The 57,671-nt window shown below is 57.9% G+C and carries 43 protein-coding genes and 2 tRNA genes (1 of these 45 running past the window's edge); 20 read left to right on the top strand and 25 right to left on the bottom strand.

Annotated features, from left to right (window positions below):
• Positions 1-442: the beginning of a phenylacetate--CoA ligase family protein gene (locus HMPREF0178_RS05715; protein WP_009379783.1), read on the bottom strand. The gene continues 863 nt to the left of window position 1, outside the view; the window shows 442 of its 1,305 coding nt (coding positions 1-442); the start codon lies at positions 440-442; its stop codon lies off the left edge, out of view.
• Positions 443-614: 172 nt separating this feature from the next.
• Between HMPREF0178_RS05715 and rsfS the strand changes: the two genes are divergently transcribed.
• From rsfS to hmcF, 10 genes are all read left to right on the top strand, one after another.
• On the top strand, positions 615-1,097 hold the full coding sequence (gene rsfS, locus HMPREF0178_RS20890) for a ribosome silencing factor (protein WP_232281203.1): 483 nt from the start codon (positions 615-617) through the stop codon (positions 1,095-1,097).
• A gap of 25 nt (positions 1,098-1,122) precedes the next feature.
• Positions 1,123-2,709 carry a 2,3-bisphosphoglycerate-independent phosphoglycerate mutase gene (gene gpmI, locus HMPREF0178_RS05705; RefSeq protein ID WP_009379781.1) on the top strand — a complete coding sequence of 529 codons (1,587 nt, stop codon included), beginning with the start codon at positions 1,123-1,125 and terminating at the stop codon, positions 2,707-2,709.
• Entirely contained in the window at positions 2,706-2,948 is a 243-nt protein-coding gene (locus tag HMPREF0178_RS05700; RefSeq protein WP_005028848.1) for a hypothetical protein, read from the top strand. Before gpmI ends, HMPREF0178_RS05700 begins: the two co-directional genes overlap by 4 nt.
• A gap of 365 nt (positions 2,949-3,313) precedes the next feature.
• Positions 3,314-4,201, top strand: coding sequence for a GNAT family N-acetyltransferase (locus HMPREF0178_RS05695; RefSeq protein WP_009379780.1), 888 nt, complete (start codon positions 3,314-3,316; stop codon positions 4,199-4,201).
• 277 nt (positions 4,202-4,478) lie between these two features.
• Complete coding sequence (gene hmcA, locus HMPREF0178_RS05690; protein WP_009379779.1) at positions 4,479-6,245, top strand: sulfate respiration complex hexadecaheme cytochrome HmcA; 1,767 nt, start codon at positions 4,479-4,481, stop codon at positions 6,243-6,245.
• Positions 6,246-6,259: 14 nt separating this feature from the next.
• Positions 6,260-7,489: a sulfate respiration complex iron-sulfur protein HmcB gene (hmcB, locus tag HMPREF0178_RS05685; RefSeq protein WP_009379778.1), complete on the top strand. Its 1,230-nt coding sequence runs from the start codon at positions 6,260-6,262 to the stop codon at positions 7,487-7,489.
• 72 nt (positions 7,490-7,561) lie between these two features.
• A complete protein-coding gene (gene hmcC / locus HMPREF0178_RS05680; protein WP_198134981.1) occupies positions 7,562-8,782 on the top strand; it encodes a sulfate respiration complex protein HmcC in 1,221 nt (406 codons plus the stop codon).
• Positions 8,783-8,799: 17 nt separating this feature from the next.
• On the top strand, positions 8,800-8,943 hold the full coding sequence (gene hmcD / locus HMPREF0178_RS05675; protein ID WP_005028864.1) for a sulfate respiration complex protein HmcD: 144 nt from the start codon (positions 8,800-8,802) through the stop codon (positions 8,941-8,943).
• Between the two features lie 18 nt (positions 8,944-8,961).
• The gene (gene hmcE / locus HMPREF0178_RS05670) at positions 8,962-9,642 is read left to right on the top strand and encodes a sulfate respiration complex protein HmcE (RefSeq protein WP_005028865.1); all 681 of its coding nucleotides are present in this window, start codon (positions 8,962-8,964) and stop codon (positions 9,640-9,642) included.
• 33 nt (positions 9,643-9,675) lie between these two features.
• The gene (hmcF, locus tag HMPREF0178_RS05665; RefSeq protein ID WP_009379774.1) at positions 9,676-11,070 is read left to right on the top strand and encodes a sulfate respiration complex iron-sulfur protein HmcF; all 1,395 of its coding nucleotides are present in this window, start codon (positions 9,676-9,678) and stop codon (positions 11,068-11,070) included.
• Between the two features lie 357 nt (positions 11,071-11,427).
• On the opposite strand, the gene HMPREF0178_RS05660 is transcribed toward hmcF, so the two are convergent.
• Positions 11,428-12,642 (bottom strand): iron-containing alcohol dehydrogenase, encoded by a 1,215-nt coding sequence (locus HMPREF0178_RS05660; RefSeq protein WP_009379772.1) that lies wholly within the window; start codon positions 12,640-12,642, stop codon positions 11,428-11,430.
• 2,207 nt (positions 12,643-14,849) lie between these two features.
• Here HMPREF0178_RS05660 and tsaA point away from each other — a divergent pair.
• A complete protein-coding gene (tsaA, locus tag HMPREF0178_RS05650) occupies positions 14,850-15,536 on the top strand; it encodes a tRNA (N6-threonylcarbamoyladenosine(37)-N6)-methyltransferase TrmO (RefSeq protein WP_009379769.1) in 687 nt (228 codons plus the stop codon).
• 298 nt (positions 15,537-15,834) lie between these two features.
• Here the strand turns inward: tsaA and HMPREF0178_RS05640 are convergent.
• From HMPREF0178_RS05640 to lysS, 10 genes are all read right to left on the bottom strand, one after another.
• Positions 15,835-15,910 (bottom strand) — tRNA-Thr (locus HMPREF0178_RS05640).
• A 47-nt stretch (positions 15,911-15,957) separates the two neighbouring features.
• Positions 15,958-16,794, bottom strand: a complete 837-nt coding sequence (gene lpxA, locus HMPREF0178_RS05635) for an acyl-ACP--UDP-N-acetylglucosamine O-acyltransferase (protein ID WP_009379768.1) — start codon at positions 16,792-16,794, stop codon at positions 15,958-15,960.
• A gap of 1 nt (position 16,795) precedes the next feature.
• Entirely contained in the window at positions 16,796-17,257 is a 462-nt protein-coding gene (gene fabZ / locus HMPREF0178_RS05630; protein ID WP_009379767.1) for a 3-hydroxyacyl-ACP dehydratase FabZ, read from the bottom strand.
• A 33-nt stretch (positions 17,258-17,290) separates the two neighbouring features.
• Positions 17,291-18,325: a UDP-3-O-(3-hydroxymyristoyl)glucosamine N-acyltransferase gene (gene lpxD, locus HMPREF0178_RS05625; RefSeq protein WP_009379766.1), complete on the bottom strand. Its 1,035-nt coding sequence runs from the start codon at positions 18,323-18,325 to the stop codon at positions 17,291-17,293.
• Positions 18,326-18,880, bottom strand: coding sequence for an OmpH family outer membrane protein (locus HMPREF0178_RS05620; protein ID WP_009379765.1), 555 nt, complete (start codon positions 18,878-18,880; stop codon positions 18,326-18,328).
• Between the two features lie 437 nt (positions 18,881-19,317).
• Positions 19,318-20,994 carry an N-acetylmuramoyl-L-alanine amidase gene (locus HMPREF0178_RS05615; RefSeq protein WP_009379764.1) on the bottom strand — a complete coding sequence of 559 codons (1,677 nt, stop codon included), beginning with the start codon at positions 20,992-20,994 and terminating at the stop codon, positions 19,318-19,320.
• A 114-nt stretch (positions 20,995-21,108) separates the two neighbouring features.
• Positions 21,109-23,808 (bottom strand): outer membrane protein assembly factor BamA, encoded by a 2,700-nt coding sequence (bamA, locus tag HMPREF0178_RS05610; protein WP_009379762.1) that lies wholly within the window; start codon positions 23,806-23,808, stop codon positions 21,109-21,111.
• The gene (locus tag HMPREF0178_RS05605) at positions 23,765-24,505 is read right to left on the bottom strand and encodes an ABC transporter ATP-binding protein (protein WP_005028879.1); all 741 of its coding nucleotides are present in this window, start codon (positions 24,503-24,505) and stop codon (positions 23,765-23,767) included. Before HMPREF0178_RS05605 ends, bamA begins: the two co-directional genes overlap by 44 nt.
• A complete protein-coding gene (locus tag HMPREF0178_RS05600) occupies positions 24,502-25,794 on the bottom strand; it encodes a lipoprotein-releasing ABC transporter permease subunit (RefSeq protein WP_005028880.1) in 1,293 nt (430 codons plus the stop codon). The genes HMPREF0178_RS05605 and HMPREF0178_RS05600 overlap by 4 nt, the downstream gene beginning before the upstream one ends.
• 5 nt (positions 25,795-25,799) lie before the next feature.
• Positions 25,800-27,305: a lysine--tRNA ligase gene (gene lysS / locus HMPREF0178_RS05595; RefSeq protein ID WP_085962702.1), complete on the bottom strand. Its 1,506-nt coding sequence runs from the start codon at positions 27,303-27,305 to the stop codon at positions 25,800-25,802.
• A 500-nt stretch (positions 27,306-27,805) separates the two neighbouring features.
• Between lysS and HMPREF0178_RS05590 the strand changes: the two genes are divergently transcribed.
• Positions 27,806-27,881, top strand: a tRNA-Asn gene (locus tag HMPREF0178_RS05590).
• A gap of 604 nt (positions 27,882-28,485) precedes the next feature.
• On the opposite strand, the gene HMPREF0178_RS05585 is transcribed toward HMPREF0178_RS05590, so the two are convergent.
• A complete protein-coding gene (locus HMPREF0178_RS05585; RefSeq protein WP_009379758.1) occupies positions 28,486-28,830 on the bottom strand; it encodes a helix-turn-helix domain-containing protein in 345 nt (114 codons plus the stop codon).
• Positions 28,831-29,059: 229 nt separating this feature from the next.
• On the opposite strand from HMPREF0178_RS05585, the gene HMPREF0178_RS05580 reads away from it, so the two are divergent.
• Positions 29,060-33,499 (top strand): autotransporter outer membrane beta-barrel domain-containing protein, encoded by a 4,440-nt coding sequence (locus HMPREF0178_RS05580; protein WP_009379756.1) that lies wholly within the window; start codon positions 29,060-29,062, stop codon positions 33,497-33,499.
• Between the two features lie 251 nt (positions 33,500-33,750).
• On the opposite strand, the gene HMPREF0178_RS05575 is transcribed toward HMPREF0178_RS05580, so the two are convergent.
• From HMPREF0178_RS05575 to HMPREF0178_RS05545, 7 genes are all read right to left on the bottom strand, one after another.
• Positions 33,751-34,962 (bottom strand): ADP-ribosylglycohydrolase family protein, encoded by a 1,212-nt coding sequence (locus HMPREF0178_RS05575; RefSeq protein WP_009379754.1) that lies wholly within the window; start codon positions 34,960-34,962, stop codon positions 33,751-33,753.
• Positions 34,963-36,418: 1,456 nt separating this feature from the next.
• Entirely contained in the window at positions 36,419-37,702 is a 1,284-nt protein-coding gene (locus tag HMPREF0178_RS05570) for an ABC transporter substrate-binding protein (RefSeq protein WP_009379752.1), read from the bottom strand.
• A 173-nt stretch (positions 37,703-37,875) separates the two neighbouring features.
• Positions 37,876-39,291: a sigma-54 dependent transcriptional regulator gene (locus HMPREF0178_RS05565; protein WP_009379751.1), complete on the bottom strand. Its 1,416-nt coding sequence runs from the start codon at positions 39,289-39,291 to the stop codon at positions 37,876-37,878.
• 2 nt (positions 39,292-39,293) lie between these two features.
• A complete protein-coding gene (locus HMPREF0178_RS05560) occupies positions 39,294-41,735 on the bottom strand; it encodes a response regulator (protein ID WP_009379749.1) in 2,442 nt (813 codons plus the stop codon).
• Positions 41,736-41,957: 222 nt separating this feature from the next.
• Entirely contained in the window at positions 41,958-43,316 is a 1,359-nt protein-coding gene (locus HMPREF0178_RS05555; RefSeq protein WP_009379745.1) for an MATE family efflux transporter, read from the bottom strand.
• A gap of 147 nt (positions 43,317-43,463) precedes the next feature.
• On the bottom strand, positions 43,464-44,099 hold the full coding sequence (locus HMPREF0178_RS05550; RefSeq protein ID WP_009379744.1) for a TetR/AcrR family transcriptional regulator: 636 nt from the start codon (positions 44,097-44,099) through the stop codon (positions 43,464-43,466).
• A 338-nt stretch (positions 44,100-44,437) separates the two neighbouring features.
• The gene (locus tag HMPREF0178_RS05545; protein ID WP_009379742.1) at positions 44,438-45,340 is read right to left on the bottom strand and encodes an AraC family transcriptional regulator; all 903 of its coding nucleotides are present in this window, start codon (positions 45,338-45,340) and stop codon (positions 44,438-44,440) included.
• A 382-nt stretch (positions 45,341-45,722) separates the two neighbouring features.
• Between HMPREF0178_RS05545 and HMPREF0178_RS05540 the strand changes: the two genes are divergently transcribed.
• The 7 genes from HMPREF0178_RS05540 (at position 45,723) to HMPREF0178_RS05510 (ending at position 51,797) form a co-directional block, all read left to right on the top strand.
• Positions 45,723-46,481 (top strand): carboxymuconolactone decarboxylase family protein, encoded by a 759-nt coding sequence (locus tag HMPREF0178_RS05540; protein WP_009379740.1) that lies wholly within the window; start codon positions 45,723-45,725, stop codon positions 46,479-46,481.
• 152 nt (positions 46,482-46,633) lie between these two features.
• A complete protein-coding gene (locus HMPREF0178_RS05535; RefSeq protein ID WP_009379738.1) occupies positions 46,634-47,767 on the top strand; it encodes a DUF362 domain-containing protein in 1,134 nt (377 codons plus the stop codon).
• Between the two features lie 132 nt (positions 47,768-47,899).
• Complete coding sequence (larB, locus tag HMPREF0178_RS05530; RefSeq protein WP_009379736.1) at positions 47,900-48,553, top strand: nickel pincer cofactor biosynthesis protein LarB; 654 nt, start codon at positions 47,900-47,902, stop codon at positions 48,551-48,553.
• Positions 48,550-49,392, top strand: coding sequence for a LarC family nickel insertion protein (locus HMPREF0178_RS05525; protein ID WP_009379734.1), 843 nt, complete (start codon positions 48,550-48,552; stop codon positions 49,390-49,392). Before larB ends, HMPREF0178_RS05525 begins: the two co-directional genes overlap by 4 nt.
• A gap of 64 nt (positions 49,393-49,456) precedes the next feature.
• Positions 49,457-50,296, top strand: a complete 840-nt coding sequence (locus HMPREF0178_RS05520) for a tRNA(Ile)-lysidine synthetase (RefSeq protein ID WP_009379733.1) — start codon at positions 49,457-49,459, stop codon at positions 50,294-50,296.
• Between the two features lie 326 nt (positions 50,297-50,622).
• Positions 50,623-51,234: a flavodoxin gene (locus HMPREF0178_RS05515; protein WP_009379730.1), complete on the top strand. Its 612-nt coding sequence runs from the start codon at positions 50,623-50,625 to the stop codon at positions 51,232-51,234.
• Positions 51,235-51,257: 23 nt separating this feature from the next.
• Positions 51,258-51,797 (top strand): flavodoxin family protein, encoded by a 540-nt coding sequence (locus tag HMPREF0178_RS05510; RefSeq protein ID WP_009379728.1) that lies wholly within the window; start codon positions 51,258-51,260, stop codon positions 51,795-51,797.
• Positions 51,798-52,047: 250 nt separating this feature from the next.
• Here HMPREF0178_RS05510 and HMPREF0178_RS05505 read toward each other — a convergent pair whose 3' ends face one another.
• The 5 genes from HMPREF0178_RS05505 to HMPREF0178_RS05485 form a co-directional block, all read right to left on the bottom strand.
• Complete coding sequence (locus HMPREF0178_RS05505; RefSeq protein WP_009379726.1) at positions 52,048-53,688, bottom strand: amidohydrolase; 1,641 nt, start codon at positions 53,686-53,688, stop codon at positions 52,048-52,050.
• 25 nt (positions 53,689-53,713) lie between these two features.
• A complete protein-coding gene (locus HMPREF0178_RS05500; RefSeq protein WP_009379725.1) occupies positions 53,714-55,207 on the bottom strand; it encodes a tripartite tricarboxylate transporter permease in 1,494 nt (497 codons plus the stop codon).
• A gap of 14 nt (positions 55,208-55,221) precedes the next feature.
• A complete protein-coding gene (locus tag HMPREF0178_RS05495; RefSeq protein WP_009379723.1) occupies positions 55,222-55,701 on the bottom strand; it encodes a tripartite tricarboxylate transporter TctB family protein in 480 nt (159 codons plus the stop codon).
• Positions 55,702-55,764: 63 nt separating this feature from the next.
• The gene (locus HMPREF0178_RS05490) at positions 55,765-56,763 is read right to left on the bottom strand and encodes a tripartite tricarboxylate transporter substrate binding protein (protein WP_009379721.1); all 999 of its coding nucleotides are present in this window, start codon (positions 56,761-56,763) and stop codon (positions 55,765-55,767) included.
• Between the two features lie 230 nt (positions 56,764-56,993).
• On the bottom strand, positions 56,994-57,671 hold a 678-nt coding region (locus tag HMPREF0178_RS05485), incomplete at its 5' end, for a sigma 54-interacting transcriptional regulator (RefSeq protein WP_009379719.1).

Raw genomic sequence — 57,671 nt, 5'->3', positions numbered from 1 at the left:
CGCCGTAGTGGGCGCCGAGGCCGCCGGTGAACAGGCCGTAGCCATAGGAAACCTGCACAATGTCATTGGCGGTGGCTCCGGCCGCGGCCAGAGAGCGGGCGGCGCATTCGGCCCACATTTCAATATCGCGCTTGGTGTACCCGACCACGGTGGCCTTGCCGGTGGTTCCGCTGGAGGCGTGGATGCGCTGGATCATTTCCATCGGGACGGCGAACAGCCCGTAAGGGTAGTTGTTCCGCATGTCTTGCTTCAGGGTGAAGGGAAGGAATTTCAGATCGTCCAGCGACTGCACGTCGGCAGGCTTGATGCCCTTTTCGTCGAAACTGCGGCGATAGAAGGGAACATTGGAGTAAACGCGACGGCACAGGTCCTGAAGGCGATTCAGCTGGATTTCCCGAATCTTTTCCCGTGGCATCGTTTCCTTATCTATGTTGAAAATCATACAGTCCTCCAAACGGAATGCGTAAAGTCGAGACACACGAGGATTGCCCCATTTGCCCGGAGCGGTCAAGAGTCGAAAAAGGGGATTTTACCCTGTCCATCAGTGGTTTCCGGGCCCGGAAGGGGGCAGGGCTTTCGTTGCGATCAACCCGAAAATGGAGTATGTCTCGGCGATGGAACAACATAACTCTACTTCTACGGCGTCTCAGGCAACCTCCGCTAACACCCCTGCCCCCAAGGCACAGGCGGCCCGCAAATTTTCCACGGCGTCGGCTTCCGAAAAGACGGCCGCTCTTGTGAAGTGGCTTGAAGAAAGCAAGGCGCGCGATGTCGTGGCCCTCAATGTGGCGGGCAAGAGCCCGTGCATGGATGTGGTCATCGTGGTCACGGCGTCTTCGCTCCGCCATGCCAAGAGCCTCGCCGACGGCCTGATGGAGCAGTGCACCAAGAACAACTACGAATTCCTGCGCATGGAAGGCTATCAGACCGGACAGTGGATTCTGGCTGACCTCAACGACATCGTCGTGCATATTTTCCAGCAGGACGTGCGCGAGCTTTTCCGCATCGAATCCCTTTGGAAGGAATCTCCCGCATTGTATGGCGAAATGCCTGCGGTGTCCCCCCGTCACGCAGAACCCGCCGGGGACGAAGACTAAGCCCCCAGCTCCAAGGAAGTGCATCATGTCCCTTACCCCGACGCTGCTCCTCATTCTTGATGGCTACGGACTGGCTCCCGCCGGTCCGGGCAATGCCGCCAGCCTTGCGCGGACGCCCAACATCGATCGGCTCATCTCCCTGCCGGGCGCGACGCGCATCGACGCCTCCGGGCGCGCGGTGGGGCTGCCCGCCGGATATATGGGCAATTCGGAAGTGGGGCACCTCAATATCGGGGCCGGACGCATCGTGTATCAGGATATGACCCGCATCGACGTGGCGATGGAGACGGGCGAACTTGCCTCCAACGCCGCGCTGCTTGAGCTGCTGGCGAACGTGAAGCGGACGGGCGGGCGGCTGCACTTCGCCGGATTGCTGTCCGATGGCGGCGTGCACAGCCACATCAACCACCTCGGCGCGCTCATGGATATTGCCGCTGCCCACGGTGTGGACGTGCGCGTCCATGCGTTCATGGACGGGCGCGACACCAGCCCCACCAGCGGCGCGGGTTTTCTCGCGCAGCTTGGGGATATGATGGCGCGGACACGGGCGGCGCATTCCGGCGTGTCGGTGGAACAAGCTTCCCTCGTGGGGCGTTTTTACGCGATGGACCGCGACAAGCGCTGGGAGCGGGTAAAGGTGGCGTGGGACATGATGGTCCACGGCGAAGGCCGGCGCGCCTCCGACCCTGTGGCGGCCGTTGAAGCCCTGTATGCCGCCGGGGAGACCGACGAATTCTTCAAGCCGCAGGTGTTTGGCGACCCCGCCGACGTGTGCGTCAGGAACGGCGACGGTATCTTCTTCATCAATTTTCGCGCCGACCGTGGGCGCGAGCTGGTGAGCGCCTTCCATTTCTCTGATTTTGACGGGTTCGATCGCGGCGGTGTCCCGGCGCTGGCAGGCCTTGTGACCATGACTTCCTACGACAGCTCGCTGCACGTGCCGGTGGCGTTTCCCAAGGAAAATCTGGTACAGACGCTGGGTGAAGTCGTGGCTGACGCGGGCGCGCATCAGCTCCGTATCGCCGAAACCGAGAAGTACGCCCATGTGACCTACTTTTTCAGCGGCGGGCGTGAGGAGCCTTTCCCCCTTGAGGACCGCATCCTCGTCAATTCGCCGAAGGATGTGGCGACCTATGATCTCAAACCGCAGATGAGCGTGCTTGAGGTGACGGATCGTTTCCTCGAAGCGTGGGCCGCAGGGCCGGAAAAGGACGGCGTGCCGTATACGCTGGCGGTCTGCAATCTGGCGAACCCCGACATGGTGGGGCATACCGGCATCATTGAGGCGGCGGTGAAGGCGCTTGAGTATGTGGACGGCTGCGTAGCCCGGCTGGTGGAAGTTGTGCTCAGTTCCGGCGGTCGCGTGCTGATGACGGCGGACCACGGAAATGTCGAGGTGATGCTGGACGAAACCGGGCATCCCCAGACGGCCCACACCTGCAATCAGGTTCCGCTGGTTGTGGTGGAGCGGGGCGCGGACGGGGAGCGGGCCGTTCCGTTGCGTCCCGGCGGCAAGCTTGGGGATATTGCGCCCACGCTGCTGGATTTGTGGGGTCTTGCCAAGCCGGGCGTCATGAGCGGCGAAAGCCTCGTCGAAGGAGTGCGGGGATGAGTCTTTCCAGTCGTCCCGTGCAGCCCGTGCCGCCGGAGAGCATGGAGCTAGTCTTTTTTTATCGTTGCCCCGGCTGTGGGCGCCGCAACCCTCTGATTGCGCCGACGCAGCCTTCCATGACCCGCTGCGAGTCCTGCGGGGAGCCTTTCCCCGTCATGCCGGTGGACGAACGCACCGTGCATTACGTCAAGATCATGCTCGCCAACGGCCGCGCCGCTCTGGACCCTGATTTCGCGTAGTTTTTGGGGAATAACCGGGGGAGGGGAGAGGAAACCTTTCTGAAGAGAGTTTTCCTCTCCCCTCCCTCGGACCCTCTCCTCTCACCTTCCCAATATTTTCGACTGGTGGGGAGGCCGGGCAACGGCTTTCCCTTTTTTATTTGAATAGTTATCGAATGCTATAAAGCTACCGCATTCATGTGTCTGGGATATTGTTTTGATGGCTGGCGAGCCTTAGTGCTGCCCTATGCTTCATAGAGGTACAGGCTTCCGCCCGCACACAAACGTTTTAGGGGGATAGGGGAGGGGGAAGGGAGCCCTTTTTCAAAAGGGTCCCTTCCCCCTCTCCGATTCCTCTTTCTCTTCACTCCCAAAAGGATTCACTTATGACACCTTACTATCAGGCGGCTCGGGAAAATCTGTTCGGGCACGTGGCGTTCTTGCAGGGCAGGACGCCCGGCATGATGCTCCGGGATCTGGGCGGGGCGCTGCTTGTTGATTCGGGTTTGGGCTCGGATACCTTCAATAAGGTACTTTGGGAATGCGGGGGGGACGGTCTGCCTTGCCGGATTGCACCGGAAGCTGAGAAAAGCCTGTTGCGGGCCGCCGCGGACTGGTTCGCGGGCAAACGTCCCCGTGATCTGCTGGCGTTGCCGGGAGTGGTGCTGCCTCCCGCGACTGAGCGCCCGTTTACCGTGTGGGCCAGCGCCGAGGACAAAGGCGCGTTGAACCGCCAGCGGACGACGTTCGAGCGGGCGGGATACGGGATAGGGGAGCGTGAAGCGGGCATGGCTTTACCTTTGGACCGCTGGTCATCGGAAGATAGCACGCCGGAATGCCTGCGGATCGTACAGGTCAGGACGGCCTCGGAACTGTCCGCGTATGCGGAGGTCCTCGCCGCCAACTGGAACCCGCCGGATGAGGATGTGAAAAGGTTCTACAAGGCTGTCGAACAGGTGTTGTTTCAAGCTGTTGGGCCTATGCGTCTGTTTGTGGGCTTTGCCGGGGAGGTGCCTGTGGTCAGCGGGGAACTCTTCTTGAGTGAAAAAGGTAATACTGCGGGATTGCATATGATCAGCACTCGTGAAGCCTTTCGCAGAAGAGGCTTCGGTGGAGCCATGACGGCGGCGCTTTTGCGGGCCGGGCAGGCTGCGGGAGCCTCTTTGGCGGTGCTACAGGCTTCGAGCGAGGGAGAGCCTGTATACAGGCGGCAAGGTTTTGAGCCGTGCGGCTTGTTTGTGGAATATGTTTTGAGCGACGAAATCCTTTTTTAACAGTATGTTATATTGTTTTTAGAGGGTTCGGACGTTCATTGAGCATTCAAGCAGGTAAAGAGAAGAAACATTCGTTTGTTTTTTCACGAAACTGGGGGTGTTGGCGCCCGCTAAGGGGCGTCGGATCAGGCATTCCCCCCTTGACGGAGACTTTTTTTCACGATACCAGCTTGAGAAGCTAGGCACCTGTCTGAGAGCATATGGCATCATACTGCAATCAGACTGGTTTTGTTGTCAGGGGAAATGTTTCTTTTTCTATTTGCAAAGGACTGCCACCATGGAAAACGGTCGAAAACTGCTGCGTGGGATTGCGCTGGCGGCGATTGCCGTGATCGGTTTGGGTGGGATTGCGTTGTTTGCTTCACCGTCGCTGGCCGCTCAAACCCGTCCCGACGTGATCCGCATCGATGCCATAGGCCAGCTCAAGAAGCTGGAAATGCCTCCCGCCGTGTTTTTGCATGACGAACACACCAAGGCTCTCGCTGCCACGGGCCAAGACTGTTCTGTTTGTCATACGCCCACCGCGAACGGGCACACCGTCAAATTCCAGCGCAAGGAAGACGGCACCGACGCCAAGAAGCTGGAAAACATCTATCATAATGGTTGCATCGGCTGCCATGAGAACATGGCTTCCAACAACCAGAAGACGGGTCCGCTCGACGGCGAATGCCGCGCCTGTCACGACACGAAGCTTCCGTTCAAGGCTGAACAGAAGCCCGTCAAGATGGGCAGCAAATCGCTCCACTATCTGCACGTCAGCTCCAAAGCTATCGTCAACCCGGCCAACTCCGAAGAAAACTGCGGCGTTTGCCACCATGTGTATGACGAAAAGCTGAACAAGCTCGTATGGAAGAAGGGGCAGGAAGACGCCTGCGCCGCCTGTCACGGCGAAAAGGCCGTTGGTTCCACGCCTTCTCTCCAGACCGCCGTGCACACCAAGTGCGTGTGGTGCCATGAAAACGTGGCCCAGTCCTCTCGTGCGTATCTGACCGCTCAGGTGGAAGCCAAGAAGGCCGCCGAGCCCAAGAGCACGAAGAAGCTTTCCGCCAAGGAAGTACAGGCTGAAGCCGCCGCCGAAGCCGCTTCCATTGAAGCCGCGATCGTGACCGGCCCCACCACCTGTGCCGGTTGCCATACCGAAGAGGCCCAGTCCAAGTTCAAGCAGGTGAACCCGGTTCCCCGCCTGATGCGTGGTCAGCCCGACGCCACCGTGCTGTTGCCCGTCAACAACGCCAAGCGTCCCGTGGGCGCTCCCGAAGCCGGCATGAAGCCCGTGGTGTTCAACCACAAGGCGCATGAGGCTTCCGTGGACAGCTGCCGCACCTGTCACCACGTCCGTATTGAGTCCTGTACCGTCTGCCACACCGTCGACGGCAACAAGGACGGCAACTTCGTGAAGCTGGCCGACGCCATGCACGCGAAGACCTCGGACAGCAGCTGCGTGGGCTGCCATCAGCAGACCGTGATGCAGAAGAAGGAATGTGCCGGTTGCCACGGGGCGGTTCCGGTCATGCCCGCCGATTCCTGCGCTACCTGCCACAAGGACGTGAAGGGCATTACCTCCGCCCAGATCGCCGACGGCTCTGCCTTCGATCTCACGAAGGAACAGCTTGCCGACATCGCCGCCAAGGATCTGGCCGCTCAGCCCGCTCCGGCGAAGCCTTTCCCGGCCGTCGAAGTGCCTGAGACCGTGACTATCGGTGCGTTGTCCAACGATTTCGAACCGAGCGTGTTCCCGCACCGCAAGATCTACGAAGCCCTTGTGAAGGGTGCCGCCGACAGCGGGCTTGCCTCAGCGTTCCATACGTCGCCGACGGCCATGTGCGCCGCGTGTCACCACAACAGCCCCATCGCGGATCTGAAGACTCCGCCGAAGTGCGCCAGCTGCCACGGGATTGAGGCTGACAAGATGGCTACGAGCGTCAACAAGCCCTCGCTCAAGGCTGCGTATCATCAACAGTGCATGGCCTGCCACGATCGGATGAAGATCGAGAAGCCTGCCGCCACCGATTGCGCGGGTTGCCATACCCCGCGCGTGAAATAGGCGGAGGAGAAGATATGAACCGTAGATCATTTCTGACTCTGATGGGTGGGCTGGGTATCGGTTCGGCTCTGGGCGGCGCGAAATCCGCGTCCGCCGCGGGCGGAACCTTCCACGGCTACCCCGACAGCAAGGGTGTGCTTCACGACACCACGCTGTGCATCGGTTGCCGCAGGTGCGAACAGGCCTGCAACAAGGTCAACGATCTCCCTAAGCCGGAGAAGCCCTTCACCGATCTCAACGTGCTTAATGAAAAGCGCCGCACGTCCGCCAAAGAGTGGACCGTGGTGAACAAGTACCGTCCCGCGAACCTCGACAAGGACGTGTTCCGCAAGAGCCAGTGTATGCACTGCGAGGAACCCGCCTGCGCCAGTGCGTGTTTCGTGAAGGCGTTTACCAAGAACCCCGACGGTTCCGTGACCTACGATCCCACTCTTTGCGTGGGCTGCCGTTACTGCATGGTCGCGTGCCCGTTCAATATCCCCGGCTACACCTACGACCGCGCCCTCAATCCGCTGGTCCAGAAGTGCACGCTGTGCCACCCCCGCCTGCAGGAAGGCAAGCTTCCCGGCTGCGTGGAGGCCTGCCCCACTGGTGCGCTGGTGTTCGGCAAGCGCAAGGATCTGGTCAAGATCGCGTGGGATCGCATCACCGCGCATCCCGAACGCTACCAGAACCATGTGTACGGTGAGCACGAAATGGGCGGCACCGCGTGGATGACCATTTCCGGCGCTGAGTTCAAGGAAGTGGGCCTCAACGAGGATCTCGGCACCAAGGCCGCCGGCGAATATACGGCTGGAGCGCTCGGAGCCGTGCCCATGGTTGTGGGCATCTGGCCTGTCCTGCTTGGCGGCGCGTACGCGATCACCAAGCGTAAGGAACAGATCGCCAAGGAAGAGCAGAACGATGCCGTAAACGCCGCCGTCGCCCGTACCGAGGAAGAAGCCGCGAAGAAGCTGCAGGCCAGCCTCGATAAGGCCGCGAAGGAAGCCGCCAAGGAAAAGGATCGCGCCGTCGCTGATGAAGTGAAGAAGGCCGTGGCCGAAGCCGAAGAGGCTCTCCGGGCGCAGCTTGAGGCCGAAAAGGCCGAAGCCGTGGCGAAGGCTGCGGAAGAGGCTGCCGCAAAGGCCGCCGAAGAGGCCGCTGCCAAGGCGGCTGAAGAAGCCGCTGCCAAGGCTGCCGCCAAGCCTTCCAAGCCTGAAAAGGGCAAGAAGGGCAAGCACGACACCAACGGCGGGGAGGCGTAAGCAATGAAACTCTGGAAGAACCTCTCGAATCGTCTTGATGCCGTGGCTGACGTCATGGCCGCCAAGCCTTGTATGCAGGGTTGCGTTGGCAAGACGCTGCTGTCCATCCCCCGCACGCCCGGCAACCTGATCACGGCTGTGATCCTTGCCATCGGGCTGCTGATCACCATCGGTCGCTTCGGCTTCGGCCTCGGCACGGTGACCAACCTGGACGACAATAACCCCTGGGGCATCTGGATCGCCTTTGACCTGCTGTGCGGCGTCGCACTGGCGGCGGGCGGCTATGTGACCTCTTCGGCCTGCTATCTCTTCGGCATGAAGCGGTATCATTCGGCCGTGCGCCCCGCCATCCTGACCGCCTTCCTCGGCTACGCGTTCGTGGTCGTCGCCCTGTTGTACGACGTGGGCCAGCCGTGGCGTCTGCCGTATCCTCTGCTCGTATCGCAGGGCACCACGTCCCTGCTGTTCGAAGTGGGCCTGTGCGTGGGCATCTACCTGACCGTGCTGTTCATCGAATGGTCCCCTGTGGGCCTGGAATGGCTTCTCGGCATGAAGGACGCCCCCTGTTGGCTCGTCCGCCTGCGTCCCCGAATGCATACCATCCGCAAGGCTGTGCTGTGCTTCACCATCCCGCTGACCATCCTCGGCGTGGTGCTGTCCACGATGCACCAGTCCTCGCTGGGCGCGCTGTTCCTCATCGCCCCGAGCAAGATGCATCCCCTGTGGTACTCGCCGTTTATGCCGGTGTTCTTCTTCATCTCCTCGATGGTGGCCGGTCTTTCGATGGTCATTTTCGAAGGCACGCTGTCCCACAAGGCACTGCACAACAAGATGGATGAAACCCACCTGCGTGAAGCCGACGGCGTTGTGTTCGGCTTCGGCCGCGCGGCTTCCTTCGTGCTGATCGGCTACTTCATCATCAAGGTGCTGGACACCACCATGGACAACGACTGGCACTATCTCGCTTCCGGTTACGGTGCGTGGTTCGCCGTCGAAATGGTCGGCTTCGTGCTTCTGCCCGCCTTCCTGTACGCTCTCGGCGTGCGCGAAAAGAACATCACGCTCATTCGTGTGGCGTCGGTGTTCGGCGTGCTCGGCATCGTCGTCAACCGCTTCAACGTGTGCCTCGTGGCCTTCAACTGGCAGCTGGACAGCGCGGATCGCTACTTCCCGAGCATCTCGGAAGTGTTCCTGTCCATCTTTATCGTAACTCTGATCGTGACGGCGTACCGCTTCGTGTGCTCGAAGATGCCGGTCCTGTACGAACACCCTGATTTCAAGGACGCCCACTAGGGCGCCGGGAGCGAAACATGGAAGATTTCCCCACGCTCTACTCGTTTATGATTTTCACCAAGGGCTGGACGTATGTCCTCATGGGCGTCGCGCTCGTGGGGTTCCTCGGATACTGGCGCTTCCTTTTTGGTCGCGACGAGCGAACCGGCAGACCCGAGTAATCCGCAAGGAGCTGTTGTATGTACGAATTCCTCACTGGTCCCATGTTGTGGGCTGCCTTTCTCATCTTTGTGATTGGCCTTGCCCGCCGTGTGGTCCTGTATATCCGGGGGTTGGATTGGCGGCTTGAACGTGTCGCCTACGGCCCCGGCCGTAAAATCGGTATGAAGGGCGCGATTTCTTCCGTCCTTCAGTGGCTGGTTCCTTTCGGGACGCACAGCTGGCGCAGGCAGCCGTATTTCACCATCGCCTTCTTCCTGTTCCATATCGGCGTGGTGATTGTGCCTCTGTTCCTTGCCGGTCACATGGTCATCATGCAGGAACGCTTCGGCTTCAGCCTGCCTTCGCTGCCCATGTGGTTCTCCGACGCCTTTACGGTGCTCGCCATCGTCGGTGCGTTTATGATGATCCTGCGCCGCGTCGCGTTGCCGGAAGTCCGCTTCCTGACGACGCTGGGCGACTGGGGCATCCTGTTGCTGGTGCTGTTCGTGCTCGTCGCCGGATTCCTCGCCCGTATGCAGGCCCCCGGTTATGAAAGCTGGCTCCTGTGGCACATCTTCGCGGCCGAGCTGGTGCTCATTCTGGCGCCGTTCACCAAGCTTTCCCACATCGTGCTGTACTTCATGTCGCGCGGTCAGCTTGGCATGGACTACGCCATCAAGCGTGGCGGCGCGTCGCGCGGCCCCGCTTTCCCCTGGTAATCCCCCGGGATTGTCAGCATATTGGAGGACAACATGCCTGAAGGCAAGTTTTGTAACAGACGGCCCATCAACACCGAGGAAGATCTGAAAGCGCTCCTCGGCGACAAGGGTGGGCAGCAGTATTATAAAGAAATGGAAATGCTGGAAGTGGACACGGTCGCTCTGTGGGAAACCCTGCAGAAGACCTGCAAGTCCCGCACCCGCACGTGGCTCGAGATTTGCGCCCACTGCGGCCTGTGCGCGAACAGCTGCTTCCTGTATACGGCGAACAACCGCGATCCCAAGCAGGTTCCGTCCTACAAGATCCAGTCCACGCTCGGCGAAATGCTTCGCCGCAAGGGACAGGTCGACACGAAGTTCATGATCGATACGATGGAAGTGGCATGGGCGAAATGCACCTGTTGCAACCGTTGCGGCACGTACTGCCCGCACGGCATCGACATGGGCGTCATGTTCAGCTATCTGCGCGGCGTGCTGTATTCTCAGGGTTTCGTGCCGTGGGAACTCAAGATCGGTGCGGGTATGCACCGCGTATACGGCGCCCAGATGGACGTGACCACCGAAGACTGGGTGGACACCTGCGAATGGATGGCCGAGGAAAACGCGGAAGAGTGGCCGGGCCTTGAGATCCCGATCGACAAGGAAGACTGCGATGTCATGTACATCCTGAACGCCCGCGAACCCAAGCACTATCCTGAAGACGTGGCGCAGGCCGCCATCCTCTTCCATGTGGCCGGGGAAAAGTGGACCGTTCCTTCCGTGGGCTGGGAAAACACGTCCCTGTCCTTGTTTGCCGGTGACTGGGAAGCGTGCGCCAACAACGTGAAGCGTATCTACGGCGCGGTTGATCGTCTGCGCCCCAAGATGGTCGTAGGCACGGAATGCGGGCACGCGCACCGCGCCACGGTCGTGGAAGGCCCCTATTGGGCCGGACGCGAAGACGGCAAGCCGCCGGTCCCGTTCCTGCACTATGTGGAATGGCTGGCCGATGCGCTGCGCAAGGGCAAGATCAAGATCGATCCCGCCAAGCGCCTCAAGATGCCCGTGACCCTGCAGGACTCGTGCAACTACATCCGTAACCACGGCCTCGCCGAGCACACCCGCTACATTATGAGCCAGATCGCGGAAGACTTCCGCGAAATGAAGTGCAACCGCGAAGACAACTTCTGCTGCGGTGGCGGCGGCGGCTTCAACGGTATCGGCAAGTTCCGCCCGCAGCGTGACAAGGGCCTGTACATGAAGTTGCAGCAGATCCGCGAAACCGGCGCCAAGATGGTCATTTCGCCCTGCCACAACTGCTGGGACGCCATCCGCGATATGATGGAAGTGTACCATGTGCACGACATCAAGTGGAGCTTCCTCAAGCCCATCATCATCGACATGATGATCGTCCCCGATCACCTGAAGTCGCAGGATGATGACGAATAAAGAAGGAATAGAGGGAACGCGGGGAGGAGGGAAAACCTTTTCAGGATTTCTTTCCTTCCCATGTCTCCCGTATTCACAATGGCTCGTGGTCCCAATCAGGCTTGCCTGAGTAACCGGGCTACGGGTATAAAAACCGCCCTGAATCGTTGATTCGGGGCGGTTTTTTATGCCGGGAGGAGGGAAGGGGCGATATGTATGGACCTGGTTCTCTTACATCGGAGAAATCTTTTCCTCTTGGGTAAGACCGGATTGAGGTTAACCCGCTCAGGTCATTTTCATATCAGCCGATAGCATCGCAAGAGGTTTGTAGAAGAGTCTTTATCCTGTAAGGCTCTCCTCCGTTTTTTCTCCGGTTACTTACACATCCATCTTCTTCAACGAGCTCCTGTAAATCCTTTCAATACGCTCAGGAGTTGCCGGGACAGGGGCGACGGAGAGAAGAAGACCGAGGGACGGCGTGGTCCGGGTCAGTTCGCACAGGCGGGGAATGTCGTTCTCGGTGAACCCCTCGTCCTCCAGCTTCTGCGGCACGCCCATGTCGGCGAGCCACGTTTCAACGCCTCTGGCGGCCTTGTGAGCCTCGTCCGGGGTTCCTTTGAGGTCAGGCATCAGCGGCCGTAAAATCGTGCCTAGCGTGGCGGAACAGGCGGGATAGCACTCTTCGATGATGGCGGGCAGGATCATGGAAAGGCCGAGGCCGTGCGCGAGTTCTGGCTTGATGCCGCTGAGGGGATGTTCCAGTGCGTGTGTGAAGTGGAGCAATCCGTTGTCGAATGCGGTCCCTGCAATCATGGAAGCATAAGACAGGCAGTAACGGGCCTTGAGGTCTTCGGGGTTGGCGAGCGCCTTGGGCAGGTATTCCGCCACGAGGCGGATGGTCTCTCCAGCCAGCAGGATGGACAGCGGATTGGCTGTAACGGCTGTAGCCGCTTCGATGACGTGGTTTACAGAGTCAATGGACACATAGCGGGTCTGCTTAGGCGAGAGTTTGATCATCAAGCCCGGATCGTCGATGGAGAACAGGGGATAGAGGCAGTCATAGGCGATGGCGGGCTTGTAGTTGTGCTTCGTGATGCTGGCCACGGCGAAGCGGTTGACTTCGCTGCCCGTGCCGTGGGTCAGGTTGACGACAACAATGGGGACAGCCTTTGTCGGCGTGAACGCGAAAGTATACAGCTCTTCCGCCGTCTTGCCTGGATGAGCAAGGATAATAGCCGCGCTTTTGCCCGCATCGATGGGGCTGCCGCCGCCAATGCAGAACACGGCCTTGGCATCGGCGGATCTGCCGAGGGCTGCGGCCTCGTCTATGGAGTCGGTTGTGGGGTTGGGAGTCACCTTGTCGTACAGGGAGACGCGTATGCCGTGCTTGGCGCAGGCTGCGGTGACGTAATCCCATGCGCCGGTAAGCTTGTAGGAATGCCCGCCGGTCACGCAAAGGATGGAGTCGATGCCTCTGGCCTTCAAATCGGCGGCGATGTCATCCATCTTGGCGATGGCTCCGACTCCAAGATAGGTCGTTGTCTTTGTGCGGATTTCCTTAACATCACGCTCATCGAATCGAGCATCCCACATGGCGGGCTCCTTTATGGAAAACAGATTGGATTGAATAATCAAACAAATTGTTCTTTTATTCACAATTAAGCCTGAATACAATATCTGTCAAGAGGGATAGCGTATTCTCAGCTTGAAAATCATGAAAAAGGCAACAACCGAGAGTTCCTTCATTAGGGAACTGTCATATCCTCAATATATTTGAGAGCATATTGCAGTTGGAAAGAGGCGCTGAAAGACTCCTTTTTAGGTCAAAGGATTCCCTTCCACTCTCGATCCAGCCGATCGAGCCAGCGTTTTAGGCCCGTTACGCGCAAGAGCCACTTGATGATCATCTTTATTCCTCAATAAAACGGAACGATCGGCAAGGCGTATTGTACGGCCAGTATAGGGGGATAATTGGAGGATACTCTTATAATTTCAATATATTAAAAAGATATGTGAATCCAAGTGATAAAACAGGGTACCACGTGTGTTTATGTACTTTGTTTTTATATTGTCTTCCTCTGCTTGTATTCTCCCAACGTAACGCTTGGGGATGGGGACATCAGGAAGCTGGAAAGAGACGCGAGCTTTCCCCATATATAAGGCCCCAAGCGAGGCGTGCCATCCTAAAGACGATTCGGATTGTTGGGTACTTTCCCAACCGAGGCCGATATAAGGTGCGAGCCTTTCCCATGTTCGCCTTTCCACTCGTCTGATTGATCAGCTCTCCATAAATGGGATTGATCGTATCTACCGACGTGGAAAGCGCGGTATCCAGTTTGAAATAATAAGCACCAGCGGATATCCGGAAAGCATTTTCAAAGTGAAAGATATCAAACAGGAAACCGACGCTATGGCTGGAGTCTTCAGTCTTATACTGAATGCCTTTGAGTTTTATTTTTGTATCGAATGGTTGAGTAAAAGCACTTAACCTGTAGGCTATGAAACTGTTTTGTCGATAGCTGATGTCAACTCCAACCCCAAGTGTGCTCACAGAATGTTGGATGGAAAACGGAGATGCCGAAGCGACACATGGAAATAAAAGGAACAGCATAAGAGAAGAGAACGAATGGACATGATACACCTCACGAGAACATATTTCCCGCCATATGGGCATATCAAGAAATGAGTTGGCAACTATGAATTGTTTGAGCCGAGCGAGTATTTTGCGATGCCAGTGTAGATACGCGGGTATATGCTGATATTGTGTATAGTCCATAAGAATAAGTGCGTATGATTTACGAGTGATGAAAGGCTGTTGTACCTTAACGGGTGCACAGGGGGATAATTCCGTTAGGAATGAACGGAAAAGGGTAAATATGGTAGAGAGAACCTATTGCCAGGTATGGAGCACAGGACTTTCAGAACCATGCCATCGCGCAGAAAAAGGTAGTTTTCCATCTGGTTGAGTGGTGAGCCCTCTCCAAAGACAAGGTTTTAGATTGTAAAATCAATAAAAGCAGTACATAGGCGCTGATAGGGTTGTCATTGCCCAATGTGAAGCGGCTCTCTAAGAGGGGAAAGGTGTGGTGAGGCATCTTCGTATCAGGGGAAACGGCAAGATTTGAAATAAGAGGTACGCGCCTATGGCGTTCTCCCTCTTTTCCCTCATGCTGAAACCGGGGCAGGCTGGTACGGCGGTATGGGGGAGGGGTGAATTGTTCCCCCTCGGAGTGTTCTATGCCGCAGCGTGTAAGGGGATTGGGGAAACGGATTCATGCCTTGTGGGGAGGACCGGAAGGGGAATTTGCGCTCGCCTCCTATCGCTGCACTGAAGCAGTTTTCCCTGTTGCCGGCATGGTCCGGCGGATACCCTACACGAAAAAGGCTTTCCATGATGATGAGGCTTGCGCGTCGGCTTCCGGCTTAATATGGTGGGCGTCTGCCTGACTACCTGCCTTATGGGCGGAATATGAAACCCCCTTGAATGGAGAGGGAGACAGTGGGCGGCTGTGCTGGCCTGGGCCATCGTATTGATTGGTTCGCGGGCGGTGGAACCGGTGGAGGGTGAAGAGGGGCCGGCTGTCCCATGATATTTCGAGGACTACCAGAGCAGATTTATGTGTTTTGGGAGTCAACGCCCTTTTTTCCGGAAATATTACCCATATTCAGGACGCCAGGCGCAATACGCTTGCATCCCTCGCCGTCAGCCAGAGGCGGGCGGTTCTCCCCTCAACGCCGTTTCAACGGTTCCGGTGGGCCGTCAGGCGATGCCCGGTGATGCTCGAAAAGGTGGTGCTACTATGAACGTAATCGCATATATCCGTAATGACTTTCAGGAAAAATTTGGTATTCCCCGGCAAAGCGGCGTCGTGGAGACGGCCCTATCTGAGATCGTTTTTGAACCGGACTACCGGAGTGCGGAGGCGTTGCGAGGGTTGGAAGGTTTTTCCCATGTCTGGCTGATCTGGGCGTTTTCCGCATCCGCAGGCAAAGGCTGGTCGCCTACGGTCCGGCCTCCGCGTTTGGGCGGCAATGCGCGGGTGGGGGTTTTTGCCTCGCGCTCGCCGTTCCGTCCGAACCCGCTGGGGCTGTCGGCGGTGAAGCTGGAAGATATTGTGCTTCAGTCCCCGGAAGGCCCTTTGTTACGGGTTTCTGGGGCCGACCTGCTGCACGGAACGCCGATTTTGGATATAAAACCCTACCTTCCCTACGCCGACTGTATCCCTCAGGCGACAGGCGGTTTTGCGGGAACGAAGCCGGAGCCCCGGCTTGAGGTGAGTGCCGCGCGGGAAGTCCTGCAAGGACTCCCCGCAGGCAAATGGAAGACGCTGCGTGAGGTTCTGGCCCTTGATCCGCGCCCGTCCTATCAGGATGATCCCGAACGGATTTACGGATTTGCCTTTGCCGGACGCAATGTCAGGTTCCGGGTGAACGGTTCGACGCTTGAAGTCCTTTCCATTGATGTTGCAGGAGAAAAAAGATCGTGATGGGGAAATCCCGACGGGAAGTTGTGCAACCGTAAATAAAAGCCCCCGTCCATGAAGAACGGGAGCAATGGAATCGGTGGAAGGTGAAGAGGCTATGACGTTCGGGTGCGGCGTACGGTGGTCGGTCTTGCATGAGGAGAGGACTGTGCACCGTACCAGGCGTGGACCGGCCTCCTGGGCGGAGATTACTATTTTAGGGGGGGCTTCACTCTTCATACGGAAAAAGCAGGGAGGGGGGACTGAGCAGCTATGACGAAAAAACCCTTACGGTTGCTCACCGTAAGGGCTTGATTTCTTATGGAGCCTTTGTCCAGAATTGAACTGGAGACCTCATCCTTACCAAGGATGCGCTCTACCAACTGAGCTACAAAGGCATCTCTATGTGTCGCGCTTGTCGCTGTCGACGAAGAAGCTTTTAGCTTTATACAGCGTCGTCGTCAAGTTTTTTTTCAACATTTTTTTCGGCGGGGCAGAGCCCGCGTTCGCTGCTGCGGACAAAATCCACAAACTCCATCACTTGAGGCAGATTTGCGTAGTCGTTCGCAAGCAGATCCAAGGCTTCGGAGCGGGGCATCTCACTGCGCCAAATGAGGCGGAAGGCCTGTTTGAAAGCGGAGATCGTCTCGCGGGAAGCCCCGGCGCGGCGCAGTCCCACAAGATTGGGGCCATGCACAAGCGCACGGCTGCCCGCTGCCAGCATCCACGGGGGAAGATCCTGTGCAACGCCCGTCATGCCGCCCACGAAAGCGTGCGTACCGACATGGCCGAACTGGTGCACTGCGGAAAGGCCGCCGATGATCGCAAAGTCGTCCACTCGTACATGCCCGCCGAGCGTGGCTCCGTTGGACATGACGATGTCATTGCCGAGCTGGCAGTCATGGGCGATGTGCGTGTAGGCCATGCACAGGTTACGGCTGCCGATACGGGTAATGCCGCCTCCGCCTTCCGTGCCCCGGTGGAGCGTGGCGAATTCACGGATACGGTTATCGTCGCCGAGCTCCAGCCATGTCACTTCGCCCTGGAACTTGAGATCCTGCGGTTCGCCGCCGACCAGCGCGTGGGAATGGATATGGTTGCCCACGCCCATTCTCGTGTAATCTTTGATGACGGCGTGGGCGTCGATGCGGCAGCGATCCCCGATGACGACATGCTCTTCGATGATCGCATAAGGGCCTATTTCCACATCCTTGCCGATCTGCGCATTGGCGTGCACGATAGCAGTGGGGTGGACTTGTTGAGAAGCCATACTGCAACCCATATTACATGTCTCCACGATCGGTCACGGCAGCGGTGATTTCCGCTTCGGCGGCGAGCACACCGTCAACGTAAGCCCGACCTTCCATCTTCCACAGTTTCAGCTTGTGGCGGATGAGGCGGCATTCCAGATCCAGACGGTCGCCGGGGAAGACCGGACGGCGGAAGCGGACCTTTTCGAGCCCGGAGAAGAGGAAGAGCTTCCCGGCGGTCTCGCTCGGATCGAAACCATGCAGCACCAGCAGGCCGCCAGCCTGCGCCAGAGCTTCAATGATCAGCACGCCGGGCATCACCGGGACGCCGGGGAAATGCCCCTGAAAGAACGGTTCATTGAAGCTGACGCACTTATGCGCCTTGATGTATTCCCCGTCCACGATCTCGTTGACCCTGTCCACGAGCAGGAATGGATAACGGTGGGGGAGAAACTCCAGAATCTTGCGGATGTCAAACGAGGTAGGCTGGTCCATGCTGTGTATTCCTTGAGTCTGAATTGCAAAGAGCTAGGCGTCCGGCTTGCCGCCCTTGAGTTCTTCCAGTTCCTTTTCAAGCTTGGACAGGCGCTTGAAGAGTTCGGGGAAGCGGGGCATAAGGGCCAGCGTGCGCATGTAGGTACGCTGATCCACGGTGGGTGTGCCGCCCACGACGACGTCGCTGGGGATATCTTTGGCGACCCCCGACTGGGGGCCAATGGTGACGTTGTCGCCGATGTGCAGGTGCCCGGCGATACCGACCTGTCCGGCGAACGTGCAGTTGTCCCCGACCGTGGTGGAACCGGAAATGCCCACTTGTGAGACGACGAAGCCGTTACGGCCTATCTGCACATTATGCCCGATCTGAGCGAGATTGTCGATTTTGGTGCCGTCACCTATGCGGGTGGCATCGAGCACGGCCCGGTCAATGGCGGCGTTGGCCCCCACCTCGACGGCGTTGCCGATGGTGACTTTGCCGACTTGCGGGATTTTCTGGATGCCCGCAGGGGTCCGGGCGAAGCCGAAGCCGTCCGCGCCGAGCACGGAACCCGGATGCAGGATGCAGCCTTCGCCGACGTGCGTTCCGGCCATGAGCACGGCATTAGGATAGACGGTGGTGCCCTTGCCTATGCGGACGTTCTCGCCCACGTAGACGCCGGGGAAGAGCTTGACGCCGCTTCCCACCTTGGCATGGGGACCGATGTAAACGAAGGGGTAAACGGTCACCCCGTCGCCGAGTTCGGCATCGGGATGAATGAAGGCCAACGGACTGATTCCGGAAAAGCTGCCCTGCGGTGCGGCGAACAGCTCCAGAACGCGGCCGAAGTCCTGGTAGGGATTTTCGCTGATCAGGGCGCGTCTGACATCCCCGGCGTGTTCGGGACGGACTATGACGGCGCCAGCCCGCGTTGCCGCGAGCTGGTCAGCGTATTTGGGGTTTGCCAGAAAGCTCACTTCATCGGGCCCGGCCCCCTCCAAGGTGTTGACGCCGATGACTTCGGCATCGTCGCCTTGCAGGATCAAGCCAAGCTGGGCCGCGATTTCGGAGAGTTTACGGGCAACCATTTACTTCTTACCGGTATTGGGTTCCGGGAACTTGCTGCCGCCGGCCTTCCACAAACGGTTGACTTCAGCAAGGACGGGCTTGGTGATGTCGAGGGTGGGCGTGGCGTACATGACGCTGCCGGCAGCGGCGTCGAGGATAAGATCAAGCTTCTGCTGCTTGGCGATCGTGGTGGCGGCGTCGTAGATCTGCTGAGCCATGCTCTGGCGGATCTGGTTTTCGGTGTTTTCCACCTTGCGGGCGAAGTTGCGGGACTTTTCTTCAAAGGCGCGGCGCAGGCGGAGGAATTCCATCTGCTTGTCTTCACGTTCCTTGGCGGACATTTTAGCGACCTGAGCCTGAAGGGCTTCACCCTTGGACTGCAGATCCTTCGCCTGATTCTCAAGCTGCGTCTTCTCGGCGCCGAACTGCGACTGCAGCTTCTGCTGGGCGGCCTTGGCTGCGTCGCTGTCCATAGCAACGGCCTGAGAGTTGAACACGCCGATTTTCATATCGGCGAAAGCGGAACCCGCCATCAGCAAACAAGCCACAAGAGCGAGGGACAATACTCTGAACATATTCTTCTCCTTGGATGTACAAACACTAGCGGGAACCCGGCCCGCAGATCGAAATGGATAGCCTTCAACGCGTGAGTCGTCAAGACATGTTCCGTTGTGGGCATGAAAGCGGATAGAGAGCCCGGATTTCTGAAAAGATTTTTATATCCAGTTATTCCGGAAGATAAAGAATGTTAGGATCCTTCAGGGATATTCCCGGTGCGGAGAAGGCGGAGTTTTTTTCTTTCGGCGGGTTTGTTTTACCACAAAATATACTTTGCAAGGAGAGCGCTGTGAGCAGATAGCTGTCCTCTGGACAGCTCCCCTTGCAGGTTCGTTACTCAAGGAGAATAGAACAGACTTTTCTCTTTTTCCGAAGAACACGTGAAAGAGGCAGAGGGGCACAGGGCCGGGAAGGAAATGTTGCCGGACGGGAAAGAACGCGTAGCGGAACGGGATCAGCGCTTGTTCCCGTCGAGGCTGCCCAAATGGGCAAGGATGCCGGAAGCGATCCCTTCCGCCAAGGCCTGCCGATACGTGGGGATCGCAAGGTTGGCGGCTTCCTGTGCGTTTGAGCAATAACCGACTTCAACCAGGATACCCGGAATATTCGCGCCGAGCAAGACCTTGAAGGGGCCGGACTTGACCCCTCCGTCCCGGACGGTGAAGGTCTTTTCCTTCATGACGGAGAGGGTACATTTTTGGACCGTGTCGGCGAGGCGGCGGGATTCCTGACTGCGAACCGACGACGAGGCGGCAGGGGATCCCGTATCTCCCTTATGGCCTCCGTTGGCGTTTTCCAGCCCGGCAAGCTTGCCCGCATCCGCACTGCTTGAGGCGGTGTCCGGGAAATACGTTTCCAGGCCGCAGGCGTTTTCATTGGGGCTGGCGTTGACGTGGATGGACAGCAGCACATCGGCGCGGGCCTGATTCGCCATATAGGAACGGGTGGACAACGAAACCCATGTATTGTCCGTGCGGGTGTAGTGCACCTGGATGCCTTTGCCCGCGAGGATGCTGCCCACACGTTTGGCAATGTCCAGCGTCACTTCACGTTCGATGACGCCGTTGTGCACTGTTCCGGGATCTTTGCCGCCGTGGCCGGGATCGATCATGATAGATCGGGTGGCGAACCGGAAAAGCGGATCGCTCGATTGCAGCCCCTGGCCGAACGAGATGCCGCGAGGCATGGCGGCGTCCGTGGCCGAGGTCGTGATGACGATACGGAACGGCGAGGATTCCGTTTTGACCATGAAGCGTTTGACCTGCCTGAAATCGAGCAAAAGCCGGGTTTTGTCGGGAGCAGACAAGTCAAGGCGCATACGGCGGAGGGAACTGCCCTGCACTTTGATGCCGGGGCGGATCGTCGAAGCCGGATTGACGCCCATGAGATCCACAACCATCCTGCTGGGGATGTCGTTTTTCTTGCTGCCGCTTTGCGTGTCGATGGACCAGATGATGGGGCGATCGAACTCCAGCGTGATGACGGCCAGATTCTTCTGGTTTTCCCATTTCATGTCGGTCAGAAGCGCCGCCGTCTTTTTGCCCGGCGTGCTGCTTTTGGCCGCTTCCAGCGCCGCCTTGAGGCGCTGGGCGTAGAGCTTGGCTTCCGGTGCGACATCACCCCGGGGATATTGATTTTGGATGGTGTTGAGCGCTTCCTGCGCTCCGGAAAAATCGTTGAACCGTTCCGCCTTGATACGCGCAATGCCAAACAGCGCGTCGTCGGCCAGCACATGGCTGGCGTAGCTTTTGAGGAACACCCCATACCGTTCGACAGCGGCTTGAGCGTCCTGCCGCAGCATGGAACGCTTGGCGAGCTCCTCCATCGCCAACGCCGAACGGAAGAGCGCCGCAGGGCGGTTCCGCCAGCGGGGATATTTTTCGTGGAGGTCGAAAAACGACTGGGCGAGATTTTCCCACGGCTCACGCCAGCCGCCGCGTTTGGAGTCGCTCTTGAGGAACTCCATATCCTGCTTGGCCTTCTCGTACTGCTGTTCAAAGGAGGGAGCCGCGTGCGCGTCGGAAAACGCGGTCACGAACAGGGCGAGGGCAAAGGCGACCAAAAGGGGTCTGAACAGACGCCCGATGGCGGGGGATGATCTGTGCGGAGTCTGAGAACCGATAAGGATCATGAAGGGGAAGCTGTCCTGATGGGCGGCCGTGCCGCGTCAAAGAAGCCCGCCCGCACAGAAGCGGGCAAAGCGGAAGGGGTGCGGGAAAGGTATTTCTTTCCCGCACCCTTGTTTTTAGAAGAACTGACCCATGGAGAACTCGAACCGTCCGCCGGGGCGGTCACCCTTGACGTTCTTGTCCAGCGGGAAGCCGTAGGCGAAGCGCAGGTCGCCCATGGGCGAACGCCAGCGCAGTTCGAGGCCGACCGACTTCTTCAGTTCGCTGAAGGGATCGGAAGTCTGCTTGGAGTCGATGTTGTAGCCGATGTCGAAGAACGGCACGAGGGCGATGCCCATTTCCGGATGGAACGTCCAGATGTATTCGAAGTTCAGGAAGCCCATGCGGTCGCCGCCGATTTCATCATGGTACTTGGGATCGCGCGGGGCAAGGTCTTCCGAGTCGTAACCACGGATGGAGTCGATGCCGCCGATGAAGAAGCGGTCGAACACGGGTACCGGCTTGTCGGAGTTTTCGAACACGCCGCCGACGCGGCCACGCCAATGGAAGATGTGGTTCGGGTTGCGGAACAGGGTATGGAACGACTGCAATTCACCGATAGGCTTGAAGAAGTTGTCGTTACCGCCGATACCGCCGCCGCCGTATTCCATAGAGACGCGGCCCACCACACCGGACGTGGGACGTTCGCGCGAGTCGGTGGAGTCGTAGGTGATGCTGGTGCTTACGACGCTCGACAGGTTTTTGCCCTCGTATTCCTTGTAGGCGCGGGAGGCCGTGTCGGGAATGTCGAACAGGGTGTAGCGGTCGAGACGGTAGCCAACGGACACCGAGGTGTACTCGCCAATGGGATGGAAGAGGCGAATGGTATTACCGATGGTCTTCTTCTTGAAGTCATCCCATTCTTCCCAGATGGCGTAGCTGTTGTTGCTGAAACCGAAATCGGTGTCGTAGATGCGCGGGTTGACGAAAGACAGGTCCAGATACGAAGACTTGCCGGACACGAAACCCTGCAGGCCGAGCGAGTAGCCGCGGCCGAACAGGTTGCGCTCCTGGATGCTGCCGCTCACGCCGAACTGGTAGAAGGTCGAGTAGCCCACACCGCCCATGATGGCGCCGGTGCGGTCTTCTTTCAGGTTGACGCGGAGATCGACCTCATCGTCCTTGTCCGTGGGAACGATGGTGGTGTCGGCCTGCGTAAAGTAGCGGAGGCGGTTCAGGCGCTCGTTGGAACGGCGTAGCTTGGAGCCGTCGAACTGATCGCCGTCGGCGAGGCGCAATTCACGGAAGATGACGTTGTCGCGGGTACGGGTGTTGCCCTGTGTGACCACGCGGCGGATATGCACCTTCTGCTTCTTGTGCGGCACATAGAAGACATTGATGATGCCTTCCTCATCGTTCTTCGGGGTATCCACATCGACTTCGGCGAAGGCGTAGCCGTAATTGCCGTAGAAGTCGGTAAGGGCCTTGATGTCGTCCTGCAGGACGGTGAGGGAGAAATACCCGTTGGAATCTTTGTAGTCGTCGAGCTTGATCACTTCTTTCAGGCGCTCGTCGCTGTCGATGAGATCGCCTTTGAAGCCGATTTCGCCGAGTTTGTAGCGTTTGCCTTCATTGACGGTGAATGTGACGGTGATGCCGTCTTCGGAGTAGTCCACCTGCGGCGCGGCGACCTGAATGTCCACGTAGCCGTGGTTCATGGCGTAGGCCGTGATCGCGGCGGAGTCGCGCTCAAGGTATTCTTCGCGGAGCACGCCCGTTCCGGTAACCCATGACAGGATGCCGTGCTCTTGGAGCGCGAGTTCCTTCTTGAGGTCGCCGGCGTCGATGCCCTGGAGCCCTTCGATCTTGATTTCCTTGATGTAGAGCTTCTTGCCTTCCTTCACGTCGAAGACCAGCACGGCGGAGGCGCTGTTGGCCTTCTGCTCAATGCGGTAGTTCACTTCGGCGAGGTAGAAGCCTTCCTTGCGGTACAGCTCGGTGACCTTCTGGATGTCTTCGGCAAGCAGGCGGTCGTTGAGGACGGAGCCCGTCTTGGAGCTCATGGCCGCCAGAATGTCTTCTTTTTTGACTTCGTCGGAACCGTTGACGATCACGTCGTCGATGCGGGGCTTTTCCTTGACCGTGAACACCAGCACGCGGCCCTGTCCGCCCTGTTCGATGTCGGCGTTTACGTCGCTGAAGTAGCCGAGATCCCAGATTCGCTTGATTTCTTCATTGAGCGTGGAGGGATCAACCACATCCCCCTTGCGGGTGGACAGGCGCATCAGCACCACGTCGGGGTCGAGCACCTTGACGCCGCGGATCTGGATGTCCGTGATGGCGTCGCCCTTGACCGCGCCGCCGCCCATCTTGTCGACAAGCTCGTCGACGGCGGGGAGCAGTTCGATCATGTTCTGCTTCTGGACGAAATAGGGCTGCGCCCCCTGCTGTCCAGCGGCATCCACCATGCGGGCGTCGATGCTGAACGCGTCGCCGGTCTTGCTGAAGCTGCCGTACACGGCGTAGTTCGCCCCGGCCTGCCTGGCGATGGAGCGCGCGGTCGCCAGATTGAGCTGGCTGATCTGCTGGTTCTTGAGCAGGCGCAACGTATCCTTTGCCGGAATGACCTTGAATCCCTTTTGGGCCAGCCGCTGCTCAAACAGCTTGGGCAGCTCGTCGTTCAGGTAGTTGAGATCCGCCCCTCCATTGATCTGGAAGGGGAGCACAGCCACACGGACAGCATCCGAGGCCGCCTGTTTGGGCGCCGCCTGAGCCGTACCGTGGAACAACAGGTTACACAGCGCCAGCGCCAGCAGCGCGAGTACGCATCTCTTCATACAGTTCTCCAGATCGTAATTCGAGGCAGCGCCCGAGGGTTCCCGCCATTTCACGGTTATGGGTGACAATGACGAGGGTCATGCCGAGTGTGCGGTTCAGTTCCAGAAGCAATTCGGCGACGGAATCGCCGGTCCGCTGGTCCAAGTTGCCGGTCGGCTCGTCGGCCAGCAGCACGCGGGGCTCCAGCAGGATGGCCCGCGCAATGGCGGCGCGCTGACGCTCGCCGCCGGAAAGGGTGGTTACCCTGTGATCCTTCCTGTCGGAAAGCCCGACGCGTTCGAGGGCCTGCCGTGCCAGCCCCAGCGCCTTCGACCGGTTCATCCCGGCGATGAGCGCCTGCATGGCCACATTTTCCTCGGTGGAAAACTCGGGCAGCAGGTGGTGGAACTGGAAGACGAACCCAAGCTTTTTGTTGCGGAAATGGGCTTTTTCCACGGGCGTCATGTCCGGCAGGCTTTTGCCCTCGAACAATACCTTGCCCGCGGTCGGCGTGTCCAGCGCGCCGAGCAGGTGGAGGAGGGTGGATTTGCCCGATCCCGACGCTCCGACGATGGCGAGGGATTCGCCAGCGCGGACGGTCAGGTCCATATTTTTCAGAATGGTGATGCGCTCCGCAGGTCCCTCGCAGGACTTCTCGACGCCGGAAAGCTCGTAGAGCACCGGGGGCGCGGTCGCGTACGCTGTCTGTTCCATCATTCGAACCGCAGGGCTTCGGCGGGTTCAAGGCTCGAAGCCTGCCGCGCCGGGTAGATCGTGGCAAGGAAACACAAGGTCATGGCGGACACGCCGACCACGACGATATCAACCCAATTGAGCAGGATGGGCAGGTGATCCAGCGTATAAACCCCCGGTGGAAGTTTGATGAATTGGTATCGTTGGAGGAGGAGCGCCAGCCCTATGCCGAGCACATAACCGAGCAAGGTGCCCACCACGCCGATGATCGTGCCCTGAAGCATGAAGATCCGGCGGATCATCCCCTTGGTCGCGCCCATGGACATCAGGATGGCGATGTCGTGCGTCTTTTCCATGACCAGCATGACCAGCGTGGTGACGATGGAGAAGGAGCCGATGAGGACGACCATCGCCAGCAGGATGAACATGCCGATTTTTTCAAGCTTCAACGCGGCGAAGAGATTGGCGTTCATGTCCATCCATGTCCGGACGGAAGCCAGAGGGCCGAGCTCCTTTTGGAGGGCGGCGGCCACGGTATCGGCCTTGTATACGTCCTTGACGGTGACTTCGATGCCGGAAATCTGATCGGAAGGCAGGCCCAGCAGATCGCGCGCCGCCGCAAGGGAGATGAACCCGAGCGACGAGTCGTATTCGAACATGCCGGTCTGGAAAATGCCCGCAACCTTGTAGGGACGGATGCGGGGCTGGAAACCGGCGGTGGTCTTTTGTCCGGAAGGCGAAAGGAGGTTGACGCGGCTGCCCACGACCAGGCCGAGGCGCTGCGCCAGTTCCTTGCCGATGAGCACGCCGGGCGGCGCTCCCTCCACGGAAGCGTTCAGGTCCGCGACGCTGCCGCTGCTCAGGTTGTCCAGCATGGTCAGGACGTCCGGCGCGGTCTTGGGGTCGATACCCCGCAGGACGACGCCTTTGACGCCTCTCGGGGAGGACAACATGCCTTCCGCGTAGAGGAAGGGGGTGGAGCCGACGACGCCGGGAGTGGCGTTGATGCGCCGGAGCACAGCCGCCATGCCGGAGAGTTCGGGGGCTTCGCCGCCGCGCATTTTTTCGAAGTCCGCATCCGAAGGCGGCGCGGTGAGCGCCGCCAGCGGACCGGAAACGATGATGTGCGCGTTCGCGCCGAGGATTTTATCCCGGATGTCCGTCGTGAACCCGTTGTAGACGCCGAGAACCACGACCAGCGCGGCGACGCCTATGGCCACGCCAAGCACGGACATGGCTGAAATGATATAAATAAAGGCCTGCTTGCGCCGAGCAAAGAGGTAGCGCAAAGCTACGAAGAGTTCAAAACGCATAGAGTTTAGGATTCCTGCTTCAACAGCGGGAAGAAGATCACTTCACGAATGGACGGGGAGTCGGTCAGGAGCATGACCAGCCGGTCGATGCCGATACCTTCGCCCGCGGCCGGGGGCATACCGTATTCCAGCGCGCGCAGGTAATCTTCGTCCATCGCGCAGGCTTCGTCGTCGCCGGCCGCCTTCTCGCGGACCTGCTGTTCAAAACGCATACGCTGGTCGATGGGATCGTTGAGTTCCGAGAACGCGTTGCCGTATTCGCGGCCCATGATGAAGAGCTCGAAACGGTCCGTAATGTCCGGGTTATCCTTGTTGCGGCGCGCCAGCGGAGAGATCTCCGTGGGGTAGTGGTAGATGAACGTGGGGGCGACGAGCTTGGGCTCGACGTCGAGGTCAAAAAGCTTGGCCTGCAGCTTGCCGAGCTTGTCCGTCTTGAGGATCTTTTCCCCGCGTTCGCGGACGTAGGCGAGTACCTTGTCGAAGTCGTTGTAGAATTCTGGGGAGTGCCCGCCGATCTTTTCCAGCGATTCGTGGAAGGTGAGGCGCTGCCACTTGCCCGGGGTCAGGTCGAGTTCCGTACCCTGATAGGTGATGATCGGGCTGCCGCAGACTTCCGTGGCAATGGTGGAGAACAGTTCCTCGGTCAGGTCCATCAGATCATAAAACGTCGCATAGGCCCAGTAGAATTCGCACATGGTGAATTCGGGGTTGTGACGGATGGAGATGCCTTCATTGCGGAAGTTGCGGTTCAGCTCGAAAACTTTTTCAAAACCGCCCACGAGGAGGCGCTTGAGGTACAGTTCGGGCGCGATGCGCATGTACAGTTCCATGTCCAGCGCATTATGGTGGGTGATGAACGGACGCGCCGCCGCGCCGCCCGCCACGGGGTGGAGCATGGGGGTTTCCACTTCCACAAAGCCGCGTTCCTCAAGGAAGGCGCGGAAGGTACGGATGATTTTGCTGCGCTTGCGGAAAATGTCGCGGACCTTCGGATTGGTGATGAGGTCCACATACCGCTGGCGGTAACGGATTTCGACGTTGGTGAGGCCCTTGTGCTTTTCGGGCAGGGACCGGAACGACTTGGTGAGCAGGGTGACCTGATCACAGGCGAGGGTCAGCTCGTCGGTCTTGGTGCGGAAAAGCTTCCCGTGCACGCCCACGATGTCGCCGATGTCGAACTTCTTGAAATTTTTGTAGGCTTCCTCACCCATGAGGTCTTTGGACGCATAGCACTGGATACGGCCGCTGCGATCCATAAGATGGAAAAACGCGACCTTGCCGAAGGAACGGTGGGAGATGATGCGTCCGGCACAGGTGAACGACTCGTTCAGTTCTTCGAGTTCGGTGGCGGAACAGGCTTCGTATTCGGCTCGGATGGCTCCGGCGTCATGCGTCTTCACGAATCCATTGAGATGAAGAGGGACCCCGGCATCCATGAGTTCGCAGGATTTGACCACGCAGTTTTTGACGACTTCGTTGAGCTCGTCTTTATCGGCGAGGCTTTGAAGCATGGGCATGAAATAGGATGCGTGGGCTGATTTGGTAGCAAGCTTGACGGGCTTGTGGTGCGTAGTTTCCGGGCTGCTCAAGGGAATCTCTCCATCAATTAAAATAGCGATTGGCGACCGGTGACAATTTTCCGCGTTTCCGGACGGCAAGAAACGCGGTCGTATCCGGCGGCGAGAACGGGGCTTTGGCGGACAGGCTTCCTGCTGCGGCGCGTGACCGATGCTACAAGAAAGCCGTGCAATGTTCCAACGGGTTAGAGACAGCGGGACCGTTTCTCCGTTCTCGCGTTGCCCTCCCGCCCGCGGCGGCGGGACCCCCCCTCCGGCCGTGGCGCCCTGTGGACCTGATCGCACAGTTTGTATCCGCAAAGCCGTAGTCCAATTGTGCTGTACAGTCAAGGACGTGCCGCGGGTCAAAAAGTTTTTTCAGAAAAAACGGAGAAAACGCTTGACGGAAGGAGGGCATTTCGATAGACCTCTTTTCGCACCAACGAGTGCCTCATTCCCCGGTGGCTCAATCGGCAGAGCGGGTGACTGTTAATCACTAGGTTGGCGGTTCAAGTCCGTCCCGGGGAGCCAGAAAGCTCAAGGCCTTACAACGAAAGTTGTAAGGCCTTTTCTGGTTATGGGGAACACCGGGGTAACACGGGAAACGCAATCAAAAGCAATTTTGTCCAACTGTTCCGCTTTGGGGTGTTCCCTCTGCCAAGCCTTTTCGTCCTCCCTATTACCCTTATCTTCCTTTCCACCTATACATTTGACTCCTTTACAGGAGCTTGGCGCATCCATATCGAAGGAAAGGATTGAGCTTGCAGCCACAAGATCCGGATTGTTGGCAACAGAAAGCTCCTGAAACCGCAAAGTGGCAGCATATACCTCTTGAAGGAATTGAGGTTGCCATTATTGCCGTGATAGACAACGCTGAGAATTGATAAGAAAGTATCTCTCAAAATTCATACTATTTCGTTTATTTTATAAAGAGAGTAACGCTATGAAGAATAAATTCCATGCGTACTCTCTTTTTTATACTCTTAAATAGGATTTTCAGATCTATAGTTAACAGTGTTTTCGATAATATTGGATTCTTCAACTATACCTTTTGGTGGCGATGTCTTTCCATTTCATAGTCATTTTAAGATTTTCTGAAGCATTGCAGCCAGCAATCCTTGAAAGAGATGAGAACTCACTGCTTTAGCGCAAAAACGAGATGGGACACCATATCAAGCACGATTTTTTGTTTTTCTGGTGGAAGTGAGCCTACGAGTTCTGCAATTGTATCTGAAGTGTTCTTCAGCGTCTCGTCGTTCATTCGGAAAAGGACAGAGACGGGGCAATCGAGTATCTCAGCTATCTCTTCAAGCCGGGAAAAGCGGGGAGCGGCAAGGCCGTTTTCGATTCGGGAGAGAGAGGCGGGAGCGATATTCAAACGTTCCGCTAGTTCAAACTGGGAGATACCGAGACTCTGTCTGCGTTTGGCAATGGTTTGCCCTACCACTTTTTCCAGCTGATGTTTTTCTTGGTCTGCCACATTGGTTCTCCTGTTTTTTAATACAACAGGATACGAGAGGTGGAGGAATCATAAAATAAGGTTATACGTCATATGTATTGATGTTTTAACTAAAACGGCCTATCCTGAAGCCCTTAACAGGGCGACACCTGTCCGGCATAGGGCGCATTCAACCACTACGTTCACATTGGGTTGGGAGCCGCGAAAATCCGTATGCCGACGATGCGCCATAGAAAAGGAGAGCTTGGGTATGACATTGTCAAAAGGAGCCGTAGGGAACCTGATGAACAGGTACCGCGCAGTGCTGAAGAAATGCTATCTGATGAATATGTTCGGTTCGCTTGCCGTAGTGGGGTTGCTGGTAGCGGGGAGTGCCGTGAGTGCGACAGCGAATGAGAATACAGCGGCGGCGATTGCCGGGGACGGCAAGCCGGTTGTTGTGGACAAGGGCGTTATCAATGGGCGTGTCATTGGGGGTAGTGCGGCGGAAGGGAATTCCGCTGTGATAAACGGCGATACATCACTTACGTTCACCGGCGGGATGCTGAACGGAGAAATTTTTGGCGGTGGCCTCGCCGCCGGGGGTGGAGCTGATGCCTCAGTGACGGGTACTGCGACCATCAATATCACGGGCGGCACTTTTAAGCCGATGGAGAAGGATGTTCAGGCCGACCATGGCCGCATTTATATCCGGGGTGCGGGCGGTGCCTTTGACGGTGGGACGGCTTCCGTGCGCAATGTCGTGATGAATATTACTGGGGGCATATTCGATCCATCCGCGAATGGAAATCCCGGACGTGTGGAAATTTACGGTGCGGGAGTCAGCGACAACCTTTCCCCGGGCTCGAAGGTTGCCGTCAAGAATGTGGAGATCAACATAAGCGGTGTCGATCTGGGAGAAACGAACGGTGACGCATGGGTTTATGGCGGTGGGGACGGCGCAGGCACTTTTGCCGAACAATCCACGATCACGATTAAAGACGCAACGGTAGATCGCGTCTATGGAGGGGGATGGGGAGGCAGTTCCGTCGGTTCCGTCAATATCAATATTATCGACAGCGAAGTTGATCATCTCTATGGCGGCGGAGATTCGGATAAGGATGCTGATGCGCCTGATCCGTACACGACGACCATCGGCAAGGCGAACATCGTGTTCTCCGGTTCGAGCAGGGTGAACGGTGATGTCTACGGCGGCGGCAATACCGGCGGCGAAGGCAATAAAGCTGTTTTTGAGGAAACCAGTATCACTATTTCCGGGGGAACGTTCGGAGAGGATGACGAGTCTGGGAATATTTATGGCGGCGGACGCGTCGTAGACGGAGCCTCGGAAAAGATAAATGCGACACATGTGATCATTTCTGGAGATGCCTCCATTAAGGGCGACGTATACGGCGGCGGGCGTGCGGAAGGGCGGCTTGCCGAAACGAGCTTCAGTGAAGTGGGCACGGCCAGCCTCACTATAGCGGGTGGCCGGATTGAAGGGGCTGTATACGGAGGTGGCGACGCTTGGGAAGCCGTTTCCAAAGTTGGTACGGCAACTACGCTTGTCAGCGGCGGAAAACTGCTGAGTGATATTTATGCCGGCGGCAATGGCAAAGGAACATCTGTTGGAACGGCTCATCTGACCCTTTCCGGCGGAGAGGTCTCGGGCAGTGTCTTCGGCGGAGGCGACGGGGACGGTCAGGGAGCGGCGGGCACAGTACATTCCTCGACCGTTCTCCTCAAGGATGGGGTGCGTATCCTGAGAGGTGAAAACGGGGGAGGCATCGTCTACGGCGGCGGGAACGGCGACAAGGGCGATATCGACGATAGCGGCGTAACTTTTAATGTCGATAATACGACAGTCAGGGTGGAAGGCGGCCTGATCCAAGGGGATGTGTACGCGGGCGGCAAGAAAAACTCTTCCACCGGTACCGCTGATGTGATCCTTTCAGGTGGCGAGATCGGCGGGAACGTTTATGCGGGCGGAGGTGCCGGGGATACGACCGGTGCGACCAATGATGCGGCTACCGTCAAGACCGGCACGATCACCGTGGATACCGACTCATTGAATGTCGGCGGCAAGCTGCTGGGCGGCAATGCGGAAACCAGTAACCTGTCCTTGACTTCGAAAGTCACCCGTCTGGACGGAACGAAGTTTGGCGGTTTCGATTTCTTGAAGGCTGAGGGAACGACAAGCGTTATAGGGGGCTTTACTGATGCCAATGTGGGAACGTCCCTTACCTTAAATGGGAAGGGTACGCTCATTGCCCCTTCCATTCAGCTTGAAACCGGTAAGTTGACTCTGGCCGACGGCACGTTGCAGACCATGTCCGCTCAGGCATTCAAGCAAGGGCTCGGAGATGCTGGCGAGGCTGCCGCAACAAATGGCATTATAACAGGTTTGGCCTTGACGGGCGGGACGTTGGCCCTTCAGGACGCCTCATACAATATGAAGTATGTGGTTGACGCTGAAAAAGTGATAGCGGAGGCGGATGGACATACACGCCTCGCAATGCTCGGCACGTTAAAATCCGGCAACCTTGTTTTCGGCAGCCAGGGGAAGGGGGAAGACGTCGGCAATGCGGAAGAAGTGCCTTCAACTTCAGTCAGCTTAGGCAAGATTGATTTGGTGGGCGGCGATACAATCATGATCAACGGTGGGCAGGCCATAACAATCCGTGGCGACGGAGAAAAGCTGATTACGTCCGACTCCGGGAATGTGAAGCTGCTTGTAGGAAGCAAGGACAACGGCGCGGGAACGTTGAATCTTGGCGATGCAGGATTGACCAGCGGCGGTTCTTTGGATGGTACGCTTTCCATTGCGGACGAGAGCACGGTAACTGTGCGGTCCGGAATGTTTTCCATATCCACTATGGAAGGAACCTCTTCCTCAGCCATCACTATCGGCACTGCGCAAAACGCTGGCGGACTGACAGTCGGCAAGGCCTCTCTGAATGGGGCGAATGTGTTTCTTGATCCAGCGTGGAAGGACGGTGGGAATCTGGTCTCCGATGCTTCGATAGGCGTTTTCGAGTCGTTTGCCAATGGAGCTGTAGACGGTAGATTTGCCGTTGGCCGGAATTCTTTGCTTGTTCTTGGCGACAAAGACAGCGCGTGGGCTCAGAAAGCCGTTCAGGACGCCCTTGATAATGCCGATCTGACGTGGGGCAAGGACTCCGTCACGGCTGCTTTGGCAATCAAGTCCTCACAGAGACTCTCCGCTAGCGGGGCGCTTCTTGTGGATGGCTCACTGGCTGCCGCCCCATCCGTCACCGAGAATACGGCAACTTTTGCGGGGCAATCCCTGCTCGTCGTGAATGCCGCCGCTGCCGATGGCGAAGGAGCGTTGCAGGGGGACGGGACAAGCAGGCTTTCCGTCGATGGCGGAGCGAAGTTGCATATCATGGATGTAAAGGGAAGTCAGGAATATACCGCTACTTCCGGCTTCGTGAACGATAAAATCGAAGGCTGGCAAGGGGACGATCTTATCGTCAGTAGACTTTTCAACGCTGCTGTGAATACGGACGGCGGCAAGTTTGTCGTGAAAACGGAAGCCAAGAGGCCCGATGAATTTTCCCAGTACGCCATACCCAATACGTTGGCTGGGATTGCCTCTGGTAACGTGAACAACCCCGATGCCGCTGGAGTCCGCTTCTTGTCCGGTTTGATGGACTCTGAACTCTCTGACAGGCAAGTGCGGGTTACCGCTGACAGTGCGGCGCAACTTGCCTACGCGGGCGGTGTACAGGCTTCGGCGATTGCCGTGGCTCAGGCCCCGGCGCGGGCTCTTCAGGAGCATTTGTCCCTTGCCGGTAGTGTGGCACAGAAAGGAACGAATCTGCATGAAGATGGTTTCGATTTGTGGGCCAACGCCATTTATGGGGCAAACCGTACACGTGATTTCAGCGCAGGCGGGCTTGATGCCGGATATGATACTGACTTTGCGGGCGGCGTAATCGGTGGGGACTGGACGTTCGACGCGGGCGCGGGCAAGGGGCGGGTCGGTCTCGCCCTCAACGTGGGCGCGGGCGACACCAAGTCGCGCGGCGACTTCAATAGCACCAAGAACGACTTCGATTTCTGGGGCGTATCCGTCTACGGCGGTTGGAACATGGACAACATCAACGTGGTTGCCGACCTCGGCTATTCCGCTTCCAAGAACGAACTGAAGCAGGACATCCCGTCCTCCCTCGGCATGGGCGGAAAGATCAAGGCGGATGTGGATTCCGACGTGATTACCGCCGGGGTCAAGGCTGAGTATATGGTCAAGACCGACGTGCTCGACGTGATGCCCCATGTCGGCGTCCGTTACATGGCAGTGAAGACGGATTCGTTCTTCACGAAGCTCGATCAGGGCGGCGACCTGTTCCGTACCGACGGTGATCTCCAGCACGTCTGGCAGTTCCCCGTGGGCGTGAACCTGAGCAAGTCCTTCGAGACGGAATCCGGATGGAAGATCAAGCCGCAGGCCGATCTTTCCGTAGTGCCAGCCGCGGGTGACACCAAAACCAAGATTGACGTGCGCACCCCGGGGGTTAATGCCTCCGACTCCATGAAGCGTCGCGTCATGGATACGACGGCTTTTGACGGGGTGTTCGGCGTGGAACTGCAAAAGGATAATGTTTCGTTTGGCCTTGGTTATAACGTGCAGGCATCAGAGCATCAGACGGGACAAGGGGTGACGGCATCCTTCATGTATAAGTTCTAGTCCATAGGAAAAGGACTTTTTATCAAAAGGAATACATGAATAGACGGAATGTGCCGTCAGGACCATCTATATCATAACAGGCCTTGCAATGCCCATGTGAGACGGGAAAATTGCAAGGCCTGTTTGTTTAAGGTTATTCGCCTTTGAGATATTCATTCGTACCAATGCTCAAACGAGGTATGCTGTTGCAGCGCGTTTGTTTCGATAAGGCTAATCGTATTCGCTCCAATTTTTCTGTTATTATTTTATTATTAAATACAAGATACTATGAGTTTTTCAGCTATCAGAAATATATTGTGCGGCTGGTAGTCAGGAGGGCGTTTTTCCCCTAATGGGGAAGACTGTAAGACCTTTTTCCACTCTTCTGGAAAAGCCTTTTCTCCATACGTTGCTCCCAGCAAGGCTCCACAAATGGCCCTATCCACAGGAAAAGTGTCTTCTACACGGGAAAGGATACCTTCTGTTAGGGTTTTAGCATGTAATAATTGGTAAAAAGCATTTTGCAGAGAACAAATAGCTCCTTGAGAGGGGACATTTGGGGGGCTGGTTGACGCCCTAAGAAGGGCTTCCAATACAGTTTTTTCCTGGTTTTCGGACTTAAAACCCCATTCTATTGTTTTTTCATAGAGTTCTTCAGGGTTCCCTGATTTCAAAGCAAAAAACACGGCAACTGCGTAAATCTCGTTGGTAAAAACGCATACGGGGTCGGGATGGGTTATCTTAACGTTAAGGGCACACCAATGTATTACTTGCGTTAACTCGCAGTTCCTCCCAAAACAGGCTAAAACGGCTGTCCTGAGCAACGTGCTGGTCTTTTCGCCTATTCCGGCAAGAATCGGCCTGTTTTCCTTAAATGGTCTTGAGAGCATCCACGTAAGGTAGGCGTAGTAAACGGCTTCTGGCTTAAACATTTTTTCTTTAATTAAAGAGTTAGCCAACGCCAAGGCCAGTTCGATGCCATCATCAGGCGCCCACGTGAAAGGAATATTCCAAACAAGGCTGGAAAAAGCCTTTTCACTAGGAGAATACTCCCTCGTGATAGCGTTCAGCCAAGCCCCAGCCACCATTCCAAGCAAACAACCTTGAACGTGCTCTAAAACGTCTTTTTCTGTCTGGCCGTCTGTGTAGCAAGTTTCAGTAATTCCATTACCTATTAGATCTTTAAAGCTATTTACCCATATATTCCATTCATTGGCTAATTCATCAAGTCGTTTTTCGTCTTCAAGGGGATTTTCTGCATTAACGGAATACTGTTCTAACCATTTATCAACAAGCTGTGACTGCTTTAAAAAGAGCTTTTTTCCATCCTTTAACAGGGCTTTTTCCTTAAAAAGAGCTTCCCTCCTATGGGATTCCCCCTTTCTTATTTTTTGTTCATCCGTTACAGCCTGAATAATTGCTTTTAACTCCTTATTTTCCATTGTTTTTAACCAAGTTAAAAGCATAAGAGTCGATGTTCTCACAGGAAACTCCCTTTTTCCTAGCTTAATCCATAGTTGATTGCTATGTTTTTAAGATGGACTTTCCCAACGCATAGCACATCCAAGGGAGGTTAGCCACGGAAAAAAGGAGTTTAGTAATATACATCAAGAATGGATTCTTATTATAACATTATGAAATTTATTGTAATATCAAGATAGAATACGATTTTTACTGCACCCAAGAGTTTAGTGGCAACGCGATAAGCAATCTCCTCTTTCTTTTTTCTCTCTATCTACATAGTATTAATTATATTTTTCTTCTTGATTAAAAAGATAAAAAACTTTTCACTCGTTATTTTTTATAAAATACAAAATATGTTACGATATGTTGTTTCTGCAGGTCCCTCCCCCCTTGGCATGATAAACTGACGTTTATAACGCCATTTCATGGCGTTATTGCGCTATGCGCAACCATGCTCTTAGTCCGTATGCTTTTTTCCAATATTACTAGGCGGCAACTCTTTTTGCGAAGGCTCCGATAAGAGATATCATACTGCTCCAAAGAACTTTTAAGTCTCTTGACTTGACTTCCAGCAGTTTGTGGTGTCTTGGGCCAGTCTTTACGGCGTGCTTCACTAGGAAATTCCTCTTCAAGTTATTCCAACAAGGTAGTTATAGTACCTTCCCATTTATTTTTACCAAGTATAAGTTGTGATGCTCCAAGAAGACGCTAGCTTGCAGAGTTCATCATACATACTTTGTGAAATATCCGAGACATTGTCAAAAGCTAAGATGGTGTTTTTGTGCATAAACGTATAAATATAGCGAAGTTATTGAAATTCCAATGAGGGGATGTTCTCGTGGATCAACTGTTCTCGCAAGAAAAGTTAAAGAAGATGTTTTTACACTACCTTGAGGTCCATCTACCATTAAAATGGGATAGTTTTATGAGATTCAGATATAAAAATATGCCAGTATAATTGAGAAGCATCTTGGTGATTCGTATTGTACAATAAGAACAATGCGTAAAGAAAATGCGTACTATATGGAGATGTGTAAAAAATATAACTATAATTATATTATGATAGATGATTATTATATAGAAATTGATTCCTAACAAATGACGCATGGCCATCAGGCTTCTAGGGTAATGCCGCCCCCGTTTTCCCTGCGTTGTGTGATGAAAAGGCCCCACGTGGGGAGAGGTGAGGTTTCTTTTCTCTATGAGAAGGTGGAGTTATTCTGATTTTCCGCCTCATTTCGTTTTTACCCCCACGTTATTTGAAAGGTCGGTAAGCCTGCCGCCTTTTTTCCGGTCCCGTACGGGAAACATTCGCGAATGCGGCAGGGGAGAAGGGAGGCCGGGCGTGCCTTCTGGAAGGCTCTTTGGGGAGCGCTCTTTCTAGAGCAGCGGAAAGTGGTTGAGAGGAGCATATTTCCCAGAACAGCCGCCTGCGGTATTGCGGGCGGCTGTTCTGCAAGAATCTATTGCGTCTGATCAGCGATTGGGCGGAGTACTGGTCTTGCCGGGCCAGAGGATTTTGTCCTCTTCGATGGTGAGCTTGCCGGTAACGGAATCAACGAATCCCACGGGAACGAAGCGGACGGTTTTGCCGTCTTCCTTGTAGCCTTGGCAATTCATGATTTCCACGGCCATGATCTCGCGGTCGTTTGTACCCGGGGCCAGATTCTGGCGTCCGGAAAGGCCATCGAATGACAAGGCGCGCAGGCTTGCCATAAGGGTGTCGCCATTCATTTCCAGCTTTTGATCTTGAACGTTTTTCATGGCGAGGCCGAGGGCCATCATATGATCATAGGAAAGCACGCCGTAGAAGAACGCCTTGGAATTCATGTCCACCTTCTTGCCGATTTTTTTTGAAAACCGGGCGGCGAATTCGTCGAGTGCCTTGCTGGGCACGAGCTTGGTCATGGGCGCAAGATAGCCGAAGGCACCGTTGATGGCATCGGGCTTTTCGTCGGCTGAGGTCATCTCGGCGGCGAAGAGGCTGTAGCCGGGCTGGTTCATGCCGAGGTTGGTCAGCGTGCGGAAGGCAATGACTGTATCAGGCGTGGGCATGGTGATAAAAATACTTTTGATCCCCAACTCCTTGACCGCAGCCATCCTCTTTTGGACTTCCTCGATAGGCGTATTCCGCGAATAGCCGTAGGATGCCTTCACCTCAATGCCGAGCTTGGCGGCTTCGTTCAGGATAACCGCCGCAGCGCCGGAACCCCATGCGTCAGTGGTGTGGAACAGGGCGATTTCCTTGATGTCATAATGCTTGGCCACTTCAAGGAGGTAGCCTTCATATTTGGTGCTCGGAGTCACGTTGCGGTAGTAGTAGGGGAATTCGGCGGGGGAGCTCAGGCTTGCGGCGTTGGCGCCGACGGACACCACGGGAGTCTTGAATTTTTCGGCCTCCTTGGCGATGAGGACGGCGGGGCCGCTGCAATCCACGCCGGTAAGGGCGACGACATTTTGTTTCAGGAGTGACCGGGCTTTTTCGGCTGCGCCTTCCGGCCAGCAATGGTAATCGATGACAAGCTCGGGCGGCATGTTGAGCGTGTTTCCGCCGAGCATACCGGAGGCGTTGATGTCCTCAATCGCCATCTTGGCGGCGTGGAGCTCGTACTCTCCCCAGTCCGCATGGCGCCCGTCGTGATAGTCGTAAGTGTACATCCCTCCGATTTTGTACTCTTTGGCCTCGCTTTGCATGGGTGCGAAACCGCAAAGCAGCGAGGCCATCAGCGTGATACCGAGAAACTTTTGGGATCTGTTCATCATTTCCTCCTTGCCGGGGTATGACGCCCGGTTTTTGCCATGCGCAAAGCAAGAAGGATTCCAAAGATCCCCTTTATGATAGCAGTATGTTACCGTCTCTTCTCGACCGGAGCGAATGCGGAAATCCCGGATAAGAAGACGGCGGGACCTCCGAAATCCTGTTTTTCAGGACATCAGCGCGTGAGGCCGTGGCGTTTGAGCAAGGCGTAGAGCCGTGAACGTGAAAGCCCGGTCACCTCGCACGCCTCCGAAATGTTTCCCCCTGTCTGATCGAGTATCCGGGCCAGATAGCGCCCTTCTTCCTTTTGCCATACCTGTTCGCGGAACTCGGCATAGGAGGGGAGGCCGCTTTCGGAAACGGAGGAGCCCTTTTCTTCCTTTGGAACGGAAAGCGCGGCCAGGCGCTGCGTTGCGGCATGGATGCGGATGCCTGTGGGCAGGTGTTGGGGAAAAATGACGGAAGCCCGCCCCGCGGTGAGGACCGAACGCTCCATGGCTCCGCACAGTTCCCGCACGTTGCCCGGCCAGCCGTACAACTGCAACGCCGTAGCCGTCCCCGTGGCAAGCTGCTTTGCGGGGAGGGCGTAGAGTTCGGAGAAGTGGGCGCAAAAATGGTGCGCCAGAGGCAGGATGTCCTCCTGGCGTTCACGCAGGGGCGGCAACGGAATGTGGACGGTCTGAAGGCGGTAGAAAAGGTCCCGCCTGAAGGATTCTTCCTCCACCATGTGTTCGAGATTTCTGTTGGTCGCTGCGATCAGGCGGAAATTGCAGGGGGTTTCTTGCGTGGAGCCCACGGGGCGGACGCGCTTTTCCTGAAGTACGCGCAGAAAGACCTTTTGCAGCGAAAGGGGAAGCTCCCCCACTTCATCAAGGAACAGCGTCCCGCCGTCTGCTTCGGGGATCAGGCCGTTTTCACGTGTAATCGCACCGGTGAAGGCGCCGCGCACATGCCCGAACAACAGGCTTTCGGCAAGGTTCTCGGGAAGGGCCGCACAGTCCACGACGATGAAGGGACCGTTTTGGCGGCCGCTGTTTTCGTGGATGGTTCGCGCGAAAACCTCCTTGCCCGTCCCCGTTTCCCCGCTGAGCAAAACGCAGACATCGCTGTCGGCACACTGGCTCACGGATTCCAGGCAACGGCCGATGGCCGCACCCGATCCGACAAGCCTGTTTCGCTTCAAGGGCGTTGTCCGCTGGCCGGAAGAGGAGAGCTGGGCACCACAGCGGTTCTGATGATAAAGGAGCGCCTGCTCCAGAGCCGCGAAAACGGTGTCGAGCGAGTCGTCCTTGCGGATGAAGTCCCATGCCCCTGCCATAAGTGCCTGTTCCAGCCAGTCACGGTTGTCGTGTCCCGTGATCACGATGACTTCAGGGTGCCCTTCGCTGCCTAGGAGCAGGGGAAGGAGGGACAAGCCGTTGCCGTCCGGCAGGCTGATGTCCAAAAAAACAATGTCGAACATGCCGGCACTGGCTTCTTTCGCTTCGCACGCCGAGGGGGAGAGCATCACCTCATGGCCTTGGCGGCTACAGGCACGCTTGAGCACGTAGGAGAATGTTTCATCATCGTCTATGACTAAAATGCGCGCCATATTCATCTTCCTGTCTTGGGTTGCAGAGCGCGGTCCACGGCCTCTTTCAGCCGTTGCGGATCAAATGGCTTCACGAACCGCTGTATGTCCTCGTCAGCTCCCATCTGGCATGATTTCGCGTCATGCATGGTCGAACAGCTGCTGCAAAGAATGATCGGCGTCCGGGGAAAATGTTTCCGCACAAGGCGGGCAAAGGCAATGCCCTGTATACCCGGCAGTTTTTGATCCGTAATGACGAGAGCCGGATGCATCCCCTTCTCGAACAGGGACAGCGCCGTTTCCGCATCAGCGGCGGTGACGACGGAAAGCCGCATTTGGTTCAGCAGCTTTTCAAGAAGATAGAGTATGCCCGGATCATCGTCCACAACGAGGATTTCCCCGGCTGTGCCGCCGGGCGGCGCGGTGCGGGGGTGGCCCGTGGGGAAACCGTTAACCGGCTGCGTGATGGAATCGACGGGCGATACCGTTTCGGAGAGGGGCTTGCCGGTTGCTTTGCCAGCATCATCCCGTTCGGGAGAGGGAAAAACATGCGGCAAGAATACGGAAAAGAGGGCCCCGCCGCAGGGACGGTTGGCCACGCGCACCGCTCCCCGGTTACGCTGGACGAGGCTGTGGACTTGCGCGAGCCCAAGGCCGCTGCCCCCGTTTTCCTGTTTTGTAGTAAAGAAGGGATCAAAAATGAATTCCATGAGCCCCGATGGGATGCCTTTTCCGGTATCGGAAATGTCTATGCGGATATAGCTGCCCTCGGCAAGCTCGTCTCCGAAACGGTGCCGCTCCACGGCGTAGAGCCCGGCGGAAACTGTGAGTTCGCCTCCATCCGGCATTGCCTGGATGGCGTTGAGGCACAGGTTGAGGAGGACTTGGTGCACCTCAACGGATACGGCCCGGATACGCGCTTCGGGACAGGCGTTGCGCACGTTGAGGGAAATGTGGGGAGGGAGCTGCGGCTGAAGCGTTTCCGCGCATTCCCGTATCAGTTTCGACACAAGCGGCGTTTCGGAACGGGCATCCAGCGTTTTGGTGCTGTCGGTCATGCGTATCTGCTTCATGAGATCTTTGCCGCGAACAGTGGCATCAAGGATATGCAAAACGTCCTCGTGGGCCGGGTTTTCACGTGGAATTTCAGGCAGGGCAAGCTGGGCGCAAGCGGCGATTCCCCCGAGGATATTGTTCACGTCATGGGTGATCCCTCCCGCCATGCGGCCGATGGCCTCCATACGCCGCTCGAGCTGGCCGCGGCGTTCAAGGGCGTTCGCTTGGGCCAGCACAGCTTTTTCCTGTCTGAGCAGGGCTTCCGAACGCTGTTTCACGCGGAGCAGATACATGAGCAACAGGATGATGCCGAAAAGGACCAGCATGACGGTCATCGCCGGCAGCAAAGCGGCCCGGTGCTGCTCATAAAACGAAAGGGGGCGGTTGATGATGACCGAATCCGGCGGAAGGTCGCTTTCTCTGATGCCGTACCGTGTCAGCATGGCGTGATCATAAATGAGATGTGGGGACGGTTCATGCAGCAGCGGGATGGTATCCGGTGGCGTGCCGCCGAGAATGGACAGGACCATACGCGCGGCATGTACGGCGTGGAATTCGTTGAATTCGCATTGCCCTGCCAGCACCCCTTTACCGAGCTGGCCACTCCACGGGGAATACATGGGCAGGTCGGTCCAGCTGCGGAGCCGTTGCAGGCTTTCCTTCATGGAATAGCTTTGGCCGTCGGCTGTGCGGTAGTAGCCGAAGTTCAGGAGCACCGTATCCCGGGGCAGTTCTTCAAGAGCTTTCCGCATTGCCTGTGCGGGCAGCGCGGAAAGAGTGCGGACGGTAATGCCCGGATCCATTGCGGCCAGCTCCGGGGCCGCCTGGCGCAATGCCGTACGTGCGGACGTCGTGTCGCCGCAAATGATGGCCAAATGGCGGGCTTCCGTGTGGACGAGGGGAATGGATTCAAGGATGCGGTGGATGGAGAAATTTTCTAGAATGCCGGTATACTGCGCCCGGCGTTCGGCAAGTTCTGCGGGAGGATCCGCGATGCCGCAAAAGACGACGGGGACGCCGGGGAAAAGGCGGTTCCCGTGGGCGAGCATGAAGTCCAGCGCGTCGTTATCCGTTACAATGATGGCTTTGAGGGATACCCCGGCGTATTTTCGGGCAAACAGGCTTACGAGTTCGTTATCCAGACTTCCGGGAGGATGGCGTTCATAGTCGAGATATTCGCAATGCAGGCGTATACGGAAGCCCGTTTCCGCATTTTCAAGCTCTTCCGAGATCCGCTTTATGATATTGTATTCCCAGAAATGGCCGGAATGAAAAGAATTGATGATCAAAACTTCGGCGGCGGGCAAAGGAGCCGTCCGCTCCGCCACATCAGCAAAGGCCATCGCCTGTGCCGCGAAAATGGCGCAGAACAGACAGATACCTTTGGCAAGGGCGGCAAGCGGCTTCACGATGAATCTCCAAAGAAGAGCGTATGTCCTATGATTCTAAGGGAGTCCGCTCTGTAACTCAAGGGAGGGCGTCAAGCGCGGAGGAGAAAAACATGCCCGCCCCTTCTGCCAATGATTCGAAACGGCCTTCCGCCCCTGCCGCTTTGGACCTTACGCCGTATAAGGATAAGGATCAGGAAATCGCTCGGGACGCCGAAACGCCTGTGAAGGCCTTTTACACCGTTAGGGGGTTTTGAGCATCGATTTGAAGTTCCAAATGAAAATCGCAAAAACAATGGCGGAGCCCAGAACGTCGGCGATGCATTCCGCATAAAGCAGGCCGTCCGTCCCGTAGCCGAGCCTGGGGAGGATGAAGCAGAGCGGGAGCAGGATGACGAGCTTGCGCATCATGGCCCCGAGGAGAGAGAGCTTGGTGCGCCCCAGAGCCATGAACGTGCGCTGGCAGGCGTAGAGGACGCCGATGAACATCATGCCCCCGAAGTATATGCGTATGGCGGGGATGGTGATTTCGATGAGCCGCTGGGAATCGGTGAACGGCATGATGAAGGTCTTGGGAAAGAGCAGGATGAGCCAGCTTGCGATGGTGGTAAAGCCGAAGGAAAAGGCCAGAATGAGGAAAAAGGTCTTCTTCACGCGTTCGGGTTTGCCCGCGCCGTAGTTGTAGCTCATGATGGGCACGGCGCCTTGGCACAGGCCGTCCGCGGGGAGGCGAAGCAGTTGCTCGATGCTGAACATGACGGTCATGGTGCCGACGTAATAGTCGTTGCCGTATTGCTGCATCCCGGCGTTCATGACCAGGGGGACGATGCAGTCCGTCACTTGGACGAAGAACGGGGAAAGGCCGAGCAGGATGACGGGCACAAGTTCCTTGAGGTCCAGCCGCAGGTATTGCCTGCGGAAATGCAAAATCGTGCGTTTGCCGAAGAAGAAGGCGAAGATCCAGACGGCGCTGACGGCCTGGCTGCAAATCGTGGCGAGCGCCGCGCCTTTGCATCCCATATCGAGGCCGTAGATGAAGATCGGATCGAGGATAATGTTGAGGGCCGCCCCGATGAGGACGGTCATCATGCTCGTCTTGGCAAAGCCCTGGCAGGAAATATAGTAGTTCAGGCCCAGCGAGAGCTGCACAGCAGGGGTACCGAGCAGGTAGAGCGAAAAATAGTCGACCGCGTACCCGATGGTCTGTTCGCTTGCCCCGAACATAAGCAGCATCGGGCGCATGGCCCAGAAGCACAACACCGTGAGCACGACCGACATGACGAGGAGGAACACGCAGGCACTGCCGAGGATGCGCTCGGCTTTTGCATTGTCGCCGCGCCCCATGGCGATGGAGGCGAGCGGCGCGCCGCCCATGCCCGCGAGGAAGGAGAAGGACGAGATGATCAGGATGATGGGGAAGGCGACGCCGAGCCCGGCCAGCGCCAGTGGGCCAATCTCCGGTATCCTGCCGACGAAAATGCGGTCGACGATGTTGTAGAGGAGGTTGACGATCTGCGCAAAAATGCTCGGGATGGCGAAACGTAAAAGAAGCCTGCCGAGGGGCTTCGTTGCCAGTTCGCTGGCGGGGTCCGCGTGAGCCATGAGGCATATCCTTTTTTGAAACGTTGCCGGCGGCGGGAAGCCGGGCTGTGTGAGTGGGCCGGATAGAGGCAAAAACCGGAGACCCCGGCGTTATCGACGGGCGCCGGAAGCTGTTCGGCCGTTTGCCGATTCATGGGGACGGTAGGGTTATCCCGTCAGCCGGGAAAAGAAATTGCCGATGAAGATATCGACGGGTTTGATGTTCAATTCCAGATTGGCCCGTTGCAGGGCTCCCTCCCAGCCGTACCAGAAGAAGGCCGCCGTAGAGGCACAGTCCAGTTCCGGTGATATTTCTCCAGTCTCTTGGGCACGTTTGAGGCCGCGCGCGAAAACAGCCTGCCACTCCGCGAAGACGGCGGAAAGCTGCTCGCGGAAGTTTTCCGGCAACGTGTTGACCTCCTGCGCCAGCTTTCCGACCAGACAACCGGAACGGCAATCGGTCCGCGCCATCTCGTCCCGCACTTCGCCGACGAAGGTCCGGAGGCTGCCCAGCGGGGACAGGGACGTGTCAGAGAGGCAACGCTCCAGCTTTTGCGTGATGAAGTGCCTGTAGCGGTCTATGAGTTCCGCGCCGAACCCTTCCTTTGTCTTGAAATAGTAGTAGAAAGAACACCTCGAAATACCCGTGCGCTGCAATATCTCGTCGACCCCCACTGCGGAATAGCCTTTTTCCGTCAGCACTTCCGTCCCGACGTGGACCAGCATTTCCCGGGTCAGCAGTTTGTCGCCGCGTTGCTTGGGCGGGCGGCCACGGCCTTTGACGTCTTGCGCGTGATTTTGCATGGATGATTTTTAGACTGATCTGTCTATAAAGGCAATAATGGAAGTGTTTTTTTCTCTAAAAAGTATATATCCATATGTATTGTAAAGAAATTATCTCTCTATACCCCGTGCGGATCGATCCGGAAGAGCCGTCTTATTGCCGGAAAGAAATGCCTATGCCGCAGCCAACGCGGTACATTCTCTGGGTGAGGGACAGTGGGGCGGCGAATGCCGTACCCGGAAAAAAGCCCCTTCCGAGCATATCGGAAGGGGCGTTTTTTCCGGTTTTTTGAGTGATCCCACAGCACTCCCACCGCTCTGGGGAAAGGCGCGGGGGAGGTGCGCAAGCGCCGCCGTCCTCAGCGCATCCTCATCACGTCCCTGTGCGGCGGTTCGCCAAACAGCCGCTTATACTCCCGGTTGAACTGCGTAGGGCTCTCGTAGCCGACGGCCAAGCTCGCACTGGAGGCATCCTTGCTTTCCGTGAGCATGAGGCGCTTGGCCTCGTACAGGCGCAGCCGCTTGTGGAACTGCAACGGGCTGAGCGTCGTCACTTCCTTAAAATGGCGGTGGAACGTGGAGGTGGCCATGTTCACCTTCTGAGCCAGCTTGTCGACCTGCAACGGTTCCCTGTAATTGTCCCGCAGCCACGTGATGGCTTGGGCGATCTGATTGCTCTGGGTACCGAGGGTGTTCAGTCGGCGCAGGAATTCCCCTTGAGGGCCGATGAGCAGGCGGTAATGGATTTCGCGGACAATGAGCGGCCCGAGTATGGGGATCTGCTCCGGTTTCTCGAGAAGATCGATAAGGCGCAGGAACGCATGCAGGATATCGGGATCGACGTCCGCGACGGAGAGCCCCTTGTAGGAGCAGGCCCCGGTCGCGCAGGGCGGCGGGACTTCCGCCGCGAGCCGGGTGATCAGGTACTTGTCCAGATCAAGGCACAGCGCCAGAAAGGGCCGCTCAGGGCTGGCATCCGTGACGTAAAAGGAGCTCGGCATGTCCACCCCGGCCACGAGGCACTGGTTTTCGCCGTAGCAGTACTCCTCGGAGCCCAGCATGGTCCGCTTGGAGCCTTGAATGATCACGCTGACGGAAGGCTTGGAGAAGCAGGTTTCAATCCTGTTGGCTTCATGCCGCCGCGTGATGACCAGCCCTTCGATGTCCATCGGATACTTCCCGTGCTCGGGCGCCCGCTGGAGCAATTTCTCTTTCAACAGGCTGGTGGTTCTTGCCGTCTCTCCACTCCCTGTTTCTATCATATGGCATAATCCTCTGTTTTTGCACGGAATAAAGAAAAATCCTTTTCAGACTTCCGTTTTTTGATACCACACTCCGTCCCCTTTGGGTAGCACCGCGAGAGAATCAGGCAAGAATAAGAGAGGATCGTATCTTCTGTTCTCCATTAGGGAGCGTATGGTGCACCCATAGGGAATCACGCCATGCCCGCAGCGTTTTCCCTTCCGGCCTCGGGTATCCGGGCCGCTTTCAACGCATTGACATGATGGGAGGTCGCATATGCCCGCACACAAAAAAAGGAACATTTCCTGTGGACTTTTCGCCGCATTGTTTTGTTTGCTGTTGTCCGGCGCGGCAATCGCGGCTTCTTCCCCTGCGCAGCAGGTTCCAAACGGAGGCAAGAACATGAGCAGAGCCGCCTTGGCCGAAAAGAAACAGTTGGAACGTTTCGGAAACGTCCGGTCTCCTTTAGAGGCGACCGATCCGGATTTCGCCGAGATGCGGGATCGCCTCATCTGGGGCGAAGTCGCGTGGCACGGGTCGCTCGACGCCAAAATGCAGGAGCTGATCACGCTGGTCGTCCTGACGGCTAGCCAGACTTTGGACGGCTTCGCCCCGCATGTGGGCGCGGCCTTGCAGGTCGGGGCGACGCCCGAGGAAATCAAGGAAGCGATGTACCAGTGCGCTCCGTATATCGGTTTTCCCAAGACCGAAAAAGCGCTCCGGCTGGTCAATGAGGTCTTCAGGGAAAAACGTATCCCGCTGCCCGTTGCCTCGCAGAAGACCGTGACGGAAGACGACCGCTTCACGCAGGGCGTCAAAGTGCAGAAGTCCATTTTCGGAGCGGCGATAGACTCCATGCACAAGAGCACGCCGCAGAACCAGCAACACCTCCTCCGCGACATGCTCTCGGCATTCTGCTTTGGGGACGTGTATACGCGAAAGGGGTTGGATCTGCGGACCCGCGAAATCCTGACCTTTTGCATCATCAGCTCCTTGGGCGGGTGCGAGAGCCAGGTCAAGAGCCATGTGCAGGGCAACGTGAATGTGGGGAACACGAAAGAAAACCTGATCGACGCGCTGACGTGTTGCCTGCCGTATATCGGATTCCCCCGGACCCTGAACGCGCTCGGGTGCGTCAACGCGGTCATCCCGGAAAACTAGCGGCGGCTCGCCCGCTTTCCCATCCGGGAGGCGTGGTTTCCCTTCCGTATTGAGAGTGTTCCGGTGTGCGTGAGGGCTTCGCTGTGAGCCGCGCACCGGGGGCCAGAGTTCCCGCCGTACTCGGCGGGGCAGTTTGAAAACAAGGAGAAAGTATGTCTGTTCCCGTTTATCTGGCAAAACTTGCTGTAAAAAATCCTTCCGATCACCGGCTCGCCAAGATCAAGCGGCTCTGCGACGCCGTGGGGCTTGCGGACAAGGTGAAGCCGCTCGGCACGGTCGGAGAGGATGAGGTCGTTGCCATCAAGCTGCACTTCGGCGAAGCGGGCAACGATACCTACCTGCACCCGACGTTCGTGCGGCAGGTCGTGGATTGCGTGAAGGCGACGGGGGCCCGCCCGTTCCTGACGGATACCTGCACGCTCTACAAGTCCACCCGCCACAACGCCGTGGATCATCTGGAAACGGCGTATCGCCACGGTTTTACGCCCTATGTCGTGGACGCTCCGGTGATCATGGCCGACGGCGTGACCAGCAAATGCTACGAGGAAGTGGCCGTCAACCTGAAACATTTCGCTTCGGTCAAGATCGCGCAGGCGTTCCTTTCCGCCAACGCGATGGTCGTTCTGTCCCACTTCAAGGGGCACGCGATGGGCGGTTTCGGCGGCGCGATCAAGAACCTCGCCATGGGCTGCGCCCCGCAGGCCGGGAAAATCGATCAGCACGGCAGAAACGTCGTGATCTACCCGAAATGCATTGGCTGCGGGCAGTGCGTGCCGCTGTGCCCGAGAAACGCGCTTTCATTGGAAAAAGCCGAGAAGGGCCGTCATGCCGTCATCGACAAGGAACGCTGCATCGGTTGTTACGAATGCGTAACGGCATGTAAGCAGGGGGCCATCGGCGTCGACACGCCCAACGAGTATTCCGACTTCGCCGAGCGCATGGCGGAATACGCCTACGGAGCGGTAAAGGGCAAGGAAGGCCGCATCTGCTACCTGAACTTCCTGCTCAACGTGACGCCGCAGTGCGACTGCGCCGGTTGGTCCGAGCCGGCGATTGTCCCGGATCTGGGTATCCTCGCTTCGGAGGACCCCGTAGCGCTGGACACGGCCTGTTTCGAGCTGGTGAAGGAAGCGCACAGCCTCATTCCGCTGGGCGAGCACGGCGCGCACTCCTGCGGCTACGACAAGTTCTCGGCACTGCATCCGAATACGCGGGGCTGGCATCAGGTTGAGTATGCCGAATCCATCGGCATGGGTTCGCGGGATTATGAGCTGATCACGGTGTAAGGCGCCGTTCGCGGGCGGCCATGATGCGGATGCGTCCGGGCGCATGGCTGCCCGCACCGGTGGTGGGGGCTCCCCTCGGCCTTCACCCCGGCGGCGTGGTGTTTCGGAATTTTCCAAAAGACGGGTAAGGATATGGACCACGGCATTCTGTTTGATCACGCCCGGACGGCCCGGATCGGGCTGCCGGAAGCGGTGTTTTGCGAAGGGAAGCCTTTTGAGGCGCTCGTGGAGCTGCTCTCCAGTTTTGGCAGGGGCTCGGGGCATCCGGTCCTGTTCACACGGCTTGCCCCGGACGTGTTCGCCCGGGTTCCCGCCGAGATCCGCGCGGAGTATGACTACCATCCCCTGTCGCGTACCGCGTTCGGGGACGCGCTCCCGCCGAAAGGGAAGGGCAGGGTCGCCGTCATTTCCGCGGGCACGGCGGACGGCTTCGTAGCCTGGGAGGCGGCGCGGACGCTGGCGTATCTGGGTATCGGGCACAAACTGTTCGAAGACTGCGGCGTTGCCGGGTTGTGGCGGCTCGCGGAGCGGCTGGAGGAGATCAATACCTTCGATGCCGTGATCGTGGTTGCCGGGCTCGACGCCGCGCTGGTCAGCGTGATGGGCGGGCTTACGCCCAAGCCGATCTTCGGCGTGCCGACGTCCGTTGGGTACGGTGCGGCGCAGGGCGGACGGGCCGCGCTGGCGAGTATGCTTTCAAGCTGCGCTCCCGGCGTGGGGATCATGAATATCGACAACGGATACGGCGCGGCCTGCGCCGCCGCAAGGGTGGTAAACGGATTATGAGCGAAGCGCACGCACACGGAGATCATGCCCACCGCCATGAACACCATCATGAGCACGGCCATACGCATGAAACGGCCCACGGGGATGGGCGGGACAGAGCCGGGAGAGGCCGTATCCTGACCATCCGGTCACATTCCGGCCTGTCCGGGGATATGTTCCTTGCCGGGCTGCTGCGCATGACGGAACTCGACGAGGCGGAAACGGACAGGCTGCTTGCCTCCGTGCTGCCCGAGCTCGCCGGGGCCGTGCGTCTGACGCGGCGGCAGGTGAACCGTATCGGCGGCTGGTTCGCGGACGTGTCGCTTCCCCACCAGCACGAACACCGCACTCTTGAGGATATTCTTGGAATCATCGCCGGGAGCGGCATGGACGATGAGCCGAAGCGCTTGGCCTCGGATACGTTCACGTTGCTGGCGAAGGCCGAAGCCGCCGTGCACGGCATGAAGCCGGAGGCCGTCCGTTTTCATGAGGTCGGCGCGCTGGACAGTATCCTGGACATTTGTATGGCCTGCGTCCTGTTCACGCGGCTCTCGCCCGCGCGGTTTGTGGTCAGCCCCCTGCCCATTGCGGACGGTGAGGTCGTTTGCGCCCACGGCGTCATACCCGTTCCGGCTCCTGCGGTACTGGAACTGCTCGAAGGCATTCCCGTCCGTCCGTTCTCCGGCGAAGGCGAAACCGTGACGCCCACAGCCATCGCCCTGCTTCGCAGCCTTGGGGCGACGTTCGGGCCGTGGCCCGCCATGCTGGTGGAAAAACGGGCTCTGGTCTACGGGTCGCGTGTTTTCGCCAATGCGCCCAACGGGACGATCTTCGCCTGTGGTACGGAGCTTGAAGGCTGATTCCGCCGTATCGGTGAACGGGGTTTCCGGCATTTTTTTGTAAGTGTATGAGGGTATTGCCGTGATGGATTCAAGTGTGACCGCCGCGTCTCCGGACGAAACCGCGCTCCTGCCGCGTCTTGAAAGCGTCCTCGGCGTCCTCGCGGCAGGGAACCGTTTTGCTTTGGCCTACTCGGGTGGGCTGGACAGCCGTTTTCTCGCTCATGCGGCCCAGCGGTTCGGCTTCGAGCCCGTACTGCTGCACATCGTCGGACCGCACATTCCCCCGGAAGAGACGGACTACGCGCGTCATTGGGCGGCCTCCCGGGAGCTCGCCTATGAGGAACTTCCCGCCGATCCACTGGATTCAGCTTTGGTGGCCTCCGGGGATCGCCGCCGTTGTTATGCGTGCAAGCGTAACCTGTTTTCCTTGCTGAAAGCTCGAACCGGCCTTCCCCTGTGCGACGGTACGAACGCTTCCGATGCGGGGCAGTACCGCCCCGGCATACGGGCCGTCGAGGAACTCGGCATCCTGTCCCCGCTGGCTTCCGCCGGCCTGACCAAGGCGGACATCCATCGGTGCGCCGCACTGACGGGAATGGAAGATCCGGAGCAGAAAGCCCGGCCTTGCCTGCTGACGCGGCTCCCGTACGGCATGAAGCCGGAGCGTTCCCTGCTCGCGGGGCTTGCCGCCGGTGAGCGGGCCGTTCATGGTGTGTTCGCCTCAGCCGGACTGCCCGGGCCGGATTTCCGTCTGCGTCTCGTCGATGCGGAACGGCTGGAATTGCACGTCCTGCCGGAGCCCGCTCTTGCTCCCGGCCTTTGTGCCGAGCTGGCCCGCCGCATTGCCGAAGCCGCTCCCCAGCTTCCGCCTCCCCGTGTGGTCAGGGTGGAAACGCTTTCCGGCTTTTTCGACAGGGCCTGAGCCGTTTTCATTCTCCCGCGCCTCTGGGATCTCCTTGCTTTTTCTGTCGCCCTTTCTCTGGGAAGCGTTGCCGGACATTGTCCGTATCTCGTGCCGTATCCTTCAATGGTACACCTTCATGTACTTTCCTCAGATGTGCGCCCGCGTGTTCGAGGAGGCAGCCATAGGCTCTTGCAGAGGGGAGGGAAGAGAGGATCAGGCAAAAAATGGGTAGAATCGTATCTACTCACAGAGGTTCGGAGACAGTATATCTGATTCATGGAATTGTTGATCCGTATGGATGGAATACACAGCTGAAAGCTCGAAACGGACAAGAGAGGATTGTTATGAGCAAGGCACTGGAAATCGATTCGTCCAGAAGAAGTCTGCTGAAATATACGGCCGCCGGGTTGCTTGCCGGGTTCGGAGGCCGTTTGTTGCCGCATGTTTCGTCGGCCTATGCCGCCACGGAGGGCGGAGCCAAGGCGTTGGTCGTCTACTATTCCCGTTCCGGCAACACGCGCGCCGTTGCCGAAGCCATTTATGCGGCGGTCGGCGGGGATATTGTGGAACTTCAGCCGGTGACGCCGTATCCCGAGGCGTACCGTGCGACCACGGATCAGGCGAAGCAGGAACTGGCGTCGGGCTACAAGCCGCCTTTGAAGAACAGGATCGAGCACATCGAGGCGTACGACGTCGTTTTCGTGGGATCGCCCAACTGGTGGGGGACTGTAGCCGGGCCGGTGAGGACGTTCCTGTCCGAGTACGATTTGGCGGGCAAGCGGATTGCCCCGTTCATCACGCATGAGGGCAGCGCGCTGGGCCGCAGCGTTGCGGACATCAAGGTGTTTTGCCCGAAGGCGGTTGTTCTGGACGGGCTTGCCGTCAGGGGAAGCCGGGCCGCTTCCGCGCAAGGCGAGGTGGCCGCGTGGCTTCGCAAGATCGGCATGGGAAAATGATCTTTCCGTTTTGAGAGGATGTCATGAGCAAAAATATACTGATACTGTCGGGGAGCCCCAGAAAGGGCGGCAATTCCGATATATTGTGTGATCGCTTCATGGAAGGCGCGCGGGAATCCGGCCATCGGGCCGAAAAGGTTTTCCTCCGCGACAAAAACATCGGCTATTGCATCGGCTGTGAAGCCTGCCACCAGAACAACGGCGTCTGTGTGCAGAAGGACGATATGGCCGGGATTCTGGAAAAGATGATCGCCGCTGACGTGATCGTCATGGCGACGCCGGTATATTTCTATACGATGGATGCGCAGATGAAGACGCTTATTGATCGGTGCGTCGCCCGGTATACGGAAATCAGCAACAAGGCGTTTTATTTTATCGCCACCGCCGCCGACGGCGAAAAGCGGTCGCTGGAGAGGACCATCGAAGGGTTCCGCGGGTTCCTGTACTGTCTGGAAGGTGTGCGGGAAAAGGGCATCGTTTACGGATCGGGCGCATGGAAAAAAGGCGACATCAAGGAAAGCCCGGCTCTGAATGAGGCATACGAAATGGGGCGGCACGCATAAGTTCCGGTATGCCGATTCTGTGCGGCGTCCGGGTTACGGCTGGACGGCGGCTGAATGGAGCGTCTCCCCCTATCCTTCCTCCATATAAGGAGACCCGCTCGGATTGACTGAGCGGGTGTTCTTATATGGAGGTTGGTTCCCCCGGCGGCCGCCCGGAGGAATGGGCGAGTGTGCTGCCGGGGGAACCCCAAACCGCACCGGGCGGGGGAAGGGGGATCATCCTTTGCCCGGTGCGTTGGGGACGGGGAAATTACAGGGAACCGTAGACGAGCCGGTTGCCCACCAGGGTTGCCAGAATCGGGATGTCCCTGATGCGTTCGGGCGCGATTTCAAGCGGGTTCTCTCCGAGGATGACCATATCGGCGAGCTTGCCGGGCTCGAGGCTGCCCTTCATGCGTTCCTCATGGAACTGGTAGGCGCCCCATATGGTGACGCTTTTCAGGGCATCCAGCACAGAGACGGTCTGATCCTCGCCGAGCACCTTGCCGCTGCCGGTGAGCCGGTTGACCGCCGACCAGACGGAGAGCAACGGATCCATAGGCGTGACGGAGGTGTCGTTGTGGGAAGTGAAGGGGATGCCGCGTTTCAGGGCGCTCCGCAGCGGATCGATCCGGGATGCGCGGGCTTTCCCGAGGAAGATGTCCCGATGGCGGTCGCCCCAGTAATAGGTGTGTACGGTGAAGAAGGACGGAACCACGCCGAGCCGTTCGATGCGGTCGAGCTGATCCTCGCGGACGGTCTGGCAATGGATGATGATGTGCCGCGCGTTGGCCCGGGGGTACGCCTTCTGCGCCTCCTCAAAGGCGTTGAGGATGTCTTCGATGCCCGCGTCGCCGTTGCCGTGGATGGCGACCTGCCAGCCCTCTTCGTGGTAGCGGGTAACGATGTTGGCGAGTTCACGGGGATTGTAGATGGGGTATCCGCGCCATGACCCGTCGGAGATGGCGTCCGGCAGCGAATGGTAGGGATTGCTCAGATAGCCGGTGTACCCTTGGAGGCTCCCGTCCTGAAACAGTTTCACAGCGCCCATGCTGAGCAGGCCGTCCTTGGTCAGGGGCGTGCCGCATTGCACGGTGGGGGCCAGCGAAAAGTCGAACCAGCCGTGCTTGGGCAGAAGCTGGACGCGGTTTTTGAGCATCCCCCGTTTGTGGGCGGTCATGTAGTTTTTCCACATGGCCGTGGTGACGCCGCCGTCGTGGGCGGTCGTCACGCCTTTGGCGACATAGTCGTCGGTAGCCCGTTCCACCGCGCCGAGCCATTTTTCCTCGGTCATCTGCGGGGAGGCCGCCAGGACCATCTCCATTGCGGCGGGTTCCTCCACCAATCCGGTGAGGCGGCCGTTTCCGTCATGCCGGAACACGCCGCCCGACGGATTCAGGGTTTCATCCGTGATCCCGGCTGCCTCAAACGCCTTGCTGTTGCACAGGGCCAGATGCCCGGAGATGTGGCGCAGGAATAGCGGGTGATCCGGGGCCATCGCGTCCAGTTCGACAAGCGTGAAATGCCGCGCTTCGGAAACGGCGGTATCGTCATACCCCGCGCAGAGCAGCCATTCCCCGGCGGGCATACCCGAAAGGGCTTCGCGTACCTTGCGGCGGATGTCGCCGTGCGTCCTCACGTCCCCGATGGGATGGGAATTCACGTCGAGATAGTATTTGTTGTACATGCCCGCGCGCATGAAATGGCTGTGGCAGTCGTAGAAGCCCGGCATCATGAACCGCCCGCCGAGATCGGCGATATGAGTTTCCGGGCCCTGGAACGGAGCCACTTCGGCTTCCGAGCCCACGGCAAGGATGGTTTCGCCGGATACGGCAAGGCAGGAAACGATGGAGCAGCGGGAATCCATCGTCAGGATGGTGCCGTTCCGGTAGATGTGAGTCGCTTGTTGCATGGCTGGCCTCATAAGGGTTGCGGGATCAGGCGGCGCTGGCGGCGCGGTACTTCTTCCATTCCTTCCAGAGCAGGTTGAACAGGATGAAGATGCTGATGGCGAGGAACGCCGCGCAGACCGGACGGGTGAAGAATACGGAGAAATCCTGATTGGAGATGCTGAGCGCCCTGCGGAAGTTGGTTTCGATGATTCCGGAGAGGATCATGGCGAGGAGCAGGGGGGCGAGCGGGAAGCGCGCCTTGGTCATGATGTAGCCGAGCAACCCGAAACCGGCCATGACGGCGAGGTCGAAGTTGGAGTTGTTCAGGGCGTAGCCGCCCACCACGCACAGGGTGGTGACGAGGGGCATGAGGATGCCGCCGGGGATGAGCACGACCTTGGCGAACAGGCGCACCGCGTAGTAGCCCAGAAGCAGCATGAAGACGTTGGAGACGAACAGGGCGATGAAAATGCTGTAGACGAGCGTGCCCTGTTCCTGGAACAGCAGCGGACCGGGAGTCATGCCCTGGATCATAAGCGCGCCGAGCATGATCGCCGTGACCACGTCGCCGGGCACGCCGAGGGTCAGCAGGGGGATGAGCGCGCCGCCGGTGACGGCGTTGTTGGCGGATTCCGTGGCCGCGATGCCTTCAATGGAGCCCTTGCCGAAAAGTTCGGGATGCTTTGAATGGCGCTTGGTTTCGCTGTAGGCCGCGAATGAGGCCGTTCCTGAGCCCGTGGCCGGGACGATGCCGATGAACGTGCCGATGATCGAGCCGCGGAGCAGGGCGGCCCGGTTGGTCCAGATTTCGGAAAGGGGCATACGCTTGCGCGAGATTTCGGCAGTGGAGAGCTTGCGGCCCATGAAAACGTCTTCAATGGTAACCAACACCTGCGACAGGGCATAGAGCCCGACGAGCGCGGGGACGAGGGAAACGCCGTTGATGAGGTCTGGCGAGTCAAAGGTCATGCGCAGGTTGCCGGAAAGCGGGTCCATGCCGATCATGGAGATGAGCATACCGAGCAGCGCAGCGATGCAGCCCTTGAGCAGCGCGCCTTCGGACAGCGTCGCCACGATGGTCAGGCCGAAGATGCCGAGGGAGAAATATTCCGGGGCGCTGAAGTCGAGGGCGAAGTGGGCGAGCTGCGGAGCGACCGTGGCCAGCACGATACAGGAAAAGATGCCGCCGATGAAGGAGGCGATGGTGGTCATTTCCAACGCTTTGAGCGATTCCCCGCGGGCGGTGAACTGCGGCCCTTCGAGCATGGTCGCGGCGGCGGCCGCCGTGCCCGGCGTGCCGACAAGGATGGCGGTGATGCTGCCCGCATAGATCGCGCCGCAGTACATGCCGAGCAGGGAGGAAAAGGCGATGACGGGGGAGAAACCGAAGGTCAGGGGGATGAGCAGGGCCACGCCCATGACGGCGGTGAGGCCGGGCAGCGCGCCGAAGACGATGCCGAGCGCCACGCCGATGAAGTTGGCGACGAGGGCTTCCAGACTACAGGCCGAACTGAAGGCTGTCATGAACATATCGAACATCGGGTACCGCCTTTTTAGGGAAGAGGGACTTTGAAGAAGATGGCGAACACGGCATACAGGAAGGCTGATATCCCTGCGGAAATAAGAAAGATGTAGAAGGGATTGCGGTATCCGGTCAGCACCTGCGCCCCGGAGAGGAAAACCAGCGTGGAGATGACGAAGCCCGTGCCTTCGGGCCACTCGGCGTCGTAGGCGTATTCTCCGAGGAAAATGAACCCGATGACATAGATGAGAATCCACGCGGCCATCAGTCCGATTTTGACGGCGAGCTTCCTTTCAGGCCAGCAGGCCGCGCGTTCATCCTTGCCCAAGACCGCCCTTGCCACGAGGACAAGCGAGAGCAGGGCCAAGGCGATCGTGACGCCCGTCGGGAACGAACCCGCCGAAAAGAAGTCGAGCGCCGCAGGTTCCGGGATCAAGTGTATCTGGTATCCCATGACGCAGCAGAAGGCGAGCAGCGCCAAGCCGATAAAGAAATCCGTCTTGTTTTTCATGAAGCGACTCCTCGTCGTGAAAAGGAAGGGCGGGGCGCACCCGCGCTCCGCCCCAATATCCGGTTAGTCAAGCGACTTGCGCCCGGCCAGCACTTCGTCGGCGAGGTCCGAGGACGACTGGATAAGCTGTCCGAATTCCTTGGCGGGGAGATACCCGGCATCAAGGCCGATTTTGTTGAATTTTTCGATGACTTCGGGGTCCTTCATAGCCTTTTCGATGAGGGGTTCGAGCGCGGCGATGCGATCGTCCTTGACCTTGCTGGACACCACGAGGCCGTGCCACGCGCCGAGATCGATCCACTTCTCGTCCGCGGGGGTCATCTTGTCGGCGTACAGTTCGCGGAAGGTGGGCGTATTGGGCAGATCGGCGCGGCGTTCCTTGCGGGAGATGGCGATGACGTTGAAGTCGCCGGAGTTGGCATAAGGCAGGATGTTGGCCGGGACCTGGAAGCCGGCGGTGATGTGCTTGCCGAGCAGGGCGGTGCTCACTTCATGGCCGCTGGTATAGGCGGTATGGCGGATCTTGAGATCGCCGTGGAAGCGGTCGGTCAGTTTCGTCATGTACAGGCGTTGCGTGGAGATGGATCCGGTAGTCCCGTAGACGGTCCCATCGGGGTTCTTTTCCGCGGCCTGGAGGAATTTTTCCCATGTGTCGATACCGGAACTCTTGTTGGTGCTCAATACGCATTCCATGCTGGCGATGTGGGCGACGGGCTTGATGTCCTTGAGGCTATAGCCCACGTTGGTCAGCTTGGGGGTGGTGGCGAGGGCACTGAAGCCGGGGAAGGCGAGGGTATAGCCGTCGGGACGGGCGCGGAGCATTTCATTGATGCCGATGGCCTGTGCGCCGCCGGGCTTGTTCACGACGTTGATGGTGATGTTGTAGTTCTGCTGGAAGTAGTCGGCGAGGATGCGCGCCGCGATGTCGACGCCTCCTCCGGGGCCGAAGGGCACGATGATGTTGATGGGCTTGTCGTAGGGGTATTCCGCCCGGGCATCCGTGTTGCCGCCGATGAACAGGGAACAGGCGATGAGCAACGAGGCGATGATGCTTTTCTTCATGGCAACTCCATCCTTCTGATTGTGTGGGGGACATGGGCAGGGGACTGCCCCTTCCAGCGCGCCGACGGTGTTGTACCGAAAGGCTCTTAGAAAGATTATATCAAGAAATATGCCAGCCCATTTGAAGGGAAATCGCCGTTTATTGGTATATGGGAAGGGAAAAAGGCGGTATTGTCTGTAACAAAAACGTTACGACATACCATATTTGTTAACCTTTTGTATCAATATTGTTACTCTGGATGTTCCGCATTTGTTTCCGCAAGCCCCTGAAGCTTGCGCCACAACGTCATCCGGCTGATGCCGAGAAGGTGGGCGGCCTTGCCCATATCCCCTTCGCACCGGGCGACGGCTTGCCGGATGAACCGGGCCTCTTCCCGCGCCATGTGGCTCCTGAGGGTAGGAGGCGGCGAATCCTCGGGCTCTTGGGGGAGGCTCGGCGTTATGGGGCGCTCCTCAAGAGGCGGATCCTCCCATAGTGATAAAAGCAATTGTTCCCAGTCTGTTACTTCGGCCATGTGGTTGGCGACGATGGCCATGCGTTCCATGAGGCTGAGCAGTTCGCGGATGTTGCCGGGCCACGGATGGCGCATCAGGGGCCGCTCAAGCTGGGAGACGAGCAGGCTTTCCGCCGGAGGCTCGTCGAGGTGTTCCTTCAAATGGGAAACGGCGAGATCCACAATGTCCTCAAGCCTCTCCCTGAGCGGCGGGAGGCGCAAAGAGAGCACGTTGAGGCGGTAAAAGAGGTCCGCCCGGAACCGTTCCTCTGCCACAAGCTGGCGGAGATCCTGATGCGTGGCGCACAGGACGCGTACGTCGAGGGGGATCACCTGCGTCCCGCCCACGCGTACCAATTCCCGTTCCTGAAGCACGCGCAGCAGCCGCCCCTGAAGGGTAAGCGGCAAGTCCCC

This window comes from Bilophila sp. 4_1_30, from assembly GCF_000224655.1.
In the GTDB taxonomy this organism is placed as follows: domain Bacteria; phylum Desulfobacterota; class Desulfovibrionia; order Desulfovibrionales; family Desulfovibrionaceae; genus Bilophila; species Bilophila wadsworthia.
This window is presented reverse-complemented; position numbering and strand designations above follow the sequence as displayed.

Bases quoted from the DNA above. Each gene is read 5' to 3' on its own strand.
- rsfS (WP_232281203.1), top strand. From the start codon at position 615: ATGGAACAACATAACTCTACTTCTACGGCGTCTCAGGCAACCTCCGCT.
- gpmI (WP_009379781.1), top strand. From the start codon at position 1,123: ATGTCCCTTACCCCGACGCTGCTCCTCATTCTTGATGGCTACGGACTG.
- HMPREF0178_RS05700 (WP_005028848.1), top strand. From the start codon at position 2,706: ATGAGTCTTTCCAGTCGTCCCGTGCAGCCCGTGCCGCCGGAGAGCATG.
- HMPREF0178_RS05695 (WP_009379780.1), top strand. From the start codon at position 3,314: ATGACACCTTACTATCAGGCGGCTCGGGAAAATCTGTTCGGGCACGTG.
- hmcA (WP_009379779.1), top strand. From the start codon at position 4,479: ATGGAAAACGGTCGAAAACTGCTGCGTGGGATTGCGCTGGCGGCGATT.
- hmcB (WP_009379778.1), top strand. From the start codon at position 6,260: ATGAACCGTAGATCATTTCTGACTCTGATGGGTGGGCTGGGTATCGGT.
- hmcC (WP_198134981.1), top strand. From the start codon at position 7,562: ATGCAGGGTTGCGTTGGCAAGACGCTGCTGTCCATCCCCCGCACGCCC.
- hmcD (WP_005028864.1), top strand. From the start codon at position 8,800: ATGGAAGATTTCCCCACGCTCTACTCGTTTATGATTTTCACCAAGGGC.
- hmcE (WP_005028865.1), top strand. From the start codon at position 8,962: ATGTACGAATTCCTCACTGGTCCCATGTTGTGGGCTGCCTTTCTCATC.
- hmcF (WP_009379774.1), top strand. From the start codon at position 9,676: ATGCCTGAAGGCAAGTTTTGTAACAGACGGCCCATCAACACCGAGGAA.
- HMPREF0178_RS05660 (WP_009379772.1), bottom strand. From the start codon at position 12,642: ATGTGGGATGCTCGATTCGATGAGCGTGATGTTAAGGAAATCCGCACA.
- tsaA (WP_009379769.1), top strand. From the start codon at position 14,850: ATGAACGTAATCGCATATATCCGTAATGACTTTCAGGAAAAATTTGGT.
- lpxA (WP_009379768.1), bottom strand. From the start codon at position 16,794: ATGGGTTGCAGTATGGCTTCTCAACAAGTCCACCCCACTGCTATCGTG.
- fabZ (WP_009379767.1), bottom strand. From the start codon at position 17,257: ATGGACCAGCCTACCTCGTTTGACATCCGCAAGATTCTGGAGTTTCTC.
- lpxD (WP_009379766.1), bottom strand. From the start codon at position 18,325: ATGGTTGCCCGTAAACTCTCCGAAATCGCGGCCCAGCTTGGCTTGATC.
- HMPREF0178_RS05620 (WP_009379765.1), bottom strand. From the start codon at position 18,880: ATGTTCAGAGTATTGTCCCTCGCTCTTGTGGCTTGTTTGCTGATGGCG.
- HMPREF0178_RS05615 (WP_009379764.1), bottom strand. From the start codon at position 20,994: ATGATCCTTATCGGTTCTCAGACTCCGCACAGATCATCCCCCGCCATC.
- bamA (WP_009379762.1), bottom strand. From the start codon at position 23,808: ATGAAGAGATGCGTACTCGCGCTGCTGGCGCTGGCGCTGTGTAACCTG.
- HMPREF0178_RS05605 (WP_005028879.1), bottom strand. From the start codon at position 24,505: ATGATGGAACAGACAGCGTACGCGACCGCGCCCCCGGTGCTCTACGAG.
- HMPREF0178_RS05600 (WP_005028880.1), bottom strand. From the start codon at position 25,794: ATGCGTTTTGAACTCTTCGTAGCTTTGCGCTACCTCTTTGCTCGGCGC.
- lysS (WP_085962702.1), bottom strand. From the start codon at position 27,305: ATGCTTCAAAGCCTCGCCGATAAAGACGAGCTCAACGAAGTCGTCAAA.
- HMPREF0178_RS05580 (WP_009379756.1), top strand. From the start codon at position 29,060: ATGACATTGTCAAAAGGAGCCGTAGGGAACCTGATGAACAGGTACCGC.
- HMPREF0178_RS05570 (WP_009379752.1), bottom strand. From the start codon at position 37,702: ATGAACAGATCCCAAAAGTTTCTCGGTATCACGCTGATGGCCTCGCTG.
- HMPREF0178_RS05565 (WP_009379751.1), bottom strand. From the start codon at position 39,291: ATGGCGCGCATTTTAGTCATAGACGATGATGAAACATTCTCCTACGTG.
- HMPREF0178_RS05555 (WP_009379745.1), bottom strand. From the start codon at position 43,316: ATGGCTCACGCGGACCCCGCCAGCGAACTGGCAACGAAGCCCCTCGGC.
- HMPREF0178_RS05550 (WP_009379744.1), bottom strand. From the start codon at position 44,099: ATGCAAAATCACGCGCAAGACGTCAAAGGCCGTGGCCGCCCGCCCAAG.
- HMPREF0178_RS05545 (WP_009379742.1), bottom strand. From the start codon at position 45,340: ATGATAGAAACAGGGAGTGGAGAGACGGCAAGAACCACCAGCCTGTTG.
- HMPREF0178_RS05540 (WP_009379740.1), top strand. From the start codon at position 45,723: ATGAGCAGAGCCGCCTTGGCCGAAAAGAAACAGTTGGAACGTTTCGGA.
- HMPREF0178_RS05535 (WP_009379738.1), top strand. From the start codon at position 46,634: ATGTCTGTTCCCGTTTATCTGGCAAAACTTGCTGTAAAAAATCCTTCC.
- larB (WP_009379736.1), top strand. From the start codon at position 47,900: ATGGACCACGGCATTCTGTTTGATCACGCCCGGACGGCCCGGATCGGG.
- HMPREF0178_RS05525 (WP_009379734.1), top strand. From the start codon at position 48,550: ATGAGCGAAGCGCACGCACACGGAGATCATGCCCACCGCCATGAACAC.
- HMPREF0178_RS05520 (WP_009379733.1), top strand. From the start codon at position 49,457: ATGGATTCAAGTGTGACCGCCGCGTCTCCGGACGAAACCGCGCTCCTG.
- HMPREF0178_RS05515 (WP_009379730.1), top strand. From the start codon at position 50,623: ATGAGCAAGGCACTGGAAATCGATTCGTCCAGAAGAAGTCTGCTGAAA.
- HMPREF0178_RS05510 (WP_009379728.1), top strand. From the start codon at position 51,258: ATGAGCAAAAATATACTGATACTGTCGGGGAGCCCCAGAAAGGGCGGC.
- HMPREF0178_RS05505 (WP_009379726.1), bottom strand. From the start codon at position 53,688: ATGCAACAAGCGACTCACATCTACCGGAACGGCACCATCCTGACGATG.
- HMPREF0178_RS05500 (WP_009379725.1), bottom strand. From the start codon at position 55,207: ATGTTCGATATGTTCATGACAGCCTTCAGTTCGGCCTGTAGTCTGGAA.
- HMPREF0178_RS05495 (WP_009379723.1), bottom strand. From the start codon at position 55,701: ATGAAAAACAAGACGGATTTCTTTATCGGCTTGGCGCTGCTCGCCTTC.
- HMPREF0178_RS05490 (WP_009379721.1), bottom strand. From the start codon at position 56,763: ATGAAGAAAAGCATCATCGCCTCGTTGCTCATCGCCTGTTCCCTGTTC.